54 protein-coding genes and 1 pseudogene (2 of these 55 cut by a window edge) are annotated in these 57,671 nt (G+C 31.9%); 31 read left to right on the forward strand and 24 right to left on the reverse strand.

The genetic code is table 11. The annotated features are described in order from the left end of the window. The 13 genes and pseudogenes from AMD28_RS16235 to AMD28_RS16295 form a co-directional block, all read right to left on the reverse strand. On the reverse strand, positions 1-910 hold the 5' portion of the coding sequence (locus AMD28_RS16235) for a hypothetical protein (protein ID WP_055445197.1). Its footprint begins 1,235 nt before the window's first position; the window shows 910 of its 2,145 coding nt (coding positions 1-910); it begins with the start codon at positions 908-910; its stop codon lies beyond the left edge, outside the window. 351 nt (positions 911-1,261) lie between these two features. After that, on the reverse strand, positions 1,262-1,687 hold the full coding sequence (locus AMD28_RS16240; RefSeq protein WP_055445198.1) for a hypothetical protein: 426 nt from the start codon (positions 1,685-1,687) through the stop codon (positions 1,262-1,264). Positions 1,688-2,104: 417 nt separating this feature from the next. Continuing rightward, positions 2,105-2,614, reverse strand: coding sequence for a hypothetical protein (locus tag AMD28_RS16245; RefSeq protein ID WP_055445199.1), 510 nt, complete (start codon positions 2,612-2,614; stop codon positions 2,105-2,107). 147 nt (positions 2,615-2,761) lie between these two features. Beyond that, positions 2,762-3,529 (reverse strand): M15 family metallopeptidase, encoded by a 768-nt coding sequence (locus AMD28_RS16250; protein WP_055445200.1) that lies wholly within the window; start codon positions 3,527-3,529, stop codon positions 2,762-2,764. Between the two features lie 6 nt (positions 3,530-3,535). Then, complete coding sequence (locus tag AMD28_RS16255; protein ID WP_055445201.1) at positions 3,536-4,486, reverse strand: SH3 domain-containing protein; 951 nt, start codon at positions 4,484-4,486, stop codon at positions 3,536-3,538. Between the two features lie 426 nt (positions 4,487-4,912). Beyond that, positions 4,913-5,212 (reverse strand): TM2 domain-containing protein, encoded by a 300-nt coding sequence (locus AMD28_RS16260; protein ID WP_055445202.1) that lies wholly within the window; start codon positions 5,210-5,212, stop codon positions 4,913-4,915. A gap of 450 nt (positions 5,213-5,662) precedes the next feature. Further along, the gene (locus tag AMD28_RS16265) at positions 5,663-6,757 is read right to left on the reverse strand and encodes a hypothetical protein (protein WP_055445203.1); all 1,095 of its coding nucleotides are present in this window, start codon (positions 6,755-6,757) and stop codon (positions 5,663-5,665) included. A 291-nt stretch (positions 6,758-7,048) separates the two neighbouring features. Continuing rightward, entirely contained in the window at positions 7,049-7,402 is a 354-nt protein-coding gene (locus AMD28_RS16270; RefSeq protein WP_055445204.1) for a DUF6567 family protein, read from the reverse strand. Positions 7,403-7,675: 273 nt separating this feature from the next. After that, the gene (locus AMD28_RS16275) at positions 7,676-8,521 is read right to left on the reverse strand and encodes a T9SS type A sorting domain-containing protein (protein ID WP_055445205.1); all 846 of its coding nucleotides are present in this window, start codon (positions 8,519-8,521) and stop codon (positions 7,676-7,678) included. A 129-nt stretch (positions 8,522-8,650) separates the two neighbouring features. After that, positions 8,651-9,628: an endonuclease/exonuclease/phosphatase family protein gene (locus tag AMD28_RS16280; RefSeq protein ID WP_055445206.1), complete on the reverse strand. Its 978-nt coding sequence runs from the start codon at positions 9,626-9,628 to the stop codon at positions 8,651-8,653. A 121-nt stretch (positions 9,629-9,749) separates the two neighbouring features. Next, on the reverse strand, positions 9,750-11,993 hold the full coding sequence (locus AMD28_RS16285; RefSeq protein WP_055445207.1) for an ATP-binding response regulator: 2,244 nt from the start codon (positions 11,991-11,993) through the stop codon (positions 9,750-9,752). Positions 11,994-12,181: 188 nt separating this feature from the next. Then, positions 12,182-15,632: pseudogene (locus AMD28_RS16290) on the reverse strand (pyruvate carboxylase). Between the two features lie 29 nt (positions 15,633-15,661). Next, a complete protein-coding gene (locus AMD28_RS16295) occupies positions 15,662-16,717 on the reverse strand; it encodes a hypothetical protein (protein ID WP_055445208.1) in 1,056 nt (351 codons plus the stop codon). A 565-nt stretch (positions 16,718-17,282) separates the two neighbouring features. Between AMD28_RS16295 and AMD28_RS16300 the strand changes: the two genes are divergently transcribed. After that, entirely contained in the window at positions 17,283-18,140 is an 858-nt protein-coding gene (locus AMD28_RS16300) for a YitT family protein (RefSeq protein ID WP_055445209.1), read from the forward strand. Between the two features lie 76 nt (positions 18,141-18,216). Here AMD28_RS16300 and AMD28_RS16305 read toward each other — a convergent pair whose 3' ends face one another. Further along, the gene (locus tag AMD28_RS16305) at positions 18,217-19,164 is read right to left on the reverse strand and encodes a tRNA dihydrouridine synthase (protein ID WP_055445210.1); all 948 of its coding nucleotides are present in this window, start codon (positions 19,162-19,164) and stop codon (positions 18,217-18,219) included. Between the two features lie 360 nt (positions 19,165-19,524). Here AMD28_RS16305 and AMD28_RS16310 point away from each other — a divergent pair, with 360 nt between their 5' ends. The 5 genes from AMD28_RS16310 (at position 19,525) to AMD28_RS18775 (ending at position 21,796) form a co-directional block, all read left to right on the forward strand. Next, positions 19,525-20,001, forward strand: coding sequence for an Hsp20/alpha crystallin family protein (locus AMD28_RS16310; RefSeq protein ID WP_083478371.1), 477 nt, complete (start codon positions 19,525-19,527; stop codon positions 19,999-20,001). A gap of 100 nt (positions 20,002-20,101) precedes the next feature. After that, positions 20,102-20,362 carry a YodC family protein gene (locus tag AMD28_RS16315; protein WP_055445382.1) on the forward strand — a complete coding sequence of 87 codons (261 nt, stop codon included), beginning with the start codon at positions 20,102-20,104 and terminating at the stop codon, positions 20,360-20,362. 11 nt (positions 20,363-20,373) lie between these two features. Further along, a complete protein-coding gene (locus AMD28_RS16320) occupies positions 20,374-20,847 on the forward strand; it encodes a hypothetical protein (RefSeq protein ID WP_055445211.1) in 474 nt (157 codons plus the stop codon). Positions 20,848-21,056: 209 nt separating this feature from the next. Then, positions 21,057-21,434 (forward strand): hypothetical protein, encoded by a 378-nt coding sequence (locus AMD28_RS16325; RefSeq protein WP_055445212.1) that lies wholly within the window; start codon positions 21,057-21,059, stop codon positions 21,432-21,434. Between the two features lie 215 nt (positions 21,435-21,649). After that, positions 21,650-21,796 (forward strand): hypothetical protein, encoded by a 147-nt coding sequence (locus AMD28_RS18775; RefSeq protein WP_193787288.1) that lies wholly within the window; start codon positions 21,650-21,652, stop codon positions 21,794-21,796. 236 nt (positions 21,797-22,032) lie between these two features. Here the strand turns inward: AMD28_RS18775 and AMD28_RS16330 are convergent, their stop codons facing one another. The 3 genes from AMD28_RS16330 to htpG form a co-directional block, all read right to left on the reverse strand. Beyond that, complete coding sequence (locus AMD28_RS16330) at positions 22,033-22,188, reverse strand: hypothetical protein (protein WP_338035248.1); 156 nt, start codon at positions 22,186-22,188, stop codon at positions 22,033-22,035. Between the two features lie 90 nt (positions 22,189-22,278). Continuing rightward, positions 22,279-22,650, reverse strand: a complete 372-nt coding sequence (locus tag AMD28_RS16335; RefSeq protein ID WP_055445214.1) for a hypothetical protein — start codon at positions 22,648-22,650, stop codon at positions 22,279-22,281. Between the two features lie 132 nt (positions 22,651-22,782). Then, positions 22,783-24,696 carry a molecular chaperone HtpG gene (gene htpG, locus AMD28_RS16340; RefSeq protein WP_055445215.1) on the reverse strand — a complete coding sequence of 638 codons (1,914 nt, stop codon included), beginning with the start codon at positions 24,694-24,696 and terminating at the stop codon, positions 22,783-22,785. A gap of 216 nt (positions 24,697-24,912) precedes the next feature. On the opposite strand from htpG, the gene AMD28_RS16345 reads away from it, so the two are divergent. From AMD28_RS16345 to AMD28_RS16355, 3 genes are all read left to right on the forward strand, one after another. Further along, entirely contained in the window at positions 24,913-26,478 is a 1,566-nt protein-coding gene (locus AMD28_RS16345; RefSeq protein ID WP_055445216.1) for a GMC oxidoreductase, read from the forward strand. 203 nt (positions 26,479-26,681) lie between these two features. Then, positions 26,682-27,692, forward strand: coding sequence for a 3-oxoacyl-ACP synthase III family protein (locus AMD28_RS16350; RefSeq protein ID WP_055445217.1), 1,011 nt, complete (start codon positions 26,682-26,684; stop codon positions 27,690-27,692). Positions 27,693-28,210: 518 nt separating this feature from the next. After that, complete coding sequence (locus tag AMD28_RS16355; protein ID WP_055445218.1) at positions 28,211-28,573, forward strand: CoA-binding protein; 363 nt, start codon at positions 28,211-28,213, stop codon at positions 28,571-28,573. 7 nt (positions 28,574-28,580) lie between these two features. On the opposite strand, the gene AMD28_RS16360 is transcribed toward AMD28_RS16355, so the two are convergent. Next, positions 28,581-30,017 (reverse strand): sodium:solute symporter, encoded by a 1,437-nt coding sequence (locus tag AMD28_RS16360; RefSeq protein WP_055445219.1) that lies wholly within the window; start codon positions 30,015-30,017, stop codon positions 28,581-28,583. Between the two features lie 82 nt (positions 30,018-30,099). Here AMD28_RS16360 and recR point away from each other — a divergent pair, with 82 nt between their 5' ends. From recR to AMD28_RS16375, 3 genes are all read left to right on the forward strand, one after another. Continuing rightward, the gene (gene recR, locus AMD28_RS16365) at positions 30,100-30,717 is read left to right on the forward strand and encodes a recombination mediator RecR (protein WP_055445220.1); all 618 of its coding nucleotides are present in this window, start codon (positions 30,100-30,102) and stop codon (positions 30,715-30,717) included. A 10-nt stretch (positions 30,718-30,727) separates the two neighbouring features. Next, positions 30,728-31,825 carry a glycosyltransferase family 2 protein gene (locus AMD28_RS16370; protein ID WP_055445221.1) on the forward strand — a complete coding sequence of 366 codons (1,098 nt, stop codon included), beginning with the start codon at positions 30,728-30,730 and terminating at the stop codon, positions 31,823-31,825. A 102-nt stretch (positions 31,826-31,927) separates the two neighbouring features. After that, a complete protein-coding gene (locus tag AMD28_RS16375) occupies positions 31,928-33,259 on the forward strand; it encodes a dihydrolipoamide acetyltransferase family protein (RefSeq protein ID WP_055445222.1) in 1,332 nt (443 codons plus the stop codon). A gap of 106 nt (positions 33,260-33,365) precedes the next feature. On the opposite strand, the gene AMD28_RS16380 is transcribed toward AMD28_RS16375, so the two are convergent. Further along, entirely contained in the window at positions 33,366-34,001 is a 636-nt protein-coding gene (locus tag AMD28_RS16380; RefSeq protein ID WP_055445223.1) for a glutaredoxin domain-containing protein, read from the reverse strand. Next, complete coding sequence (locus tag AMD28_RS16385; protein ID WP_055445224.1) at positions 34,001-34,624, reverse strand: glutaredoxin family protein; 624 nt, start codon at positions 34,622-34,624, stop codon at positions 34,001-34,003. The genes AMD28_RS16380 and AMD28_RS16385 overlap by 1 nt, the downstream gene beginning before the upstream one ends. A gap of 69 nt (positions 34,625-34,693) precedes the next feature. On the opposite strand from AMD28_RS16385, the gene AMD28_RS16390 reads away from it, so the two are divergent. The 8 genes from AMD28_RS16390 to ftsY all read left to right on the forward strand — a co-directional run bounded on the left by AMD28_RS16390 (position 34,694) and on the right by ftsY (position 39,778). Next, on the forward strand, positions 34,694-35,470 hold the full coding sequence (locus tag AMD28_RS16390; RefSeq protein WP_055445225.1) for a 3'-5' exonuclease: 777 nt from the start codon (positions 34,694-34,696) through the stop codon (positions 35,468-35,470). Between the two features lie 137 nt (positions 35,471-35,607). After that, positions 35,608-36,219 carry a fumarylacetoacetate hydrolase family protein gene (locus tag AMD28_RS16395; RefSeq protein ID WP_055445226.1) on the forward strand — a complete coding sequence of 204 codons (612 nt, stop codon included), beginning with the start codon at positions 35,608-35,610 and terminating at the stop codon, positions 36,217-36,219. Beyond that, positions 36,220-36,561, forward strand: coding sequence for a hypothetical protein (locus AMD28_RS16400; protein WP_055445227.1), 342 nt, complete (start codon positions 36,220-36,222; stop codon positions 36,559-36,561). It begins immediately after the preceding gene. Further along, a complete protein-coding gene (locus AMD28_RS16405; RefSeq protein ID WP_055445228.1) occupies positions 36,561-37,814 on the forward strand; it encodes a competence/damage-inducible protein A in 1,254 nt (417 codons plus the stop codon). Before AMD28_RS16400 ends, AMD28_RS16405 begins: the two co-directional genes overlap by 1 nt. Before the next feature lie 75 nt (positions 37,815-37,889). Then, positions 37,890-38,126, forward strand: a complete 237-nt coding sequence (gene rpmB / locus AMD28_RS16410) for a 50S ribosomal protein L28 (protein WP_055445229.1) — start codon at positions 37,890-37,892, stop codon at positions 38,124-38,126. A gap of 25 nt (positions 38,127-38,151) precedes the next feature. Beyond that, on the forward strand, positions 38,152-38,334 hold the full coding sequence (gene rpmG / locus AMD28_RS16415; protein ID WP_055445230.1) for a 50S ribosomal protein L33: 183 nt from the start codon (positions 38,152-38,154) through the stop codon (positions 38,332-38,334). A 32-nt stretch (positions 38,335-38,366) separates the two neighbouring features. Continuing rightward, the gene (locus AMD28_RS18435) at positions 38,367-38,519 is read left to right on the forward strand and encodes a DUF4295 domain-containing protein (RefSeq protein ID WP_083478355.1); all 153 of its coding nucleotides are present in this window, start codon (positions 38,367-38,369) and stop codon (positions 38,517-38,519) included. 284 nt (positions 38,520-38,803) lie between these two features. Further along, complete coding sequence (gene ftsY / locus AMD28_RS16420) at positions 38,804-39,778, forward strand: signal recognition particle-docking protein FtsY (RefSeq protein WP_055445231.1); 975 nt, start codon at positions 38,804-38,806, stop codon at positions 39,776-39,778. 69 nt (positions 39,779-39,847) lie between these two features. On the opposite strand, the gene AMD28_RS16425 is transcribed toward ftsY, so the two are convergent. Both AMD28_RS16425 and AMD28_RS16430 read right to left on the reverse strand, forming a co-directional pair. Next, positions 39,848-40,813, reverse strand: coding sequence for a fibronectin type III domain-containing protein (locus AMD28_RS16425; protein WP_055445232.1), 966 nt, complete (start codon positions 40,811-40,813; stop codon positions 39,848-39,850). 75 nt (positions 40,814-40,888) lie between these two features. Beyond that, entirely contained in the window at positions 40,889-41,965 is a 1,077-nt protein-coding gene (locus tag AMD28_RS16430; protein ID WP_055445233.1) for a serine hydrolase domain-containing protein, read from the reverse strand. Between the two features lie 121 nt (positions 41,966-42,086). On the opposite strand from AMD28_RS16430, the gene rimO reads away from it, so the two are divergent. Then, positions 42,087-43,388 (forward strand): 30S ribosomal protein S12 methylthiotransferase RimO, encoded by a 1,302-nt coding sequence (gene rimO, locus AMD28_RS16435; protein ID WP_055445234.1) that lies wholly within the window; start codon positions 42,087-42,089, stop codon positions 43,386-43,388. A 172-nt stretch (positions 43,389-43,560) separates the two neighbouring features. Here rimO and AMD28_RS16440 read toward each other — a convergent pair whose 3' ends face one another. Continuing rightward, complete coding sequence (locus AMD28_RS16440; protein WP_055445235.1) at positions 43,561-44,316, reverse strand: SGNH/GDSL hydrolase family protein; 756 nt, start codon at positions 44,314-44,316, stop codon at positions 43,561-43,563. A 150-nt stretch (positions 44,317-44,466) separates the two neighbouring features. Between AMD28_RS16440 and bshC the strand changes: the two genes are divergently transcribed. From bshC to AMD28_RS16465, 6 genes are all read left to right on the forward strand, one after another. Next, positions 44,467-46,068 (forward strand): bacillithiol biosynthesis cysteine-adding enzyme BshC, encoded by a 1,602-nt coding sequence (gene bshC / locus AMD28_RS16445; protein WP_055445236.1) that lies wholly within the window; start codon positions 44,467-44,469, stop codon positions 46,066-46,068. A gap of 219 nt (positions 46,069-46,287) precedes the next feature. Next, the gene (gene guaA / locus AMD28_RS16450; RefSeq protein ID WP_055445237.1) at positions 46,288-47,823 is read left to right on the forward strand and encodes a glutamine-hydrolyzing GMP synthase; all 1,536 of its coding nucleotides are present in this window, start codon (positions 46,288-46,290) and stop codon (positions 47,821-47,823) included. A gap of 616 nt (positions 47,824-48,439) precedes the next feature. Further along, entirely contained in the window at positions 48,440-49,108 is a 669-nt protein-coding gene (locus AMD28_RS18960) for a muramidase family protein (RefSeq protein ID WP_241492535.1), read from the forward strand. After that, positions 49,081-50,370: a type 1 periplasmic-binding domain-containing protein gene (locus tag AMD28_RS16455; RefSeq protein ID WP_241492536.1), complete on the forward strand. Its 1,290-nt coding sequence runs from the start codon at positions 49,081-49,083 to the stop codon at positions 50,368-50,370. Before AMD28_RS18960 ends, AMD28_RS16455 begins: the two co-directional genes overlap by 28 nt. A 1-nt stretch (position 50,371) precedes the next feature. Then, positions 50,372-50,917 carry a DUF922 domain-containing protein gene (locus tag AMD28_RS16460; RefSeq protein WP_055445238.1) on the forward strand — a complete coding sequence of 182 codons (546 nt, stop codon included), beginning with the start codon at positions 50,372-50,374 and terminating at the stop codon, positions 50,915-50,917. 2 nt (positions 50,918-50,919) lie between these two features. Beyond that, positions 50,920-51,156, forward strand: a complete 237-nt coding sequence (locus AMD28_RS16465; protein ID WP_055445239.1) for a DUF3820 family protein — start codon at positions 50,920-50,922, stop codon at positions 51,154-51,156. Between the two features lie 59 nt (positions 51,157-51,215). On the opposite strand, the gene AMD28_RS16470 is transcribed toward AMD28_RS16465, so the two are convergent. After that, positions 51,216-52,064, reverse strand: coding sequence for a hypothetical protein (locus tag AMD28_RS16470; RefSeq protein ID WP_055445240.1), 849 nt, complete (start codon positions 52,062-52,064; stop codon positions 51,216-51,218). Between the two features lie 218 nt (positions 52,065-52,282). Between AMD28_RS16470 and AMD28_RS16475 the strand changes: the two genes are divergently transcribed. From AMD28_RS16475 to mnmA, 4 genes are all read left to right on the forward strand, one after another. Continuing rightward, complete coding sequence (locus AMD28_RS16475; RefSeq protein ID WP_055445241.1) at positions 52,283-53,899, forward strand: CTP synthase; 1,617 nt, start codon at positions 52,283-52,285, stop codon at positions 53,897-53,899. Positions 53,900-53,999: 100 nt separating this feature from the next. Beyond that, positions 54,000-55,895, forward strand: a complete 1,896-nt coding sequence (gene yidC / locus AMD28_RS16480) for a membrane protein insertase YidC (protein ID WP_055445242.1) — start codon at positions 54,000-54,002, stop codon at positions 55,893-55,895. 128 nt (positions 55,896-56,023) lie between these two features. After that, entirely contained in the window at positions 56,024-56,722 is a 699-nt protein-coding gene (locus tag AMD28_RS16485) for a toxin-antitoxin system YwqK family antitoxin (protein WP_055445243.1), read from the forward strand. Positions 56,723-57,074: 352 nt separating this feature from the next. Continuing rightward, positions 57,075-57,671, forward strand: partial view of a tRNA 2-thiouridine(34) synthase MnmA gene (gene mnmA, locus AMD28_RS16490; RefSeq protein WP_055445244.1) — the 5' portion only. The gene runs 591 nt beyond the window's last position; the window shows 597 of its 1,188 coding nt (coding positions 1-597); its start codon is at positions 57,075-57,077; the stop codon falls past the right edge of the window.

The raw sequence follows: 57,671 nt of genomic DNA on the forward strand, positions 1-57,671 counted from the left end.
TGAATGAATTGCCTTTAATATCAAATACAGAGTTTAAATGATTATCATTTGATTTATAAACAGAAGTTTTATGTCCTTTGCTGTTGTAATGTTTAGAAAGAGACTCTAGTATGTCTGTTTTACCCGTTCCTTTACTTCCAAAAAGAATGTTGATATCAGAGTAGATATCTAAAATTATTTTCTCAAATGGGTCGCTATTAAAAGGAAATAGTTCAATACTTTCCTTAGATTTTTTATCTAAAATAGTACTTATTGTTGCTTCATCTTTTTCAAGTAAAAGACAGAATTGTTCGAAACTCTCAACGGGAAGTCTAAGCTCAGGTAAATTTTGTGATTGTTCTATATAATTATCCCAGTCTTGTACATCTGAGCCATAAATAGAATTATGTCCGTGACTTATGTATATTCCAGCCGATATTGAGTTAGTTGCTTCTTTTAAAATACGTTTGGGATTTGATACTAGATCAATTAGAATTTCTATTTCCTTATCTCCTAAATTTGGTTTTTTTACGAAGTAGTGTGCAATGTAAATACAATCTAATACGTCAAATTTTTCTACGGTTTCTTTTAATGAAATTGTAAAAATATCTGGATTTTTTTTATCTAATATTTCACTTACGGCATTATCAAAAGCTTGGTGGTTTTTCGGATTACATATAACTATTAGATGAGATCTTTTTCCATTTTCAAAAACATCAAGTTCAATTCCTGGCCATATTTGACAAAGACTTTCAACTCCATCTCTAAACTCTTCATATTGTTTAGCATCAAAATGGTTATGGTTGGTAATTGCTAAAATATTAACTTCAGTATCGCTCAGTATTTTGACAAACTTTTCTTTTTCTATGTTTCTTGTCGGTGCATCACCAGACTTTACTTTTCTTGTATGTACGTGAATGTCAATTTTCATTTCAAGGTTTTTCTGATATTGGACACAACGTGTTATATGCCTACTTTTATTATTATCCCCATAATAAATCAGGTTATACTAAGTTTCGGCTTACACGTCTAACAAACCTACCATTTTTCCTACGTATATGAAATACGTAGTTCTACGTATATTTGTTTTATAAATCTAAGTTACATCCCTCTGTTTTTTTAACCTTACGGTTTCCCGTAACGGTATATAAAAGGCATAAAAAAACCACCAAAAGAGATGGTTTTTATTTTTATTCAAGGGTTTTCTTATGTAGGCTAGAACTAAGCAATAAATTATATACAGTGTTGTGCGTTCGGCTTTTTTATATTTAATTAATCCGATTTACTCAATACGCCTTATAAATCTCTTATCTCGTTCGTTATTCCATTGTACTTTCCAAGTCGTTCCGTCTATTTGGTCAAGTAATATGAAATTGTACATATTTGGTGTAGGATAAAGTGCAAATCTGCCGTTTATTTCTTTATCTGGCAATACAAGTGAATATGGATTTAGGGATAATTCGCCCTCAAAGCCATTGGATATAGAAAAATGTACTTGCCATATTTTTCCATTTCGGGTGTTCAATTTAAGTAAAGCCCAAGTATTTTCAGTTGGAATTATTTTATAAATCGGAACTTCTAATTGTTGAACTTTAGTCGTTTTTTCGACTTTTTGTATCGTACTTATACTGTCTTGTTCTGTTTGTCCGTATGAATAAATAACAGTTAAAGTCAGAAAAGAAATTAGTATAAAATTCTTAATATTCATCTACGTAATTTTGTGTTATTTAAATTTAATATTTTTTACTTAAAATTCTAAAAAAAATCTCCGAATTAAATTCCGTTTTTTCCATATGTTTTGAGTTTCTGCTTTTTATTCAGAAATTTCCGATGCGAAAAACTGATTTTCGTTAAGCCTAAAATCCAGCTTAATTTTCCGAAAGAGTAAAAAAATCCAGCGTTATGATTTTACCATTCCGATTAAAATTCCACTTTGTTTTTTTGTTCGTAAATATCTAAAAGATTGAATTTTAGTTCAATTTTTATTGGTCTGTCAGCTGACGCACAACGGTACATAAAAGGCCTAAAAAAACCACCAAAAGAGGTGGTTTTTATTTTTATTCAAGGGTTTTCTTAAGTAGGCTAGAATCTGGTAATTAATTATATGCGGAGTTGTAACACGTATTTAAACTTTTAGATTTTCAATGAATTTAGCAACTTGCCTTTCAGAGTAATGCCCATTATACTGAATATAATCCCCTTGTTCGTTCAGAACCAATACTCCAAAACAGGATTTTTTTCTACTAAAAAAATTATTTAAAAGAAAATCGTTCTTATCATCAAAGTATTTGATGTTATCTAATTTTCTTTTCACTAGCTCTCCATTGGAAAGAACTTTAATATTTAAACAATCCTCAGTATTTATTTTGGAATAAAAATCTCTCCACCATTTTTTGCTATCAGATGTAATTTTGTTATTATCAAAATGACAACTAGAAATAGGTTGACTATAATTTATTATTAATAATTTTTCATTATTCCAGTTATAGTTTTTTTTGATAAAGTTCAGTTGTTCAGTGTTGATTTTATCCGCAAAGTCATAAAGAATAGGCTTTTCTTCTTGAGCCATACCTTTAATGCTATAAAAAGAGAAGACAATTAAAGTAATCAAAATTGGAAGTGAAGTTTTTTTCATATGTGTTACAACGGTTTTTTATAAAAATAGTTGCGGGTTTGTATGCGAGGATTTTCCGCAGGAAAATCAGAAGCTAGCAAACAAAGCAACTCACATAGGTTAAGCACAAAATAGCAATTTTTTATATACAATGTTAGCAAATGTTATTTATTCAAAGGCCTTTGATTTCAATGAAATTCCATTAACATATTCCGTTATCATTTTCGCTTTTTCAGCTAATTCAGAGCCTTTAAAATCACTTATATCTGAATAAGTAATATTTTCATTGTAGTAATTTAAATATCTACTTGCTAAAGGTAAGTATGACCAATGCCATTTTTCTAAATTATAACCAGTTCGTCCATTTTCTTTATTTGTATATACTTGATAAAAACCAAAATCATTTGCGTATTTTAATAGCCATTCATATTCCTCTTTTCCTTTTCCTTTTTCAAAATATGAATTATTTAAATTAATTAAATCCATATCAGTTCCCCAATGATGTCTGGATGTTGTTGGCATAGAACTATATTCTAAAATCTTTCTAGCTCTTTCTAAATGTTCTAAGTTTTTATATTTATCCCATTTTCTTTCCCAAATAGATTTTTGTTCATAAAAATTTCTTGTACCTGAAACTATCATTAGATTAATTCCATTTTTTTTTGCTGAAGTATACATTTCTTTAAAAGCTGTGTAGACTTCTTTATTTAGATAAATCCCTTTGGATGAATGATTAGAGTTTATTTTAACGAAAGTGCTATCACTTTTATAATCGAACTTGCCTAAAACAAAATCTTTTGTATAATTATAAACTGGTTTAACTATTATTTCATTTTGAGTTATAGCTTCTTTTGGTTTTGATATTTCTTTAGAAATTTCTTTTTTACAAGAAACAAAAAAAACTAATAATGAAAACGATATTATTATCTTATACATCTTAAATTATTTATCAAAACAACAACCGTGAATCCATCCAATTTTTCCACTTGGTGTTTTTACTTTATACCAATATTCTGTAATTTCATTATTCTTAATTGTTACAGTTGTTTGGTTATTTGATTTTTCAAGAAACTCAACTTCACTTCCGATAGCTAAATTTTCTATTTTTTCACTGTCTAATTCAGGACTTGTTCTAACTCTTAAATTATCAACTGAGATTGTAAAAAAAATTTGTTTTTTATCCTTTTTAGGTTTTTCAACAAATTCAACTTCTTTTTCGTTTTCTTTATTCTCGGTTGTTTTGTTCTTTACTTCTTTTTTTTCTTTAGTTGAACCAAAATTAAGGTTTCTTTTTTTTCCTTGCAGTTCTTTGATCTCTGCATCTTTAGATGTTATTACATATGACATATTCCAACCCATTTGCACACCTAACATTTCAATTCTTTCCAAATCATATTGATGTAAAAAGTCTTGCTTTACATATTGTGATATTTTTCTTGAGTCATCCCATTCAGAAATGTTGTAGTTAAGCATAGCATCTCGAACCCAGTTTTTTCTTTGTTCAAGCATTGCGTCAAAAAGGGTGCCTGCAACACTTGTTGATCCCATAAAACTATCTCCACTATTAAATTCAATTTTTTCAATAATAGAATTTGAAACAAAAAGTTTTATATTTCCTTCAAGTTTATTTATTGTAGTTTTTTCTTTATTAACATAAATATCGAAAAAGTTGTCTTGGTCTTTAGAAAGCAAGAAGTTATTATGTTCTCCTATATTATCGCCTATTTGTATAGAGTTTAGAGTAATAAATTCTTTGTCGATAGAAGGTGTTTTTAGCGTTTCTTGTTCTAATGTTTCTTTTTCTACTGTTTTTTTATCTCCATTTTTTGAATTACAGCTAATTAATAAAATTGAGCTTATTGTTAGAGTTGTAAGTAATTTTAATATTTTCATAGTTTGTTGGTTTTTTTTATAGATAATTCTGAATGTTTTTTGATTTTGTAGGATTGACAATAATAATCTGATTTTTTCTATTTTTATTACGGTTTTCCGTATCGCTGTTTTTAATATTTGCTAACGTATTTTATAGTAACTTTTATTACTCATAGCCCGAAAATATATCTGGTTATAATACGTTTTCTATTACTTATGCATTGTAAAGTCATGTTTAGCAAACCTATAATTTTTCTTACGCAAATAAAATACGTAGTTCTAAGTATATTTGTTTAGTAAAAGCAAGTTACAACAGTATATGTATTAAATATTACGGTTTTCCATAATGGCGCATATTAGGCATAAAAAAACCACCTGGAAAGCGGTGGTTTTTTAAATTAGGCTCGAACTAGCCATTAATTATATGTGGTGTTAGGTATCGTATTTTTATTCAGCTGTTTTTTTTTCCGCTTGAACAGGAGCAGGTGTTGGCTGCGCTGGAGCAGTAACATTTACGACAACATTTTGATTTACATTTCCTCTGTTTGGCCCAATAAATCCGTTCATTAAATTGTATTTATCAACCATTCCTCCAAGAATAAAAAGGTCAATTATCCATCCGATTCCGAATAATTGTCCTGTTAATAAATACAGAATTCCACTTCCAACTTTTCCAAGGTAAAATCTATGGGCAGAAAATATCCCAAGAAAAAACCATAATAAGTAAGCTACTCCTTTTGATTTCATAAAATTAATTTTTTGCTTATAAGATATAAATTCAGCGTTAGTTAATTGATTAGAGTTTGTAAATCTTTATCAGAGTTTAGTCCAATTACAAACTTTTCACTTATTTTTTTTATTTTTTACTTTTCATATTTACCTCGATTTTTGTCAATATGGTAGGTGACGTGTTATATCGTAACTTTAATTTCTTATAGCCCGTAAATGTATCAGGTTATAATAAGTTTACTAATAATCATATATTGTAAGGTCACGTTAAGCAAACCTGCAATTTTCCCTACGCAAATAAAATACGTAGTTCTACGTATATTTGTTTTATAAAACCAAGTTACAACCCTCTGTTTATTAAACCTTACGGTTTTCCGTAACGGTATATAATTGGCATAAAAAAACCACCAAAAGAGGTGGTTTTTTTATGTTGAGAAGGTTCTCGCTATCGATAAATTTTATACACCGTTATTTTAGTTCTACAAATTCCATAGTATCTTCATTATACGTATATATTATAGTTGTTTCTTCCTTTACAAATTTGTTCTTTTTCTCATCAAATTTTCCGTAAATATAATCTGCAATACAAAGAAGTTTTTCATTTTGTGTAGTAAATTTAATCATAACATTAGAAGCCCACCACGATTTCGAAAATTCATAGTCAGCTTCATTATTCCTTTCTTTTATAAATTTATCTACGTCCGTACCATCTATAGCTTGATTAGCATCAGAATATATACCTAAAGATTCTTGAAAATTTATAATATTAAGAAGTCTTGTTGATTTTTGTTGAAATCCTGCCGCTTCATGTGTACTATTAAGCTCCAAAAAGGTGAAATTTCCAATTTGTTTAATTTTGGGTAAGTGATCAAGTAGAGTTACTCCTCCTTCGAATTTTTTAAAAATATTTACAAAAACCCAATTATTACCTTCTTTTACAAATTTTATGATACTAAATGCAGAGTCTCCTATTGTTGCTGTGGTCATTCCTCTGTCAAAATCACCTTCACCGAAATAATTATATAATGGGTAATTACCAAATATGGCTAAAGAATATTGTTTACCTTCTAAAGTATAGTTTTCAAATTTGTGGAATTCAATTTCATATGCATCATCCTTCGTGATATAAGTTGCAATACTATCTGTTTTATATTCTTTTGCTTCAAAATATGTTCTTAACAGCTCTTTACTTTTTAATTCAAAAACTCCTAATTCTTTGTTTTTACTAAAATGAAAAGGAATTTGTTTTTCCCCATTTACACCACTCCATTTCCCATGGTATTCATCATTTTTATAGTTTCCATTAAAAAAACCTGTTATTTCGTTTTTATCATTAAATTCAGATAATCTTAATTCATTACTTTCTATTTGTCCTTGTAGATTAATCTGTTTTTTATTTATCGTTACATACCTGAATACACCTTTAAAAAAATCGCCTTCTTTTTTTAAAGATATTTCGGCATCAAATCCCCCTATTTTTCCTGTTAATATAATGTCAGTGTTTTGAGAATTACTATTACAACTGGTAAGAATAAGTATTAATAATAATATAGCTATTTTCATGTTTTTGATTTGGTTTTTTTATTGTGTCTAACGTGTTTTACAGCAACTTTTATGACATATAATCCGAAAATATATCAACTTTTGGTGAAATTTATATTTCTCATAAATTGTAAGATTATGTTTAAAAAACATATAACGTTTCCTACGTGTAAAACATACGTAGTGCGTATGTTTCATTAAGAAAACGAAGTTGCAACAGGCCTATTTATTCTGTTTTACGATTTTCCATAATGGTAATAAAAAGTATATAAAACCACCAAAAGGTGGGTTTTTCTTTAGGAAAATTATATGTTATTTAAACTCTATGATTTCGGCAGACATGGTTGCATTGATTCTTTTTTTAGTTTCAATGATATCAATAGTTACATTAACTAAAGTTCTGCTTCCTGTTAATTCTACACCTGCAGCTTTTGCATTTTCTAATAATTTTGCTTTGGCTTGCGCGATAATACCTTCTTTGTTAGTAATATTACCTGTTTTTATTTTTGTGGTAGCGGTTCCTGTAAAACTACCTAGTACATTAAAGTTAGAACTGGATAATACCGTTTGTGTTTGGTTTAATTGGTTGTAGCCACCAACATGTAGACTTGTTCTACAAGATGCAAATAATGTGATAATAGCAAAGGATAAAATAATTTTTTTCATTAAAAATAGATTTGGGTTATGCCTAATATTAGGTCTTTTTTGTATTGATAAGTTAATTGTAGGCAGTAATCATTCTTTTTATCAATAGGTAACAAACCTACAACTTTTCCTACAAAGAAAACATACGTAGTACTACGTATGTTTTCTTAACGCAAGCAAGGTACAATAGTCTGTTTATTAAATCTTACGGTTTCCCATAATGCCAAATATAAGGCATAAAAAAAGCCCCTTAAAAGGAGCTTTTTATAGTAAATGAACCGAATGCCTTACTGCTTATTTTTTTATGAATTTTTTGATAATGCCATTTTCAAAATGAAGAAAGTATAATCCGTTAGCAAAGTTTTGAATATCAATCGCTGTATTTTTAGTTGCGCTTCCTTGTGTTATTTTATTTCCAAGAATGTTATAAATAGAATAGGTCGTCTCGGTATTTAAGTCCGAGATTTTTATAAATTTTGAAGATGGGTTTGGGTACACTTGAATTTGCGATGCCAATAAGCTGTTGTCTACAGATAGTGTGTTTTCTGGAGCCCATGAAAATGCATCTAATGCCATATAATCTAGATTACCAGTACTTGTAATCACCAATTGATCTATTCTTTTTTGAGTGTTATTAACACCACCTTCTATCGCTAAATCGATAAAAGTAAATCCGTTAAAAGGAGTTAAAGTTGCAACATTTGAAAAACCAGAATTTTTTGTAAAGGTATATTGCATAACTCCGGCTTTGTAACCTGAAACAGTTAAAGTTCCAGAATGTGCACCAAGACTATTTGTAGCACAATATAAGTAAAAAGAAGTTACTCCAATTTCAACGCTTCCTGTAGAAATAGTAAAACCACTACCGTTGTTATTTCCATTATTGCTGACGCCATCTGAGTTGTCTAGAAATTTGGCATCTGGTGCAGAACCATTCCATCCACAACCAGGACAATCATAGATGTCATAGTTTTCTCCAGTTGTTGGACTGGATACTGTAAATGTTTGTCCGTTATCTGTAAAAGAAGAGGAGTTAAAAGATTCATCTTCAAAAGTCTCTACAGATTGTGCAAAAACAGAAGCTCCGCTTAGTAATAATAGACTTAGGGATAATAAATTTAAAATGTAATTTTTTTTCATAGTAGTAAATTGTTTAATGATAAATAATGAGGTTAAGGTTTGTTTATAGGTTAATTGGGTGTGATTGTTTTTTTGCGGTATAAATAAATCGTTTTTTATTAATATAGATGCAGGTGTTTTTACGTGTTTTTATTTTAATTTAAATTGCATTTCTACAGGTAAGTGATCCGATGCTTGTTCAAACTGGTTAAGTACTTTTCCATCTACATAATGGATGGTGTTTTTGGTGTAAAAAATATAGTCGATACGCACGTCTGGGGTTTCGGAGTTAAAAGTAAACGCGTAATTATTATTTGTAAATGATGCATTCCCAATACTGTTATTTTGTAATACTTTTTGAATCACTGCATTTTCGTCATTGGCATCACTATTAAAATCGCCTAATAGAATAGTAGGATTTGTAGCTGCGTAGGTATTAAATAAATCCATAACTGCATGAAACTGGTTTTTCCGTGTTTGTTTATCAAAAGCTTCTAAATGCACATTGATAAGAACCACTTCTTTGTTTTCTATTTGCACTTTTACTACTTGGGCTAAACGATCTATGTAAAAGGCATCGCGGTAAAACGGACTCGTTTTTACACGTTCTAAAACCATTCTCTCTTGGCTATTTATTTGGTATTTACTTAGTATAGATTGTCCAGAAATTACTTTGCCAAAGTGCATAGTAGGTGGCCAATACGGAAAAGGAACATAGGTTTCGTCCCAGTTTACAGCTTCGGCTTCATAGGTATACCCTAAGCTTGCTATTTCGTTATGCTGATTAATGTGATACGATCTGGATGCATCATAATCAATTTCTTGAAAAGCAATAATATCTGGATTTACTATTTTAAATTCTTGTAATACCTTTTTTAAATTAGCATCAAATAATGATTTGGGTTTCTCCACCGCAAGATTATTGGTCATACCACTTAAATAACCAATGTTATAGGTAACTATGCTATAAATAGAATCGGTATCCGTAATAGAACTAAAATCGTTGACTTCTAGTTTTTGGTATTGGCTTTCTGGTAATGTGGCTGCAGAAGCCCAAAAGAAAAAAATCCCAGAGCATATTAGTAATATTCCTATAGATACAAGTACGGTTTTTAGTCCCTTTTTCATGTTTTCTTTCCGTGAAAACGGTGATATTTTAATTTGTAAATCTTTTATTTTATGTAAAGATAGGTGTTTTAGGCGGTAGTAGACTGCTGGTTAGTTGGTTATGACTTTTGGTGATTAAAGATTAGGCAGAGTCTAGACATTTGTTAACTGGATTATTTGATTTTGTTTCTTGAGCCAAAGCAGCGTAGAGCTTATCAATATTTAGAGGTTTCCACAATACTTTATTAAATAATTGATAGGTCTCATTATTTTCACTAGTCATCACATCGGCAGTTATTGCAAAAACAGGTGTCTTTATGTTTAAATTTCCTGGTACTCTAATTTTTCTAGTAGCATCAATACCATTTAGTTCTGGCATGTGTAAATCCATTAAAATGAAATCGTACTTTTTCTTTTCTGCAAGAGAAACCGCTTCTATGCCATTAGCAGCATGTTCTGTAGTAACTCCCCATTTAGAAAGAATTTTTTTAATTAAAACAGCATTCATTAAAGTGTCTTCTGCTAAAAGAACCGTTTTGTTTTTTAACTGCGGATAAATAGGCTTTTCTATAATTAATGCCTTAGAAGACTTTTCTAGTTTAAGTGTAAAATAAAAGTCGGAACCTTCTTGAATTTTACTTTTTACTTCTATGTTACTATCATGAAGTTCTACTAGTTTTTTAACAATAGCTAATCCTAAACCCGTTCCGCCTTGTTCCCTTGTCATTACTGGTTTTATTTGCGAAAAACTTAAAAATATTTTTGAAATATCTTGTTTAGAAATTCCTTCTCCCGAATCTTTTATACTCACTTGTATGGTATCAAATTTCGGATCTTCTTCTATTAGTTTTAAATTAAACGATACTTGACCTTTTTCGGTGAATTTTATAGCATTTCCTATAAGATTACTAAGAATTTGAGACAATTTGGTTTGATCTAAAAGGTAATTCCTGTCTTTGGGAACGGTATTATTTAAAACTAAACCTAAGCCTTTCGTTTTTGCGACGTTAAGGTGTAATTCTAGAATTTTATTAGATAGTTCATCGAGATTGGTACGATCTATTTCTAAAGTTGTTTTTTTAGAATCTAACTTTGTGAAATCTAGTACGTTATTAACGATATTGATGAGGTTGTCGGATGCGAATTGCAAACTTTTAATAAGCGATTTGTTTTCATCTCGTACTTGGTCATCTAGAATAGATATTATAGTGGTTATAGCATTTAAAGGTGTTCTAATCTCATGGCTCATTACCGATAAAAAATCTTGTTTTAATTTTACAGCTTCTAGTTCGTCTTGACTCTTTTTTTCAATAACTCTTTGACGTTCTTTTTGGAGTAAAGCTTCACTTTCTAACACATTCATTTTATTGATTAAGTTATAGTTATCCATAACTTGTTGTGTTTGTGTGTTCATTATAGCCTCTTTTTCTTTGAGGTATAATTCTAAGTATTTAAAAGATTTAGTGATGTTATTTTCATGTTTGAAAACACGATATAACAAATGATAACCTTTAATTCTGGCCATTAAAATGTTGTAAGCTTCAGATAATTGAAGTCCTTTTTTTACTGCTTTTTTTGCTTTTTTTAATTGATTACATTTATAATATAATTTGCCTAATTTATTGTAAGCCATGCAGGCTCCCATAATTTCAGCGACTTTATTATGATAGTCTATAGCGTTTGAAAAATCTATTTCTGCATTTTTGAAATCCCCTAGTTTAAGGTGTATTTTACCACGGCCATAAACAGCAAAGGCAAGTCCTCTGGTGTCTCCTGTTTGCTTTTTTAATACAATAGAATGCTCTATCATTTTCATAGCAACACTCGGTTTCTGTCTTTTTAGTAATAATCCAGAGAGGTTGTTAAATACATTGGATTCTAAATTTAGATTTCCAATTTTTCGGGCATTTCTTACTGCACATTTGTACGCAGAAAAAGCATTTACAGGATCCCCAATATACTCATAAACCGTTCCTATAGCTTTTTCTACTTTAGATTGGCTTTCAAAATCATCAAATTTCTTATAGATACGAAGGGCTTCTTTTAAATAGATTAAGCCTTCGTGATAGTTGTCTGTTTTGTAATTAACACTCCCTATATTGTATTTAGCGTCTGCGATACCACGTTCGTCTTGTAAAGCTTCAAAACAAATAATGGCTTCTTCAGAATATTGATTAGACTTTTTGTAGTCACAAGTAATCATATAATAGAGAGAGAGCTGATTTAAACTTTTTCCTATTAAGGTTTCATTATCTATTTTTTTACTAAGATAAAGAGCCTTTTTTGCTAAGACAATACTTTCGGGTAGGTTGGAGGTACGCCCAGAATAGGCGTTATTTAGAAGTGTATTAACTTCTGTGATTTGTTGTAGGTTGTTGATAGTCATTGGGTAACTAGCGTTCAGTTTGCAAATCTAGTGAAAAAAAAATAAGTTGTGGTGTTTTGGTTCTTAAAGTTTTTTAAGTGTATTGTTAATTATTTGAAAGCGTTTTAGGGCTGTTTTGTTATGTTTTAGTGCAGGTTAATAAAATAAAAAACCACCTCTTTGCAGAAGTGGTTTTTAATAGAAAGTATTTACTCTATGGTTATCACTAAATCATCTTGTTTTACCATACTTCCTTCTTTTAAAGAAATAGATTTAATTTTTCCAGCCTTAAAAGCATTTACTGTTGTTTCCATTTTCATGGCTTCAATAACAAAAAGCGCATCGTTTTCTTTTACTTCTTGTCCTTTCTTAACCAGTATTTTATATAACGATCCTTGTAAAGGAGCACCAATTTGATTGGTGTTTGCAGGATCTATTTTTGCATTTTGTTCCACTTTAATATTCAAGGACGTGTCTAAAACATCCACAAATCTGTTCTCTCCATTTACTTTAAAGAAAACCGTTCGCATACCTTCTTTGTTAGGAATACTTATAGAAAGTAGTTTGATGATTACGGTTTTTCCTGGCTCTAATTCGATTAATATTTCTTCACCAAGCTGCATACCATAAAAGAAATTCTTTGTAGGTACCAACGCGATGTTTCCGTAGGTTTTATAGTTTTCATGCGCTTGTTCAAATACTTTAGGATACAAGGTGTAGGATAAGAAATCTTCTTCTTCTATTGCTCTTGTAAATCCTTTTTGAAACTTCTTTTTAAAGGCTGCATATTCTACCGTAAAATCTATTGGTTTTAAATGCGCATTTGGCCTATCGGTATAGGGTGTTTTATTTTTAAGTATAATTTTTTGAAGCTTTTTAGGAAAGCCTCCAACCGGCTGACCAAGATCTCCTTTAAAGAAATTAATTACCGATTCTGGAAAAGAAATTTCTTCACCTCGCGTCATGATGTCTTCCGGAGTAAAATTATTGGTTACCATAAAAATAGCCATATCACCAACTACTTTAGAACTTGGTGTTACTTTTATTAAATTACCAAACATGGCATTTACTTCGCCATACATTTTTTTTACTTCATCAAAACGATCGCCTAAACCTAAAGCGGTTGCTTGCGGACGTAAATTAGAGTATTGCCCTCCAGGGATTTCATGTTTAAATACTTCTGCAGTTCCAGCTTTTAATCCAGATTCAAAAGGGTGTACATTTCGCGAGTGTCTTCCCAGAAATTAGAAAACTGATTCAATGTCGACATATCAAAATCATGTGCACGATCTTGGAATTTCATCATTTCTACAACCGCATTAAAATTAGGTTGTGAGGTTAAACCAGACAAACCACCAAGTGCTACATCTACAACATCTACTCCTGCTTCAATAGCTTTTAAATAGGTTGCTGTTTGTAAAGAAGAAGTATCATGCGTATGTAAATGAATAGGAATGTTTACCGTATCTTTTAAAGCACCAACCAACTCGGTTGCTGCATAGGGTTTTAATAAACCTGCCATATCTTTAATCGCAATCATATGCGCACCAGCATTTTCTAAATCTTTTGCTAATTGTGTATAATATTTAAGATTGTATTTGGTTTGATTAGGATCTAAAATATCACCTGTATAACTAATTGCTGCTTCTGCAATTCCGCCCGTTTTATTACGCACATAGTTAATACTAGGTTCCATGGCTTTTACCCAGTTTAGGGAATCGAAAATTCTAAAAATATCGACCCCATTTTCCCAAGATTTCTCGACAAACTTCTCGATTAGGTTATCCGGATACGCTTTGTAGCCAACCGCATTAGAACCGCGCAATAGCATTTGGAATAATATATTTGGAACCGCTTTCGTAATTCGCGTAAGCGTGTCCACGGACTTTCATGTAAAAAGCGCAGGCAAACGTCAAAAGTTGCGCCTCCCCAAACTTCCATACTAAAGGTGTTCGGATGGTTTTTTGCAAAACTTTCGGCAACTTTAAGCATGTCAAAACTTCGCATTCTGGTTGCTAGTAGCGATTGATGCGCATCTCGCATCGTGGTATCTGTATAATGTATTTTCTTATCTTCTTTTAACCATTGGCAAAAGGCTTCGGGACCAAGTTCGGTTAGTAAATCTTTCGTTCCTTTAGGAAAAGGAGCAGAGGTACTAAATTTTGGTGCTTTTGCATTTCGGAATATTTTACTGTCGTCTTTGAATTTTACATCCGAGTTTCCGTTGACGCTAACTTCGGCTAAAAATTTCACCACTTTAGAGGTTCTGTCTTGTGGTAGTTTTATTTTAAATAAACTCGGCGTATTTTGAATAAAGTTTACGGTGACTTTTCCGTTTAAAAAATCTTCATGCTGAATCACATTTTGTAAAAAATGAATATTAGTTTTCACACCACGAATTCTAAACTCTTTTAACGCACGTACCATTTTACGGGTTGCGCCATCTAAACTTCTACCATGTGCAGAAACTTTTACAAGCATGGAATCGAAAAACGGACTTACCTGATAGCCTTGGTAAATACTACCAGCATCTAAACGAATTCCCATTCCGGATGCACTTCTATACGTCGTTACATTACCGTAATCTGGCGTAAAATTGTTTTCAGGATCTTCTGTAGTTAATCTACATTGTAGCGCAAAACCATAGGTAGCAATGCTATCTTGATCGTACATTTTTATTTGCTCGTCCGATAATTTATAACCACCAGCAATAAATATTTGTGTTTTAACAAGGTCAAAACCAGTCACCATTTCGGTTACGGTATGTTCCACTTGAATTCTTGGATTTACTTCAATAAAGAAAATGTTATCTTCTTGATCTACCAAAAATTCTACCGTACCAATATTGTTATAGTTTACTTCGGAAGTAATAGCAATGGCATATTTGTATAAATCTTGTTTTACCTTCTCGGAAACATTAAAAGAAGGTGCAATTTCTACTACCTTTTGATGACGTCTTTGAACCGAGCAATCTCTTTCATATAGATGACGAATATTACCATGTCTATCTGCTACAATTTGTACTTCTATATGCTTCGGGTTTTCTACATATTTTTCTAAAAACATAGTACCATCACCAAAGGCATTTAATGCTTCGTTACTTGCAGATACAAAATGAAGTTCTAAATCTTCGGTAGTTCTAATAATTCGCATACCACGACCTCCACCACCAGAAGCAGCTTTTAGCATTAAAGGATAACCAATAGTCTTGGCTTCGGAAATTGCAATTTTTAGCGAGCTTAGTTTTTTAGTATTACTTTCAATAATAGGAACGTTACATTTTACGGCTATTTTTTTTGCTGTAATTTTATCCCCTAAAGCATCCATAACTTCTGGATCTGGACCAATAAAAATAATACCGTTTTCGGCACACCTTCTTGCAAATTCGGAGTTTTCAGATAAAAAACCATAACCAGGATGAATAGCGTCTACATGCTTCGCTTTTGCTAAATCTATAATCGCTTCAATATCTAAATATGGTTTTAAAGGCTGATTGTCTTCGCCTATTTGATACGATTCATCGGCTTTATTTCTATGTTGCGAGTATCTATCTTCATAGGTGTAAACAGCAACTGTAGCAATATTTAACTCGGTACAAGCACGAAGTACTCGAATCGCAATTTCGCCTCTATTGGCAACAAGAACTTTTTTAATTTTCATTATATCGTGGTAATTATAGTTGTGTTATTTTAAAATATACGGGTTTCCTGTTGGTAATTTCTAATCACAAAATCTAAAGCTGCTTTTAGTAATTCTCCCATGTTTTTTGCGCGTTTAAATCGCACATCTCCTGTTAAAGTAAATAATCCTGTTTTTAATTCCTGAACTTTTTCAGGATTAGAAATATTGTCTTTTTTCATGCATTGTATTAAAAGCTTTAAACGTTTTTGTTCGCTCTTTGCACGTTTTGCTAAAAGAGAACGCTCTTCGTTTTTATATTGCTCTATCGACTCTTTCGCTAAAAGCTCTAAACTCATTTTTACAAACGGATTGTTTTCTTTTAAAAACTGCGGTTTATACACTTTAACATTACCTTCATAACTCTGTTGGTCAAAATCGACAGCACGAATACGGTATTGTTTTCTATCAAAATCATAACTAATTACAATAACATAGTTGTACGAACGCATATCGCCTAATAGCCTAACAAAACAACGTTCGTTAAACTTAACAAACTCTTTTGCTAACTCTCTTTTATCCTGTTCTGAAATGGTATCTAAATGCTCTTTTATATAGATGTCGCCAGGAATTCCAGAAATATGCTCTTCTATTAAAGTGTCTTTATGGACTAAAAAATTGATATGATTTGGCGATAAGATATCTTCCAATTCTAATCCGTAAATACGCGATGCATCAGCCTTTTTGATATAAAGAAAAAGATAGTTATCGTTTAATATGTTTCTAACTTTTATACGAAAAGGCTTACTGTTTCCAAAGGTGCAAAAATCGATACTATCAATATTTAAATACGGTATAATCGTGTCGCTTCCATCAGAATGTAAGATGGAATACATTTGCTTTAAGCTACGGTGTATTTCTTCCCGTTCATGTTCGGAATAGTAACAGCTAATCCATAAGGTGTCATTTCCTTCCGCATCAAAAACTTCTATAGCACCTTGAAACCTTAATAAATCATCATAATAAATAGGGATTTTTATGTTCCTACCTTGCTTGGTAAGATATTTCGATAACGCTTCTGTTATTGGAAACGCTGGCTTTTTCTTAGAAATTAACTTTTTGTTCATGGTAATTTGGTAAAGGCTATAAGGTAATTGTTAATTCTGAAAAATACAATGCGTGCATAGTATTTTTTTTAAACGAAAAGGTAACTATGTTTAATGGAATTCCATTGCGTGCATAGGATATATTTACGTTGTTTTTGTATGATGTAAAGTACAAAATCTGAAACGTAAAATCCACGATTAGTAATTACATTTTAGCAGAAATTGATTTTAAGTAAAAGAATGGTTTGTATGTTTAAAATAATTTTACCTTTGCATTATAATTATGAAAAACAATAACTTAAATATTATTTGTAAGAAGCACGCGAGGTTTAATCTCGAAGGCTAGAACGTATATATTAATAAATATTTAAAAGCGTTCTATTTTTATAGAACGCTTTTTTTTATACCTATAGTAAAATGAATTTTTTAAAACTGATTTCGATTAATGCCAATAAGAATACACGTATTTATATGTGTAATAAGGTGTTTATTGTCCAATGTCAGAGCTTTTAAAATTAGTTAGAACTTAAATTTTTAATCCCTTTGATTCATTATAAATCAAAGGGATTTTTTTATACCCAGTATTATGAAAAAAAGAATCGCATTATTATTAAAAAACGAGCAACTACTTACCGAACTTAAAAGCTATACACATGTTATGCTTGGTTCTTTTGTAATGTCTGTAGCCTATGTAATATTTATTATACCTCACAATATTGTGCCAGGTGGGATTTTAGGTTTGAGTATTGTTATTAATCAGCTTACAGGAATGTCTATTGGTTTGATAGCTTTACTTATTAATATTCCTTTGTTGCTTTGGGGAACAAAAGTACTTGGAAGAAAAACGGGAATTAAAACTGCTTTTTCGATGGTTTTAGTTTCTTTTTATATTGATGTTTTTTCACAGTTTTCAGCAAATAAAATCTTTGTAGAAGATGTTTTATTGTCTTCTGTATTTGGAGGTGTTATCGTTGGATTCTCTGTTTTTATGGTAATGAAAGCTGGAGCAACAACGGGAGGAAATGATATCTTGGTTAGAATTTTGGCTACCAAAATAAAGCTTCCGTATAGCAAACTTATTTTAATGGTAGATGGTGTTGTTATTTTCTTCGGAATTCTAGTTTTTGAAGATTTTACCATGGCAGCATATAGTATTGCAGCGATTATAGCAATTAGTAAAACGATTGCTTATTATATAAAACAATCTACAACACATATGACGGTTTTTGTGTTTTCAAAAAAGAACTTACGCATTCAGGAAGCTTTTTTAAAACATAAAGATTATACCAAAACCATCTTTAAATTGATTCATCATGACTCTCAAGGAAAACTGATTTTAATTACTAAAAACACCAAACAACTAGAAGCTATTAAAGCGGTGGTTTATAAAGTAGATGCAAAAGCAGATATTAGTGTTTTAGAATCGAATACAGAATCTATTTAGCACAAATAGAGAGGTAAATAGATAAGTAAGTAGGAAAGTAATGTAAAAGTAAAATCACTTTTTAATAGAAGTGGTTTTACTTTTCTTTATTTAAAACCTCTTTTACTGCTTGTCTATATTTTACAGGATTACCAGCTTTTTTAATGGCTTTGTATGTTTTTTGCGGATTGGTAAACGACTGCGAAAAGAATTCCCAAAAACCAAGCATCTTCATTTTTATTGGCGTAGGACCAGAAAGATATTCGTCATATTGTTGGTAAATGGTATCGTGAAATTCGGAAAAAATTTCCCATCTATTTTTAGGGTATTCGGTAGTATTATTTTTAATCATACTTGGTAAAAAAGGATCTGCAATTAAACCACGACCAATCATAAAATGATCAATACTAGGAAAACGAGCTTCCATTTTCTTAAAAGCGTCTACACTAGTGATATCTCCATTATAGTACAATTTGTGTTTGGTACTTGGTATGCAACGTTCAAAAGCATCTAAATCTACAGGGCCTTTATACAACTGCTTGCCAATTCGGGCATGAATGGCAATATTTTTAAGCGGATATTTATCTAAAATAGGGAAGGTGTCTAAAATTTCTTCGGCATGATCATAACCCATTCTCATTTTCATGGAAACGGTAATATCGGTTTCGTTGTGTGCTCTTTTTAAAATCTCATCAATCTTTGTCGGATTGCAAATTAAGCCAGAACCCATTCCCGATTTGGTAACCATTGGGTACGGACAACCCAAATTCCAATTCAGCTCTTTGTAACCTAAACTTTGCACATATTTTACAACAAACAAAAACTCATCGGCATCATTAGTCATGACTTGCGGAATCACCTCTAAAGTGCTATTATTTTCCGGTTGTAAATCTAATTGATACGATTGCTTGATTTTTAACTTGCCGTTTAATCTAATATAAGGCGCGTAAAAAGTATCAATACCTCCAAAATAATGATGAAACGCATTACGAAACCTAAAATCTGTAAAGCCTTGTAATGGCGAAGAAAGTAATGTTGTACTCATAGTTTATGCTTGCCGCAAATATAAGCGAATAGTTTTTGTTTTATAGGTGTGTTTTAAAGTTTCGTTGCATGTGTTTGTAAAAGATTCGTTAGAGGTTTTTTTGTTTTTAACGAAGTGACTTGTAGTTGTTAGTGAGGGATTTAGTGTTACGTTATTACTAACCTTTTCTTGTCAATCTGACATTTATTTAAATGAAAAAATGACAATAATTCTGAAAATTTGACAGAAATACTCCGCATTTCAATACGTTTTTTTGTTTCTAAATACGAAGGATTCATTTTGGTATTTTATTTGTAATTATACTATCGAAATCGTGAGTATTTCAAATTTGAAATAATGTTTAATTTAAATTTTTTAATTATGAGCAATTTAGTTAATGTTCCTAAAAACGGAAGTTTAGCAAACACAAGTTCAAATGCAAACTTCCCAACATTGTCCAATTGGATAGAGGATATCTTTAATAGAGATCTTCCGTCGGTATTTACTTCTAATTTTAATACAGGAATTACTTTACCAAAAGTAAATATCAAAGAAACTGCCGATGCCTTTATGGTAGAAATGGCAGTTCCAGGTCTTAAAAAATCAGATTTCCATCTGGACCTAGACAATCAAGTTTTATCTATTTCTACAGAGACAAAGGATGAAAAAGAGGTGAAAGAAGAAAACTTCACACGAAGAGAGTTTGGCTATTCTTCGTTCAAAAGAACTTTTACGCTTCCCGAAAGTGTAAATGATGAAAAAATTGATGCGAACTATAAAGACGGCATTTTAAGTATTCTTCTTCCAAAAAAAGAAGAGGCAAAACAAAAGCCTGCAAGAAGTATTAAAGTTAGCTAATCTATCCTTCCATTTTAGCGTGCAATGTTAAGAATATGAGGCTGATTTTTCAGCCTCATTCTTATCCGTAAATTTTAATGAATTAAAAAATAATATGGTTATGCCAAGAAAATTTAAACCTGGAGATTGGGTAAAAGTTAAAGGCAAACTTACCGCTCCAAAAATGCAAGTGATCCAGTATGTTCCGAGAAAAGATAGGCTTTTTGGTATGGTTAATACCGATCGTTATTTGGAATGTGTTTGGTATAAAAATGGGGAACGAAAAAGTAAAGTGTATCACCAAAATAAATTGATTAAAGTGATAGAAACTGGTGGTTTATTCCAAACATTTATTCCAACCCCTAAATTAAGTATAACTTAAAATCTAAAGTGATGAAAAAATATGTTTTATTATGTATGGTTGGATTGTTAAGTGTTGGTTGCAGTGGACAACATACAGAAACAAATACAAAGGAAGAGAAGCTGGTAGAACAACCAAAAGGTTCTTGGAAAGTAGATAGAGAGTTTGATGAAAACGGCAATTTAATTAGATATGACAGTATTTATTCTTGGTCTTCTAGTAATACCTACGATAAACTTTCATTGTTAGAACGAGATAGCCTGACGCAATCTTTTAAATCGAAATTTTTCACAGACTTTTCGGAGTTTGAAAATCAAGGGTTTGAAGCTGTTTTTTCTCCAGATTCCCTTTTTAGCAAACGTTTCTTTAATGACGATTTTTTCGAAAGTCCTTTTGGTGCAGACTTTATGGATATCGATAAAATAAGACAGCAAATGACTGCAAGACAGAAGGAATTTTTAGAAAAATACCAATCCAAATTAATCCAGCCTGAAGACGAAAACTAAATAGTTTTCGTCTTTTTTTTTGCATTAGGTTTTGTTTTTTAGAGCTTTATGGTGTGAACGATTGAAGTTATGTTGTTAGTTGTTCTTCATTTATATTATTAGAGAATTAGCCTTTTTTTTTAAATAATTAAACCTTTCCACCTTTTTATAGTCTTTAATACGATACTAAAAATTAAATAAACAACTCTGAAATCTAATATTAACAAAAAATGAAATATTTAATAATCGCACTCTTAACACTTTCAAGTTTTAATTCTTTTGCATCCAATAAAAAAAGTTTTCCAGCAGATACTACGCAAATAAGCAATGAAAACGTTTTGTATAAAGTTTCACAAGACGACAATTATGTGCACCTTAATATAAGTACGACGGATAAAAAGACTGCAATGTCAATAATTAGAAATGGTCTTACCATTTATTATGACATTAAGGGAAAGAAAAAAAAGAATGTCTACGTAAAGTATCCAACTGGTAACGAACCAAAACAATTTGTGCAAGGTTCACGAAATATGGATCCAAATGTTATAGACTTAAATAGTATATTGAAAAATTACCAGCAGAAGCAGCGTATAGTTCTTTTAAGGTAAGTCAAAAGTTTAATAAGGACTTAAATAGTTTAGATATTGCGATTAAAACGAAGTATACAAGTTCGAATCAACTATTTGAATTTTCAGTTAAAATTCCAAAATATAGAATAGCTACACAAGAAAACACTAATTTTTCTAAATTATCCATAGGCGTTGTTACTAATAAAAAAGAAGGATCTATTAGTAAAGACAGAGGTCAAGGTCAAGACCAAGGAATGCGAAGTGGTGGTGGAGGTCGTGGAAATGGCGGTGGCCGTGGCGGAAATGGAGGAGGTCGTGGCGGAATGAGAGGCCAAGATGGACAACGATCAGATGCAGGAACAGAAAAGGTAACTGTGGATTTTTGGTTAGATGCCAATTAAACACACACTCCTTATAAAGGTGTGATTATTTAAACGCTTTTATTTATAATATAGGTGATAAACGAAGTTAGCTTGTTTTTTGATAAAGTCAAGTAATAAAAAAACCACCTCGAAAGGTGGTTTTTTGTTTCCGCGAAAGCGAAGAAATTATAGTTTCCATGTATAAGATTTTCACGTCGTTCTTCCTCGCAATAACAAAGAGATTCCCTTTTTTAAGGGAATTACACTTCGCTTATTTAATCTTTTTTATCTTGTTGTTCTGTTTGAACATGATTATTAGTAACGTTTTTTTCTTCGTTATATATGCCATTAGACATACCAATCATTAGTGCAGCAAGGACTAAAAAAAGTTTTCTTTTTATCCAATACGCACAATGCTTGGATTTCTCCAAGACGGTTTTATTTTTTTGTTTATACATTCTAGTAATGATAAAGGGTTATATTTTTTTTATCACGATACTAGCGTAGACAGTAAAACTGTTCTAGGCTATAATGTATAAACGGGAATAGGTATTGCTAGAATTAGTTCTTTGATGTAAAAAATTACTTTGCGCTATTTTAGAATCTATCTTTTGATAAAGCGCTATGCGTAATTTTAAAAGAATTGAGGTTTGTGTAGAATTCACATCACGTAGCTTGCGAAATGCAATTCGTGCAATAGATGCTTTTTTAGAAAGTGTTTTTCGACCATAAACATAAAGATTTGCATGTTTAAGGCTACTTTCTTTTCTGAAGTTTATAAAGGAAACTTGAAACTGTTTATCTGAATGTATAGAAGCATATAAAGGACCTTCATTAACCGTTAAGCCAAAAATTAGCAAGAAGGAAATAAGATGTTTTAGATGCTTTTTCATTATATATACTGCTTCATTATTTAATGAAAAACCACCTCGAAAGGTGGTTTTTTGTTTATAAAATTATTGAAAGATTCCTGCCTTCTTAGGAATGCCAAAGAGATTCCCTATTTCAAGGGAATAGCACTTTGCTTATTTTAATAATTCGTAACTACGTTTTATAAAATTAGTTAACTCTTCTCCTTTTAATAAACCTTGAGAAAGTCTGGCTAAATCTAAACTTTGCGTAATTAAACGTTCTTGTTTCTTTTTCGTTTTGGTGTTTAAAATTTCATTCACCAAGTCCGAATTTACATTGACAATAAGGTTGTGCATTTCTGGCATACTACCAAACATTTGCATGCCGCCACCACCAGTTTGTTGCATCTCTTTCATTCTACGCATAAATTCTGGTTGTGTAATCATAAATGGTGTAGCATCGCTATCCATCGCTTCTAATTGTACCATGAATTTTTCAGAAGGAATCGTTTCTTTCAACAATTCGTCTAACGTTTTCTTTTCGTCTTCACTTAACTTAGAAATAGTAGTGTCTTCTTTCTTGATTAAATTATCAATATGATCTCCATCTACACGAGCAAAAGAAATGTTTTCTTTAGCGCTTTCTAATTTCTGAATTAAATGCGAAACGATAGGTGAGTCTAGCATTAATACTTCGTAACCTTTCCCTTTTGCAGCTTCAATATAACTGTGTTGTTCGTCTTTGTTAGAAGCATAAAGAAGGATTAATTTACCATCTTTATCGGTTTGGTTTGCTTTTGTTTTGTTGAATAACTCTTCATACGTAAAGAATTTTCCATCTACTGTTGGGTATAATGCAAATGCATCTGCTTTTTCAAAGAATTTATCTTCGGAAAGCATCCCGTATTCAATTACAATTTTAATATCATCCCACTTTGCTTCAAAATCTTCACGGTTGCTGTTAAACAACGATTTTAATTTATCGGCAACTTTTCTAGTAATGTAAGACGAAATCTTTTTTACAGCACCATCTGCTTGTAAGTAAGAACGTGATACGTTTAACGGAATGTCTGGTGAATCAATTACACCACGTAACATGGTTAAAAATTCTGGTACAATACCTTCTACATTATCGGTTACATAAACCTGGTTTTGGTATAGTTGAATTTTATCTTTTTGAACGTTTAAATCGTTCGTCATCTTTGGGAAATATAAGATTCCTGTAAGATTAAAAGGATAGTCTACGTTTAAGTGGATATGGAATAATGGATCTTCAAATTGTGAAGGGTATAATTCGCGATAAAATTCGGTGTATGCTTCATCATCTAAATCTGCTGGTTGTTTTGTCCAAGCTGGATTCGGATTATTGATAATGTTATCTACCGTGATTTTTTTCTGAGGTTCTGTAGTTTCTTTACCTTCCGCATCTTTTGTAGTTGCTGGAGTGTGCTCTGGATCATTAATTTCCTTCGTTCCAAATTTAATTGGAATAGGCATAAACTTGTTATACTTATAAAGTAACGTGCTAATTCTAGCTTCTTCTAAAAACTCTGTAGAGTCTTCTGCAATATGAAGAATAATTTCTGTTCCTCTATCTTGTTTATCCGATTCTGTTAAAGTAAATTCAGGAGAACCATCACAAGTCCAATGTGCAGTAGTGGTTCCTTCTTTATGCGATTTTGTAAGAATTTCTACTTTTTCAGCTACCATAAAGGCAGAGTAAAAACCTAATCCGAAGTGTCCAATAATTCCAGAATCTTTTGCAGCATCTTTATAGTTATCTAAAAATTCTTCAGCACCAGAAAAAGCAATTTGGTTAATGTATTTTTCAACCTCTTCTGCAGTCATTCCTAAACCTTGATCAATAATGTGAAGTTTTTTTCCTTCTTTATCAATTTTTACTTCAATTTTAGGGTTTCCGTATTCCGACTTAGATTCACCAATACTTGTTAAATGCTTCAGTTTTAAAGTGGCATCTGTTCCATTACTGATTAGCTCACGTAAAAATATTTCGTGATCACTGTATAAAAATTTCTTGATTAAAGGGAAGATGTTTTCTACCGAAACATTAATTTTTCCTTTTGACATAGTTTATTATTTTATTTTGTCTATTTGAACGCAATAGAGATGTTTTTTAACCCTCAATGGTGTACATCAGACAGATTTGTTAAATATTTATTCTGAAAAGATAATAGACAACAAAAATGCCAATACTTTAAAAGTGACAAACTGACATCATGAAATAAAACTTTATAACTAGAAATAAGGAATAATAGCTTTAATTTTATAAAAAACGAATCTATAGTGAATTTAGAATACGATTATGTGATTATTGGAAGTGGCTTTGGAGGATCGGTAAGTGCTTTACGACTTTCTGAAAAAGGCTATAAGGTTTTGGTCATTGAAAAAGGAAAATGGTTTGCAGGTAACGACTTCCCGAAAACGAATTGGAATTTAAAAAAATGGCTTTGGGAACCTAAGGCTAGTCTGCACGGTATTTTTAAAATGACCTTTTTAAATCATGTTACTGTGCTTTCTGGTGTTGGTGTTGGCGGTGGATCTTTAGTGTATGCGAATACCTTACCAATTCCTAAAACAGATTTTTTTAATACAGGAAGTTGGGCAAATTTAAAGGATTGGGAAAAAGACTTAAAACCTTTTTATGATACTGCACACAAAATGTTAGGAGCAGCCACCAATCCCAAATTATATGAATCGGATGTATTAATTAAAGACCTTGCCAAAGATATTGGTAAAGAAGCGCATTTTGAAGCTCCAAAAGTTGCCGTATATTTTGGAGAAGCAGGAAAGAAAGTAGCAGATCCTTACTTTAATGGTAAAGGTCCTGATAGAACGGGTTGTGTGTTTTGTGGGGCTTGTATGACCGGTTGTAGATACAATGCTAAAAATACCTTAGATAAAAATTACTTGCATTTAGCACAGCAATTAGGCGCTAAAATTATAGCCGAAAAAGAAGTTTTTAATGTGTCGCCTTTAGGAAACGAGGATGGTTCTGATGGTTATAAAATAGAATATAAATCGAGTATAGGTAAAAAAAGTAAAGCAAGTGTAACCACCAAAGGCGTGATTTTTTCAGGAGGTGTGATGGGGACGGTTCCTTTATTATTAAAACTGAAGGGATCTACATTACCAAATTTATCAGACGCGGTTGGAAAAAATATTAGAACGAATAATGAGTCTTTATTATTAATCACTTCTACAGATAAAAACCCGAAAGACTTTTCCAAAGGAATTGCTATCGGTTCTATTTTACATACCGATGAGAATAGTCATCTAGAACCAGTTCGTTATGGAGAAGGTTCTGGATTTTCAAAAGTATTAACGGTGCCAACCATTCATAATAAGTTTGCGATTTTTCGATTTCTCGGAATTATAGGATTGTTTTTTAAGCAACCGTCTCGACTTTTTAAAACCATCTTTTCTAAAAATTATGCAAAGCGAACTACCATTCTGTTGTTTATGCAAACCTTAGATAGTACACTGCAAATTAAACTAGGAAGGTTTACCAAAATGAAAACCGTTACGGAGTCCGGACCAAAGCCAAGTGCTTTTATTCCGGAAGCGATGGAGATAGGAAAAAAGGTAGCTAAAAAAGTAAACGGAATTCCCTATGCTAATTTTACAGATTCTTTATTAGGAACACCAACAACGGCACATATATTAGGTGGCGCTGTGATGGCCGAAAATGCTTCTAAAGGAGTGATTGATACATATAATAATGTTTTTGGTTATAAAAATATGTTGGTTTGTGATGGCGCTATGATTTCTGCTAATCCCGGCGTAAATCCGTCCTTATCCATTACCGCAATTTCAGAACATGCTATTAGTAAAATAGAAGCTAAAGTTTAAAGAAATACGAATGGTCATTAATAACTTCACGCTGAGCCTATTCTATGACTTATTAAGGGGTTTCTATTTTTAGAATCTGTTTTTGTTAAATTCATATTAAAGATTAATTATTATGAGAATACTACTTTTAATGATTAAATTGCGGGACCTAAAATTGTTATATTAACAATAAAAATGGATTTAGATTTTTAATTAATAGCACTATGTATAATTCTAAAATAATAGGACTTGGTTACTACGTTCCTGATAATATAGTTACAAACGACGATTTGTCTAAAATAATGGACACGGACGATGCTTGGATTCAAGAACGAACAGGAATAAAAGAAAGACGTTGGGTCAAAGATGGTTCTGATGATACTACAGCAACTATGGGAGTGAAAGCTGCTAAGATTGCTATAGAACGCGCAGGAATTGATAAAGACGATATTGACTTTATTGTTTTTGCAACCTTAAGTCCAGATATGTATTTTCCTGGTCCAGGAGTACAAGTACAACATGCTTTAGATATTAAAACGGTTGGTGCATTAGATGTAAGAAACCAATGTTCGGGATTTGTATATGCTATTGCTGTTGCAGATAATTTTATTAAAACAGGAATGTATAAAAATGTTCTTGTAATTGGTAGTGAATTGCATTCTCGTGGTTTAGATAAAACTACAAGAGGAAGAGGCGTTTCGGTGATATTTGGTGATGGAGCAGGAGCAGCAATTTTAACTAGAGAAGAAGATACTACTAAGGGTATATTGTCTACACATTTACATAGTCAAGGAGAACATGCCGAAGAATTGGCACTAGTTGCACCAGGAATGGGAAAACGTTGGGTTACTGATATTTTAGCCGATAATGATCCTAACGATGAAAGTTATTACCCGCACATGAACGGACAATTTGTATTTAAAAATGCAGTGGTTCGTTTTAGCGAAGTGATTATGGAAGGTTTAGAGAAAAACGGATTAGCCAAAGAAGCAATAGATATGTTAATTCCGCATCAAGCGAATTTACGTATTGCACAATTTATTCAGAAGAAATTTAGCTTACGTGACGATCAAGTTTTTAATAATATTCAAAAATACGGAAACACAACAGCTGCATCTATCCCAATAGCTTTAACGGAAGCTTGGGAAGAAGGAAAAATAAAAGAAGGTGATACGGTAGTACTTGCTGCTTTTGGTAGTGGTTTTACTTGGGGAAGTGTAATTATAAAATGGTAAAATCCCTGCAAATACAGGAATCTCATATAGAATCCCAAAAAAAATAATTTAGGTCTTCATTGGAAGCCATAAAAAAAATCCGAAAACTTAGCAATTTCGGATTTTTTCTTATTGTTAATGTATAGATAACAATAACTTCAATTAGTATATTTTATTAAAAGACTAATTCAAACATAATATAATAGTTGGTAGTTGTTTTGGTTAAACGTAGTTTATTTTGTTTTATTGTGTTGATTTTCAATATTTAACGAATTTTAACATAATTAGATATATAATAAATAGCATTCTGTATAAATAATAAAAAACAAAAACCCAAAGCAATGACACTTTGGGTTTTCTTCATTTAATAACCAAACATTAACACTAACCATCAACTATTATGAAGGTTATTAAATTTTGTTTTTATGCTTTATATAGCAATCTTTATGTTCTAATAAAGGTTGTTAGTTTGTATTACTATAGACGACTATTTTTATAACTTGTTACTTTTTAAATAATACTTAACAGCATTTTAACACATGAATAAAAAAACCTTAGTATTTGGCGCTTCTTTAAAACCAATTAGATATTCTAATATGGCTTTACGAAAACTAGTGAACTACAACCATGAAACCGTTGCGTTTGGTATGAAAGCAGGCGAAGAATCTGGAGTGGTTATAGATACTGTTTTAAAGCAATATGAAGGATTAGATACGGTGACTTTATATGTAAATCCAACACGCCAAAAGGCGTATTATAACTATATAATATCTTTAAAACCTAATCGTGTGATTTTTAATCCAGGAACTGAAAATCCTGAGTTTTATGCCGTGTTAAAAGAAAATAATATTGCTTTTGAAGAAGCTTGTACCTTGGTTTTGCTTTCTACGAATCAATATTAATTGGGAGTTATTTTTTCTTAATAAGAAATAATCCTAGAAAGGTTAAGAATCCATTTAAAATTAGAATAAAGAAACCAAATTCAAAGCCAAACCATTTTAAACTATTCACACTTATTATATAAGATAGGATAGGAGAAAGTATGGCAATAATTGGTACCAGTTTATCTTTCACTTGCCATTTGGTAAATAGGCCAAAAGCATACAATCCTAAAAGAGGACCATAGGTGTAACCCGCAAAAACAAAGAGTTTAGCAATAACACTTGCATCTTTAATAATATACTTAAAAGAAACAATTACAAGTATTAAAACCAAAGAGATTAGTATGTGGATGCGCTTTCTTATTTGTACCTGTTTCTCCGGGCTATGTTTCTTTTCAATGTCTAAAATATCAATACTAAAAGAAGTCGTTAAAGAGGTTAAAGCAGAATCTGCACTACTATATGCTGCAGCAATTAATCCTAATAAGAAAAACGCAAAAACACCAATGCCTAAGTGGTTTTTAGCTAATAAAGGAAATAAATCGTCTTTATGTGCATCAATACCATTCTGTTGTGCGTAAACCGTTAATAATAATCCTAAGCTTAAAAAGATAAAGTTTACAACCGTTAAAACAATAGTAAACCAAAACATGTTTTTTTGTGCATCTTTCAGTGTCTTACAAGTTAGGTTTTTTTGCATCATGTCTTGATCTAAGCCAGTCATTACAATGGCTATAAATGCTCCAGAAATAAATTGTTTCCAAAAGTAGTTTCCAGATTTAAAATCGTCAAAAAAGAAAGTTTTACTCAAATCACTATCTAGTACAAAGCTTAGTGCGTTGCTTCCGTTTAAATCTAATGCATCACTAACAAAATAGATAGCAACACCAACAGCAACAAGCATAAATAAGGTTTGTAATGTATCTGTCCAAACAATCGTTTTTATTCCAGATTTAAAGGTGTACAGCCAAATTAGAAGTACCGTAATGGTAACGGTTTGCCAGAATTCTATGCCTAATTCATCAAACAAAATGATTTGTAAAACGTTAGCAACTAGAAATAATCTAAAACTTGCACCAATAACTCTAGAGATTATAAAAAAGGAAGCTCCTGTTTTATACGAATAATTACCAAAGCGTTCCTCTAAATAAGTGTAAATAGAAGTTAGATTCAATTTATAATATAAAGGAAGTAAAACAGTACCAATTACAGCGTAGCCAACAATGTATCCTAAAACGACTTGCATGTAGCTAAATTGTGAAGCTTCAATCCAACCAGGAACCGAAATAAAGGTTACTCCAGAAAGCGAAGCGCCAATCATACCAAAAGCAACTACATACCACGGAGACTGTTTGTTTCCTTTAAAAAAAGCATCGTTTCCAGATTTTTTTCCAGTTAAATATGAGATTAAAATAAGTACGCCAAAATAGGCTGCAATGAGTAAAATAATTTGTGTAGCTGACATGAAATTTATTTAAAGTAGGCAAAATACAAATTACTTTAACAGATACTCAAACAAGTTGATAATAAATATTAAATTCGCAACCATGGAATTTTCTTCAAAATTATTAGAAAGCGCAGTAAACGAAATGTCACAATTACCAGGAATTGGTAAACGTACGGCATTGCGTTTGGTTTTGCATTTGTTAAGACAGCCAGAGGAGCAAACTCTAAAGCTGTCTAACGCATTAGAAAATATGCGTTCTAATATTAAATTTTGTAAATCTTGTAATAATATTAGTGATGTAGATTTGTGCGAAATATGCGCAAATCCGCATAGAAATAAAGAATTAATTTGTGTTGTAGAAGATGTTAAAGACGTTATGGCAATAGAAAACACAAGTTCTTTTAGAGGTTTGTATCATGTGTTAGGTGGAAAAATTTCGCCAATGGATGGTGTTGGCCCTCATGATTTAAACGTGACTTCGTTAGTAGAAAAAGTGAAATTAGGAGAAGTAAAAGAACTTATTTTTGCATTAAGTTCTACAATGGAAGGAGATACCACTAACTTTTATATCTTTAAACAAATTCAAGATTATAATATAGTAACCTCTACCATTGCTCGCGGGATTTCGGTAGGAGATGAACTAGAATATGCAGATGAAATCACACTTGGAAGAAGTATTATTAATAGAATTCCGTTTGAAGCTTCTTTAAAATCTTAACTTTTCGTATTTGAAATTATCTATAATCATATTAAATTATAATGTACGCTATTTTTTAGACCTATGTCTTCAAAGTGTACAAGCGGCTATATCAGATATAGATGCCGAAATCATTGTAGTAGATAATAATTCGCCAGATGATAGTTGTGAAATGGTTAAGCAAAACCATCCACAAGTAAAACTTATAGAGCATAAAACGAACTCCGGTTTTTCTACTGGAAATAATATTGGAGTAGCACAAGCAAAAGGGGAATATATCTGTATATTAAATCCAGATACTGTTGTTGCAGAAGATACTTTTACTAAAATTCTGTGCTTTGCAGAAAAACAAGAAAAGCTTGGTGCAATTGCCTGCCGATTAATAGATGGAAGTGGAAACTTTCTTCCGGAGAGTAAGCGTAATGTTCCTGTGGTGAAAGTTGCTTTTCAAAAAATGATAGGAAATTCAAAAAACTATTACTCTAATCATTTAAAAGAAGACGAAGTAGGTAAAATAGATATTCTTGTTGGTGCATTTATGTTTATGAAACGTAGTGTTTACAACGAGGTAAAAGGTTTTGATCAAGACTATTTTATGTATGGTGAAGATGTAGATTTATCATATAAAATATTAAAAGCAGGATTTCAAAATTATTACTTTGGAGAAACAACTGTTATACATTATAAAGGAGAGAGTACTTTAAAGGATGCAGAATATGCCAAGCGTTTTTATGGCGCTATGCAGATTTTTTACATCAAACATTTTAAAAGTAACTTGTTCTTTGACGCATTAGTATGGTTTGGTATTGAGTTTGCAATTCGATTTAGAAAAGCACCAACTATAGAATCAAAAGTAGTAAATAATTATGCTGTTTTTGCTTGTGATTTAAATCCGAAAATAGCTTCAAAGCTACCATTTAAAGCATATCAAATAAAAGATGTGAAAAAAGTAAAACCAAATGCAGAGGTTATTTTTGATGCAAATACCATTAGTTATAAAGAGATTATTGACCATATTGTTTATTTGCAAAAAAATAACACACATACTTTTAAAATTATTCCAAAAAACTCTAATTTTATCATTGGGAGTAATGACTCGCAAAACCGAGGAGAAATTCTTCATTTTTAATAAAAAGACACTTTGTAAAATTTTAATGAATATTGAAAGAAATCATTCATTTTTTATTAATTTTGCAAAACAAAAATAAAAACTAAGGCTTACATTATAGATATGGCAAGATTTGAACTAAAATTACCTAAAATGGGAGAGAGTGTTGCAGAAGCAACAATTACCTCATGGTTAAAACAAGTTGGTGAAACTATTGAAGAAGATGAAGCGATTTTAGAAATTGCTACAGATAAAGTAGATAGCGAAGTACCAAGTGAAGTAGATGGTGTTTTAGTCGAAATACTATTTAATGTAGATGATGTTGTTCAAGTTGGACAAACTATTGCTATCATAGAAACCGAAGCAAGTGCATCTACAGCTGCTTCTGCACCAAAAGTAGAGGCTGTAAAACAAGAAGCTCCAGTGCAAGCTGCTGCTGAGGTTGCAAAAACGGTTGTTGCAGCACAAGAAACAACAGCTCCAGTAATTTCTAGTGGAGAGCGTTTTTATTCGCCTCTTGTTAAAAATATAGCAAAGAAAGAAGGGATAGCGCAAGCAGAATTAGATACACTTCCGGGTACAGGAAAAGAAGGACGTGTTACTAAAAATGATATTCTAGCATACTTACAAAATAGAGGTGCACAACAAACAAACGCAGCTGCTCCAACACAATCTAATGGTGTTGCTCCAGCGGTTAATAATACAGTAAAACCAAAAGCGCAAGCTGTTCCTGCAATAGTTAGTGGTGAAGATGAGATCATAGAAATGACTAGAATGGGCAAGATAATTGCGCATCATATGGTAGAGTCTGTGCAAAAAAGTGCGCACGTACAAAGTTTTATTGAAGCAGATGTTACTAAAATCTGGAATTGGAGAAAGAAAGTAAAAGCAGATTTCATGAAACGTGAAGGTGAAAATTTAACCTTTACACCAATTTTTATGGAAGCGATTGCAAAAGCACTTCGTGAATTTCCAATGTTAAATATCTCTTTACAAGGGGATACTATTATCAAAAAGAAAAATATTAATCTTGGTATGGCAGCAGCTTTACCAGATGGTAATTTAATAGTGCCTGTAATTAAAAATGCAGATCAGTTGAACCTGGTTGGTATGACAAAACAGGTAAATAGCTTGGCTAAGAAAGCTCGTGAAAACAAGTTGAAACCAGACGATATTCAAGGAGGAACTTACACAGTAACAAATGTTGGTACTTTTGGTAGTATCATGGGAACTCCAATTATTAATCAGCCACAAGTAGGGATTCTTGCTTTAGGAGCAATACGTAAAATGCCAGCAGTTATAGAAACTCCAGAAGGAGATTTTATTGGTATACGTTACAAAATGATTATGTCGCACTCTTATGACCATAGAGTTGTAAATGGTGCACTTGGCGGACAGTTTGTTTTAGCAGTAAAAAATTATCTAGAAGCTTGGGATTCTAATCGCGAGATATAAAAATTCCTGCGAAGGCAGGAATCTCAGGAATAAATATAAATGAGTATATTAAAACAAAAAGCACCATTTTATAATGGTGCTTTTTTTATGATGTAATGAATTTAGATTATTTGTAATGTTCCTGAAGTGTTTTAATTAATTGTTTTTGCGTCTTAATATTGGTGTATAGCGAATCTTCAATTTTTAAAATTGGCGCTTGTATTTTAGATTTTATATTATTCGCTTTAAATTCTTTAAGTAAGCTTACCAAATATGTAGAATCTTGATCTATATTAAATTCTTTGTAGTTTATTTTATTATTTGCTAGAACGTCTTTGGTTTGGTTACATAGTAAGCAATTGTCTTTAGTAAATAAATCCACCGTTTTAGATTTTAAAGATGCATCCATTTTATAATTTATACCTGCATCGTCCTTTTGCATGGCTAAGTCAAAACGAACTTCATTTACAACCAAAGTATATTTGTAGTTCGATTCTGTGTTTGCAAGTTTAACAAGCGTTATCATTCTAACCTTAGAGTTGGCAGGAATATTTTTTATAATAGGTCTTGCGCTGCTTCGTCTGTAGCCAGTAGCATCTACTTTTAAGAAGATGTCATAAGCAATATTGTTGCTGTTCACAGCAAAAAGCTCTACCCGTTTACCAGTAACTTTTTCTTCTATACTAACAAATTCGTGCTTGTTTTGTGCAATTGTACCTAAGGATAAAAGGAGTGTGAAAACACAGAGTAATGTAAATCTCATTAAAAGTGATTTTTTAATGCTTTAATTAATTTGTCTCTGCTTTCTAATCGGTTATAAATAGAATCTTCAATTTCTATTATAGGGACAAGCGACGTTTTATCGTTTTTTCGATTTAAAAGCTCTTGCTGTATTTTTTGATAGTACTCTTTGTCTTCGTCAATATTATATATGGTATGTACAATGTTATTGTCGCTAAAGAGCTTGATGGTATTATCGCATAAATCACAATAATCTTTCACAAAAACAGTAACTGGTTTGTTTTTTTTGTTTTCGTCAAAAGTAAAGGCGATAGGATTTGCTGCTTTCTCTTTATCATGACCAATTTCATTGACTATCATACCAAAAGTAACGTTAGAGTCCTCAGAGATTCTAATTAACGAAGTCATTTTTACTTCCGATTTAGCAGGAACCGTTTTTGTAACCATACTTTCTGCGGATTTTCTAAATCCAACAGCATTAATTTTTATAAAAACCTCATAATCGGTATTGCTTGAGTTAACCGCGTAAACATCTACTTGTTTTCCTTTTTCCTTTTTTTCAATAGAAATATGTGCATGGTTATTTTGAGCAAAACTGAATGCAGACACTAAAAAAAGTAGAAAATAAAATGTGGTTTTTTTCATTATTAGTTATAAATTTAAAAATTAGATAAATATAATAAAAAGTATATTTGCAGAAACCATTCCAAACTAATGAATTTAAATTTAATAAAGCCAATTTGTTTTTTCGACTTAGAAACAACAGGAATTAATATATCAAAAGACCGAATAGTAGAGATTTCTATTTTAAAAGTTTTCCCCAACGGAAAGCAGGAAAGTAACACCTGGAAAGTCAATCCGGAAATGCATATTCCAGAAGAAGTAACCTTAATTCATGGTATTTCAGATGAAGATGTAGCAGATAAACCAACCTTTGCAGAACTAGCAAAAGAGATAAATAATGTTATTAAAGATTCCGATTTAGGAGGATTTAATTCCAACCGTTTTGATATTCCACTTTTAGCAGAAGAAATGCTTCGTGCAGATATCGATTTTGATATGAAAAATAGATCTTCTGTAGATGTACAAACTATTTTTCATAAAATGGAACAACGTACGCTAGTTGCTGCATATAAGTTTTATTGCGATAAAGATTTAACCGATGCGCATAGTGCAGAAGCAGATACCAATGCAACTTTTGAAGTTTTAAAAGCACAAATTGAAAAATACGAAGAACTAGAAAATGACACCAAGTTTCTTGCAGAATTTAGTTCTCGTAAAAAGTTTGCAGATTTTGCCGGATTTATAGCTTTTAATAAAGAAGGTGAAGAATGTTTCTCTTTCGGTAAACATAAAAACAAACGCGTATTAGATGTATTAAATACAGAGCCAGGTTATTTTGGTTGGTTGTTAAATGCAGATTTTCCATTGTACACTAAAAAAGTACTTACTGCAATTAAATTAAGAGCGTTTAATAATAAGTTAGATTAAAACAACCAAGAACCAAAAGTCAAAAAACTAGAATAAAGATGAAATAGTTGTCTTGTCTCTAGAGGTAAAAGGTCTTTGTTCTATAGTTTAAAATAATAAGATTTTCGCTTTCGCGGAAATGAAAATTAAGATTTTCAATGAAAATAATCTGCATAGGAAGAAATTACACAGACCACATTAAAGAACTGGAAAATGAAAAACCAACAGATCCTGTGGTGTTTTTAAAACCAGACACTGCTATTTTGTTAAAAAAGCAACCGTTTTTTATTCCTGATTTTTCAAATGATGTACATTATGAAGTAGAGGTTCTAGTGAAAATCAATAAAGTAGGTAAGCACATTCAAAAAAAATTCGCACATAAATATTACGACCAAATAGGTCTAGGAATAGACTTTACAGCACGTGATTTACAAAGCCAATTAAAAGAAAAAGGCTTGCCTTGGGAGAAAGCAAAATCTTTTGACGGAGCAGCAGTAATAGGAGATTGGTTAGATAAAACACAGTTTCAGGATGTGGATAATTTAAATTTTTCACTTCAAAAAAATGGAAGCTTAGTACAGCAAGGGAATACAAGCCTTATGCTTTGGAAAATTGATGAAATTATAGAATATGTGTCAAAATATTTTACTTTAAAGATTGGAGATATTATATTTACGGGAACTCCAGCCGGAGTTGGCAAGGTAAATGCAAATGATAAACTAGTAGGAAGTATAGAAAACACGCAAATGTTTTCAATAACAGTAAAATAAATGGAACAACATTACAAATTATTTCGAGTTCGCGAATTAGCCGAAGGAGATGAAGAATTTATTAATATACTAGCACAAACTTTTTTAGAAGAAGTTCCTGCAGATGCACAAACTTTAAAAGAGTCTGTAGAAAATAACAATCATCTAGCAACGTATCAAACGGCGCATAAGATGAAACCGACTATAGATATGTTTGAGTTGGGAGTTCTAGAAGACTTAATAGAAGTGCAAGATTGGGGGAAACATGAAAAAGTAGGAGTAGACATACTCCCGAAACTACAAATTGTACTTGCAGCTGTAAAGCAAGCTTCAGACGAGATTCGTTCCGATTTTAATTTATAATGCAAGCAGAAATAATAACCATAGGAGACGAAATTCTTATTGGTCAAATAATAGATTCCAATTCTGCATTTATTGCACAGCAATTAAATAAAATTGGCGTATCTGTTTATCAAATAACTTCCGTTCAAGACGATAAAGAACATATTTTAAAGTCCCTACGCGAAGCAGAAGAAAATGCCGATATCATTATTATTACAGGAGGGCTAGGTCCAACAAAAGATGATATTACTAAAAAAACGATTGCAACGTACTTTCAAGATACGCTGGTACAAGATGCAGCGGTTTTAAAAAACATTGAAACGATTTGGGAAAAATATATAAAACAGCCACTTACCCAAGTTAATATAGATCAAGCATTAGTACCTAGTAAAGCAACCGCTTTAATGAATACCGTTGGTAGTGCACCGGGAATGTGGTTAGAAAAGGGAAATAAAACCTTTGTCTCGCTTCCAGGAGTTCCTTTTGAAATGGAATCATTAATAGATAATGAAGTAATTCCAAGACTTCAAAAAAAATATAAATGCCCATTTATTCTCCACAAAACATTACTGACTTACGGTTTAGGAGAAAGTAGTTTAGCCGAAAGAATTGAAGTTTGGGAAGACAATTTGCCAAAACATATTAAATTAGCATACTTACCTAATTTAGGAAAAGTACGTTTGCGTCTTTCTGCAAAAGGAGATAATAAAGAAGAAATTATACAAGAAGTGGATGAACAAATTCGTTTATTACTTCCGCAAATACAAGAATATTTTACGGGTTTTGAAGACCAAGAAGAAACTTTAGAGGCATTAATTGCGAAAATATTAAGCGAAAATAAAAAAACTTTAGCAACTGCCGAAAGTTGTACCGGAGGAAAAATAGCAGAACGAATAACAGCAATGTCTGGAGCATCAGCTTATTTTAAAGGTAGTGTGGTAAGTTATGCAACAGAAATAAAAATAGAGGTGTTAAAAGTGCCAGAAGCACTTATTGAAAAACATACTGTAGTAAGTGCAGAAGTTGCAGAAGCTATGGCAATGAATGTGTTACAATTATTTAAAACAGATTATGCAATTGCAACAACAGGAAATGCAGGTCCAACAAAATCAGAAAGTGAAGAAGAAATAGGAACCGTTTTTATCGCAATTGCGACAAAAAACACTGTTTATTCTGAAAAATTTAGCTTTGGAAAACCTCGAATTAAGGTAATAAATAAGGCCGTAAATAAGGCTTTTGAAATGCTTCAAAAAGAAATTTTAAAAAATAGATAAAAATAAGATTGGGGAAACGTAAAGAATTTGTATATTTGCACCTCGTTTTGAAATAACAATAATACATTTAGAACAATGTCAAGAGTTTGTGAACTTACAGGAAAGAAGGCAATGGTTGGAAACAACGTGTCTCACGCAATGAATAGAACTAAACGCACATTTGATGCAAATTTAATCAAAAAACGTTTTTTTATTCCAGAGGAAGATAAGTGGATTACATTAAAGATATCTACATCAGCATTAAAAACTATTAATAAAATAGGTATATCTGCTGCATTAAAAGAAGCAAGAACCAAAGGTTTTATAAAATAATAGCCGCATTTAAAAGCTTAAGAAAATGGCAAGAAAAGGTAACAGAGTACAAGTAATATTAGAGTGCACAGAGCACAAAGCAACTGGTTTACCAGGAACTTCTCGTTATATTACGACTAAGAACAAAAAGAACACTCCAGATAGAATGGAAATTAAAAAATTCAATTCTACCTTAAAGAAAATGACTGTTCACAAAGAAATTAAATAATATTCTTTTATAGAATACTAAAACTATACGTCATGGCAAAGAAATCCGTAGCATCATTACAAACAGGATCTAAAAGATTAACAAAAGCAATAAAAATGGTTAAGTCTCCAAAAACAGGAGCTTACATGTTTGTTGAGTCTGTAATGTCACCAGAATTAGTAAGCGACTTTTTAGCAAAAAAATAAGTTTACTTTTAAAAAAGATATTTTAAAGCTGCTTTCTTAAAGAAAGCGGCTTTTGTTTTATATTTACATTTCATATTAATGACAATATTGCAGTAATATAAAAAAGGCTCGACTATTGTTATTACATTTTGGCGTTACCTAAAGGTCAGGCTTTCCGCTATATCTTTTTGCAGAAAAAGCAAAAAGGTTAAGACTATTGAAGAATAGTCGAACGGCTGCAATCCTTAACGCAGAAATACGTGAAGTAACCGCTTCACCACTAAATAACAAACAACTAAAAAAGAATGAGTTTTTTTAAAAAAATATTTTCTTCCGATAAAAAAGAAACACTAGACAAAGGTTTAGAGAAATCTAGTACTAACTTTTTAGGTAAATTAAGTAAAGCTGTAGCAGGAAAATCTAAAGTAGATGACGCTGTTTTAGATAATTTAGAAGAAGTACTTGTATCTAGCGATGTTGGTGTAAATACAACCTTAAAGGTGATTACACGAATAGAAGAACGGGTAGCCAAAGATAAATACTTAGGTACCGACGAGCTTAATAAAATACTACGCGAAGAAATCGCAGCATTATTAAGTGAAACCAATACCGGTGAAGAAACAGAATACACCATTCCGCAATTACCAAAACAAGCAGATGGTAGTAAGACGCCTTACGTACTTATGGTGGTTGGTGTAAATGGAGTGGGAAAAACAACAACTATTGGTAAATTAGCTTATCAATTTAAAAAGCAAGGGCTCAATGTAGTTCTTGGTGCAGCAGATACTTTTAGAGCAGCAGCAATAGATCAATTACAAGTTTGGGCAGATCGTGTTGATGTGCCAATGATACGTCAAGAAATGGGAAGTGATCCAGCTTCTGTGGCTTTTGATGCTTTAGAATCTGGAGTAAAACAAAATGCAGATGTTATTATTATTGATACTGCAGGACGTTTGCACAACAAGATAAACTTAATGAACGAGCTTACTAAAGTAAAACGTGTCATGCAAAAGGTAGTAGGAGATGCGCCACATGATGTGCTTTTAGTTTTAGATGGTTCTACAGGGCAAAATGCTTTTGAGCAAGCAAAACAGTTTACAGCCGCTACAGAGGTGACTAGTTTAGCAGTAACTAAATTAGATGGTACAGCAAAAGGAGGAGTGGTTATAGGTATTAGTGATCAATTTCAAATTCCAGTAAAATATATCGGAGTAGGAGAAGGTATTGAAGATCTTCAAGTGTTTAATAAATTCGAATTTGTAGATTCTTTCTTCAAATAAAAAAAAATACACGCATAAAAAAAGCCTTAAGAAATTTCTTAAGGCTTTTTTTATTCTTATAATATATCATTATGGTCCAGTAACGGTTATTGGTCCAACCCAATCACTAAAACCATCAGGTCCGCAATTAGATCTTAGGTAAAAGTCGTAAACAACACCAATGGATGTATGATTATTTAATTGAACCGGATTGAAACTAATATCTATATTTCCTGCCGAGTCAAAAGAACTACCAGCTTCTACCTTTCGTAGTTGCCATGAAGTTTCGTTGTTTAATGTTTCCCAAGTAAAGACTAAATAGTCGTCATTTCCAACAGTACCTATTTGATTCAGAGAAAAATTAACAGGATCTAAACAGTTTTCATTTAAAGGAGCATCTGCTGTGCTATAGGTAAGCGGACCAGTCCAAGTACTATATCCATTTTGATCACAGCTATTACGTACGTAGAAATCGTATGCAGTCTCTGCATTTAATCCGTCTATTCTTTTGTATTCTGGGTAACTGTCTGTAATCGTTTCTGTAGTACCGTTACCAAAAGTAAACCCTTGCGTTCCATATTGTATTTGTGCTCCACCATATTCGCTATTAGACCAAGTTAAATCAATATACTCATGTGTTACAGAGTCTGGGTATAAGCCTGCCGCTAGATTGGTAGGTGCGTCACAATAAGGGTTGTCCTCTAGAGTTACAAAAGAAAAAGGTCCAGCCCAATTGCTATACCCATTCGTTTCATTACAAAATACTCTTGCATAGAATGCATATTGGGTTTGCGCTTGTAGGTTAGTGATGTCTTTATAGGTTTCAGGAACAGTTAAAGTAGTTCCATTACCAAGGCTAAATCCTAAAACACCATATTGTACTTGGTATAAAGAAGAATTTACATTAGAATTCCAAGAAAGGGATGCTGTTGTGTTTGTTAAATTAGAAACATTCAAGCCTCCTGGTGTTGGACAGCTATTGGAGTCTCCAGAATCATCACTGCCACAACCTAATATAAATAATGAGATTGTAAATAATAAAATAATTTTTTTCATAAAATGGGTATAAGATTTTTCAGACGCTAATATAGAGATTGCATCTAGATAAAAAAAATGGAAGATTTATGTGTGTTAATTCGTTAGTGCATGTATCTTTTCCCAAAGATCATTATCAAAAGTAGAAAGGGCAAAATTAGAATTGTCGGCAGCTTCTCCCATTCTAATAACCACTAGTTTTTTACTTGGTACCACATATATTTTTTGATCATTTTTTCCTAAAGCAGCATACATGTCGTTAGGCGCATTCGGAATTAAAGAACCAGGAAACGTAACTTGCGTTGCAGGTAAATGGTAAGAGGATTTTCCGTTTAGCCACCATAAATATCCGTAAGATTCGTTTATGCTTTGCGAAGTATTTGTAGCTTGGTTAAGATAATCTGCAGATACAATTTGCGTGTTTTCCCATTTTCCGTTAGCCGAAATTAACAAACCAAAACGAGCCATGCTTCTGGTGGTACTCCAATACACACTTAAATCACCTAAAGGAATCCAACTTCCAGACATGCCAATTCTATCTTTTAATTTGGAGTTAAAATAACTAGACCATGTTAGGTTGCTCGCTTGTGCAACTACTTCTTGCATTTTTACATACACATTATGGTACGCCCATCTTTGTCCAGAATCGGCAATATATTGTAGGCTTTCTGGAGCAACATTATCGCCTAAACTATCATCTAAGCCAGAGTTCATAGATAATAGGTTTTTGCAAGTAATTAGATTTTCTTTATCTAAAGGAGCACTTGTCCAGCCAGTTCCTAAATAATTGGATACTTTATCATTTATATTGAGTAATCCTTCGTCTTGAGCAATTCCTGTAAGTGTAGATGTTAGCGTTTTTCCTGCGCTAGCCCAATACCAAGCAGCTGTCGATGTGTGGCTATTCATATACTGTTCTACAACTATTCTTCCGTTGTAAAGCATGATAAAACCTTTGGTGTTTTTTTCTTCTAAAAAATCGAATAGAGGTTGTAAGTGATTTTCATTCCAATCCATTTCAGTAATAGAAATGGTTTCCCAAGTATTGGAAGTAATAGGAGGAAAGTATGTTGCAGTGTTATTATTGCTATTCCCTTCTATCACTTCATCCGAAGTTGCACAACTAAAAAGTATACCTATTGCAAATAATAATACGCATGCATTAGTTTTCATTGTGTTGGTTTTAATTTAAGACTGTTAAATATATAAAAGGTTTAATTAAGGTTGTATCTTTGCAACCTGAAATTTAGAAGAAGTATAATTAACGAAATTCCCTTTTTTTTGGGATAGGTATATGAGAACAAAGACGCTTAAAAAGAATAAAATCAACGTAGTAACTTTAGGATGCAGTAAAAATGTATACGATAGTGAAGTGTTAATGGGACAATTAAAAGCCAACGGAAAAGAGGTTGTTCATGAAGGGGAAGGTAACGTAGTGGTTATTAATACTTGTGGTTTTATTAATAATGCAAAGGAAGAAAGCGTGAATACGATTCTAGATTTTATGCAGAAAAAGGAAGCTGGAGAAGTAGATAAAGTATTTGTCACTGGTTGTCTTAGTGAAAGATATAAGCCTGACTTACAAAAAGAAATTCCTAATGTAGATGAATATTTTGGGACTACAGAATTACCACAATTATTAAAAGCTTTAGGAGCAGATTATAAACACGAGTTAATTGGAGAACGTTTAACGACAACACCAAAAAATTATGCATATTTAAAAATTGCCGAAGGTTGTGATAGACCTTGTAGTTTTTGTGCTATTCCTTTAATGCGTGGAAAACATAGAAGTACACCTATTGAAGAAATTGTTATTGAAGCTGAAAAATTAGCAGCAAAAGGCGTTAAAGAACTTATTCTTATTGCGCAAGATTTAACCTATTATGGTTTAGATTTATACAAGAAAAGAAACTTAGCAGAACTTCTAGAAGCTTTAGTGAAAGTGGATGGCGTAGAGTGGATTCGTCTGCATTATGCATTTCCAACAGGATTTCCATTAGATGTTTTAGATGTTATGAATCGCGAACCTAAAGTTTGTAACTATTTAGATATACCATTACAGCATATTTCAGATAATATTCTTAAAAGCATGCGTCGTGGTACTACCAAAGAAAAAACGACCAAGCTTATTGGGCAATTTCGTGAAGCAGTTCCAAACATGACCATTAGAACAACGCTAATTGTTGGTTATCCAGGAGAGACAGAAGAAAATTTTCAAGAATTAAAACAATGGGTTCAAGACATGCGTTTTGAGCGTTTAGGTTGTTTTACCTATAGTCATGAAGAAAACACACACGCTTTTAATTTAGAAGATGATGTGCCAGAAGAAGTGAAAATCGATAGAGCAAATCAGATTATGGAAATGCAATCGCAAATCTCTTGGGAGTTGAATCAACAAAAAATTGATCAAGTTCTTAAAGTGGTTATCGATAGAAAAGAAGGAAACTATTTTGTGGGTAGAACCGAATTTGATTCTCCAGATGTAGATAATGAAGTGCGTATTGATGCTACTAAAACCTATTTAAAAACAGGAGAATTTGCAACCGTAAAAATTATAGAAGCAGAAGATTTTGATCTTTATGGTGAGGTCATTTAATTAAAAGATATTCTTTAAAAAAGGCAAGCTATTAGCTTGCTTTTTTTTTGCTTTAAACTTTTATAAATTGGTTATATGGGATGCTATGTAAAAAATGGAAAGGATCTGTTTTAATAGGAATCAACAAGGTTGAAACGTTTCTTTTTTATTGCAATATTTGTGTTAGAAATCGTTATTTTTCTAGATTCTCAAGTATAGCTTCAAAGTATCTATCTGCAATTTCTTTTGCTCCTAATTCGTTGTAATGTAAGCTGTCTGCCATATAGGCATCGGTCCAATGGCTAGACATATCTACAAGAATAACTTTAGAAGAATCATTAGTTTGCTCCAAAGCAACTGTGGCAAGATTTTCAATAAAAGAATTATAAACGATTGTGCTTGCTGGTGTCATCACATTAGATTTTCCGGGAGCAATTCGTTCTAAAAATATAGTGATATTCGCATTGCTATTTTGTAAGACATCAATGATTTGGTTAATATTTTCGATTACTTGCTCTACAGGAATCTCTCTAATTAAATCATTTCCTCCAATACCCAACAACACAACATCTGGAGTTCCTAAGGCTTCAATAACATCGGGAATATTTTCTAAAACATCTTTGCTTTCAAACCCGCCAATGCCTTCATGATCTGGATCAAAAGACTTTCCTAATAATAAAGGATACGTAGTATGATCGTTTTGTGTACCTACATAATCAATATTCCATTGGTTAGAAACTAGGTTTTTCCATAAATCATATCGGTAACTTACAGAGTTGCTAGCAACACCTTCTACTCTAGAATCTCCTAATGGCATAATGGTAATGGTGTTAGTATTAACATTATTTTGTATAAAAGTATTAGATTTTTCTTCATTTTTGTGACAGTCTTGAAAAACGAAGAATGTCGCTAAAAGAAGAAACGGGAAAAGAATAACTGTTTTTTTCATTAAAAATATTTTAAGGACTAATAGTTTTAAGAGACTAAAGATAAGTTATTTCCTTTTTATTATGATTTATTAGGTTTAAAAGTGAAAATAAAATATCTAAAAATTAAAGAATAAAACACTGTATCTTTACCTAAAATATTGAATTTTACTATGCCAACAGAATGTATTGCTTTTAAAAAAACCAACTATTTTTCATCTTTAATCTGTGATTATTTAGAGGAAAATAAGGAACTACAACCTTTTTATAATAATTTTCCGAAGCTGGAGAATTTTAAAAAGCAAATAGAAGAGAAAACAGCATTTGTAAAACCGGAGTCTAGAATTATTTTGTCGGAAGCCCTAAAAGCGCAATATCAAAATACTGAAGCTTCGTCATTAACCCTTCAAAATATTGAAGCTTTAAAACTAGAAAATACCTTCACCATTACCACAGGGCATCAATTAAACTTATTTACAGGACCTTTGTATTTCTTGTTTAAAATTGTTTCTGTTATCAACTTAGCGAATCAATTAAAACAAGCATATCCAGAAAGTAATTTTGTGCCAATCTATTGGATGGCAACCGAAGATCACGATTTTGAAGAAATTAATTATTTCAACTTTAAAGGAAAAAAAGTACAGTGGAACAGAAATGCATCAGGAGCCGTTGGAGAACTTTCTACTGAAGGATTAGATAAAGTATTCGACGTTTTTACAAAGGAACTTGGTTCCGGACAAAACGCAGATACATTAAGGAACTTATTTCAATCGGCATATCTAAAACATGATAACCTTGCAGACGCAACACTTTACTTAGCAAATGCTTTATTTGCCGAATACGGTTTGGTAATTGTAGAAGCAAATACTAAAAGTTTGAAAGAATTATTTGTTCCTTATATAGAAGAGGAGCTCTTAAATCAGACTTCTTTTAAAACGGTATCGGAAACCAATAAACGACTAGAAGCATTATCCAGTGTTAGTAAAATTCAGGTAAATCCGAGAGAAATAAATTTATTCTACTTAAACGAAAACCTAAGAGAGCGAATCGTTTTTGAAGACGAAACGTATAAAGTACTTAACACAAATATTACTTGGAGCAAGAGCGAGATATTAAAAGAAGTCTCAGACTTCCCGCAACGCTTTAGTCCGAATGTAATCATGCGACCTTTATACCAAGAAGTAATTCTACCAAACCTTTGCTATACAGGAGGCGGAGGAGAACTTGCATATTGGTTACAGTTAAAAGATTATTTTGAAGCTGTAAAAGTGCCTTTTCCAATGTTATTGCTAAGAAACTCAGCTTTAATAAAAACAGAAAAACAAGCAGATAAATTACGTAGGCTAAACATCTCTAACGAAGATCTCTTTTTAAAGCGAGACGCCTTTATCAATAAAAAAGTAAGACAGATTTCTAATATTGATATTGATTTTTCTGAACAGTTAAAACAACTACAGCAGCAATTTAAAGACTTATACAGCTTAGCTGAACAAACAGATAAATCTTTTATTGGCGCAGTTGCAGCACAAGAAAAAAAGCAAATTAACGGATTGCAACAATTGGAGAAACGTTTGCTTACCGCACAAAAACGCAAACTAAAAGATCAAGTGGAACGTATGACAGAACTTCAAAACGAACTGTTTCCTAATGCTATTTTGCAAGAACGTAATACCAATTTTTCGGAATTGTATTTAGAATTCGGAGAGCAATTAGTTCCAAAATTAATAGCAGAACTAAAACCGTTACAAGGAGATTTTACAATTATAACGCTGTAGTGTTCAGTAGGCAGTCTTCAGTCTTCAGTATTCAGTGTTCTGTCTTCAGTGTTCAGTATGCGGTCTTCAGTCTTCAGTATGCGGTCTTCAGTATTCATGATTCCTGTCTCCATTTTTCAATTGCAGTCCTTCCATTTTCCAAAAACAAAAAAGTTTAAAATTCTCTTAAAAAAGTTTACGTATCGTTCCCGATTAAAAAATCAATTCCTATTTTTGCGCATGCAACACAACAAGGTACTTATATTAGATTTTGGATCGCAATACACACAACTAATTGCGCGTAGAGTTAGAGAGCTTAACATCTTATCCGAAATACATCCATTCAACAAAATTCCGGCAAATATAGAAGATTACAAAGCAGTAATCCTTTCTGGTAGTCCAAACTCGGTACGAGGAGAAGACGTATTACACCCAGATTTATCTAAAATTAGAGGGCACAAACCTTTATTAACCGTTTGTTACGGAGCACAATACTTAGCCCATTTTTCTGGTGGTGAAGTAGCACCTTCTAACACTAGAGAATACGGTAGAGCCAACTTGAGTTTTGTAAAAGAAGACGAAGCCTTTTTTAGCCAAATCTCTAAAGGAAGTCAAGTATGGATGAGTCATAGTGATACCATTAAAACACTACCAACAAATGGTGTGCTTTTAGCAAGTACACATGACGTAGAAAATGCGGCCTACAAAATTGAAGGCGAAAAAACATACGCAATTCAATTCCACCCAGAAGTATATCATTCTACAGACGGAAAACAATTACTAGAAAATTTCTTAGTTCATATTGCAGGTTTAGACCAAGATTGGACACCAGATTCTTTTGTAGAAGAAAGCGTTCAAGCACTAAAAGACAAATTAAAAAACGATAAAGTCGTACTCGGTTTATCCGGAGGCGTAGATTCTTCTGTAGCCGCAATGTTACTACACAAGGCTATTGGTGAAAACCTATATTGCATCTTTGTAAACAATGGTTTACTTCGTAAAAACGAATACGAAAGTGTATTAGAACAATACAGCGGCATGGGCTTAAATGTAAAAGGAGTAGATGCTTCGGCACGCTTTTTGGATGCACTTGCAGGATTGAGCGACCCAGAATTAAAGCGTAAAGCAATTGGTCGTGTGTTCATTGAAGTTTTTGATGACGAAGCACATCAAATAGAAGACGTAAAATGGCTAGCCCAAGGGACCATTTATCCAGATGTTATAGAAAGTGTTTCTGCAACAGGCGGACCAAGTGCAACTATAAAAAGTCATCATAATGTAGGTGGTTTACCAGACTTTATGAAGCTTAAAATTGTAGAGCCTCTTAAAGCATTATTTAAAGACGAAGTGCGTCGCGTTGGTGCATCTATGGATATGGACAAAGCCTTATTAGGTCGTCATCCATTTCCTGGGCCTGGACTTGCAATCCGTATTTTAGGAGATATTACTCCAGAAAAAGTGCGTATTTTACAAGAAGTAGACGCCGTATTTATAGATAATCTAAGAAAATGGAATCTATACGATAGCGTATGGCAAGCAGGAGCAATCCTACTTCCAGTAAATAGCGTTGGTGTTATGGGAGATGAGCGTACATACGAAAAATGTGTGGCATTAAGAGCAGTAGAAAGTACCGATGGTATGACCGCAGATTGGGTAAATCTACCATACGAATTTTTACAAAAAACCTCTAACGAGATAATAAATAAAGTAAAAGGCGTTAATAGAGTAGTGTACGACATTAGCAGCAAGCCGCCAGCAACCATTGAGTGGGAATAACAAATTCCTTTGAAAAAAGGAATCTCAGTATCGAGAGGTAGTTTAGCAAACCAAAGATTTATTCTAGGTTGGGCGTTACTTTTTGCGCATACCTACAAGGTTTTTTAACCTTGCAGGATCACAAAAAGTCAGGCTTTACGTTGCAATCTTTTTTAAGAAAAATAAAAAAGGATTTACACTACAATCCTTAACGCGGGAATACATGAAAGGTAAGTAGTTAGATGTAAAAAAGGGAATGTTAAATAATATAGTAGCTAATCATTTACATTATGGATAATAAAATCAATTTAGTTGGATTTGCAGCAATCATGTTACTATCATTCGGAATTACGTATCTTAATTTGGAGGATCTAAGCTTGGAAGAAAATTACAAAGCGTATATTCAAATAGGTTTAGGGATTATTTTACTCCTAACAATTTATATAAAGAAGAGGAATGCGAGTTAAAGCATATACAATATTATAATTTTTGGTAGCATTACCTGCTTTTTACGCATTTTCATTCGATGTAGGAATGCCCTATAGTCAAAGTCATAAGAAGGAAAAAGAAATAAATAACTTAAGCAAAACGTTATTATAAAGTGCTCTCCAAAGAGAAAAAGAAAACAAATTTTTAAATGAAGAATTTAATATACATATTCAGTTTCGTTTTATTATTCAGTTGTGCAACAACAATACAAGCGCAAAACTATAAAACACATAAAGTAAGATCTGGAGAAACCATTGAAGGCATTGCAAAACAATACCATGTTACTCCGTATGATATATATGCATTAAATCCGGATGCCAAAAAAGAATTAAAGAATAATGCGGTTCTAATTATTCCAAATTCTAAAATAGCAACACCACAAACGACTACTACAACGGTAAAAGAGTTTGTGAACTTTAAAGAGCATAAGGTAAAACGTAAAGAAACCCTTTATAGTTTATCTAAAAAATATAATGTAGCCCAAGACGAAATCAAAAAACACAATCCTTCATTATACTCCGAAAATCTTCGTAAAGGCGACCGAATTAAAATTCCGGTTTACAAAACAAAAACCGTTGTAGAAACCGTAAAAACGACTAAAGATTATACGGTTTTAGCAAAAGAAGGAAAATGGCGAATTGCTTATAAATTCGGAATTACAGTAAATGAGCTAGAGGCTTTAAACCCTAATATGGGAGCGACATTGGATGTTGGACAAGTAATACAAGTGCCAATCCTAGAAACTGCAGAAGTAAAAGAAATTGACGAAAGATATTCGTACTATCTGTATTGCCAAAAGAAGGTTTTTACCGTTTAAAAATTAAATTAGGATTAGAGCAAGAAGAATTAGAAGCTTTAAATCCAGAATTAAAAGAAACAGGTTTGAAGTCAGGAATGGTTTTAAAGATTCCATTCTCAAGTAATGTAACAGGAACAGGAACCATAACTTCAAATGAAGTTACTGCAACGTCCTCTAGTTTAATTGGTCAGATTCGAAACTTCGAAACCAAAAACATTGTTATCATGTTGCCTTTTAAGTTAAACAGAGTAAATGCAGATTCTGTTTATGATGCTAAAAAGAAAATAGAAAATGATAACTTTTTAAGACCATCTTTAGATTTTCATTCTGGAGTTTTAATGGCTGTAGATTCGCTTAAAAAATTAGGAATCTCTTTAAAAGTAGATGTGTACGATACTAAAAACCAATTAAGTGAAGTTTCCCATTTACTAAGTACTACAAACATAGAAAACGCAGATGCCGTTATTGGTCCGTTAATGCCTAATAACTTTGCTCGTGTAGCTTCCGAATTGAAAAAAAATAACGTTCCTGTAATTTCTCCTAATTTAAAGGATTTAAAATCCTCAGAAAATGTATTTCAATCGATGCCTTCTTCGGCTTTATTAAAAACAAAAATGATCGATTTTGTTAAGGCAGATAGTTCTAAAAGTCATGTGATTGTAATTGCAGACGCTAAAAATGTTGCAACAAGTAATGCTATAAAAAGAGAATTTGGATCTGCATCGCAAATACATTCTAGAAAAGATAAAGAAGGAAAAGATTCGTATTATGTTTTAGAAAATGATATTATTTCAAAATTAAAACCAGGAAAAAACGTCATCTTTTTAGAAACCGAAAACTACACCTTTGTATCTAACGTGACCAGTATTTTAAACTCGTTAAATAATGAGGAACACGAAATTGTTTTAGCAACAACAGATATTAATGCTGCTTTTGAGCATGATGAAATTTCAAACTATCATTTATCGAATCTTAGTTTTCATTTTCCAACGGTTTCTAAAACCTATAACGAAGACGATAATAACGGTTTTGCAAAGCAATACAAGAATAAATATGGTGCAACACCAAACAAAACAGCAGTTAGAGGATTCGATTTAATGATGGATGTTGTTTTACGTCTTTCCGCTTCAGATAACATGTATAATTCTGTAAATGAATTTCCGTTAACGGAATACATAGAGAATAAATTCGCATATAACAAACACCTTTTCGGAGGGTATTATAATAATACCATTTACGTGGTTAAGTATGACGATTTAAAAATAGTAGAAGCCAAATAAAATGTTTTTAAGATTCTTGCTTATTAGTTTTTGTATACTTACACTTCATAAAGAAGCGTCTACAATTACTTGGAGTGCATCTAACCAACTTTCTTGGAACGATTTTAAAGGAGCAGTAAAAGTAGATACAGATGCCGTGGCAACAACCGCTTCTGGTATCACCTTTAGTTATTCTATTAAGAGAACGAATAAAAAGGAAGTGGTAGGTTTTAAAACAAAGATATTCGCGCATTTTTACCCGGAGAAATCGTGGTATAAAGCAGAGCAAGCAGACAACCACATATTAGCGCATGAGCAATTTCATTTTAATATTACAGAATTGCATGCTAGAAAATTTAGACAACGTGTAGCACAATTAGAGGCATCTCCTGCTTTAAATAAACAACTAGATAAAATACATCAAGAGATTAATCAAGAACTTTCTAGTCTTCAAAAACTGTATGATGCAGAAACCGATTTTTCTAGAAACTACGAGATGCAATCGCATTGGCAAAATCACATTGAAGTAGAATTAGCCAAATTAGATAACTTTAGCTCTAAACAATAGGTATGCAATTACAACCAGACAGAGAATTTCTTGTGAAACTAGCGCATACCAAAATGCCTTTTGGGAAGTATGAAGGTAGATATTTAATAGATTTACCAGAACATTATGTGGTTTGGTATCATAACAAAGGGTTTCCAAAAGGGAAGCTTGGCGAAATGCTGGAAACGGTGTACACTTTAAAATTAAACGGACTAGAAGGTCTCATTAAAAATATACAAAAGAATTTTTCTAAGCCTTAGGTTTGTTTCAAGTATTTGTGTAAACGAGGACTATGCAGGTTGCCATAAGCCATTTTTTACTATTCATTATAGATGTATTTATAATCGACATTCAATTGATTTTGAATGTAAAGCTTTCTATTTATAGGGTAATTATTATCATCTAATTCCCACTCAATTTCAAGATTAGTCATTTCAGATTGATACCCAGTAGCGAACTTTGGAAGGATAGATGCATCATTATTTACAGCTGCATTTATAGAGTTATTTTGAATTATATAGTTTGTTTTGGAGGATCCAAATATAAAATTTTCGCCAATAGGAAAATTTTCTGGAGGAAGATTGATGTCATCGTAAAAGTAATTAGCGTTTTCAAATCCAGTTTTTGAAATAATATTATAATCCGAATCATATGCAGCCTCTATGATTTCATTGTCATTTACCTCCTTGTATATTAATCCAGAAGAATTCAAGAAAAATGTTTTATTTGAAATAACACCACTAACTTCACTAATACTAGTAATAGTATTATCTGAATTATAAGTAAAATTAGTTATGGTCGTTTGCGTTAATCCAAAACCAGAATCTATGATTTTAGTAATTCGATTCATATCGTCATATGAAATTCTTAACTCATTGGTAAGATTTCCATTTGCGTCATAACCATTTTTAGAAATAAGTATATTATTGCTATAAATCCAATTAAAATAATAAGTTAAGCTACTATTACTGTCATAAAAGGAATCCGTTTTTGGTTTATTATTTTCATAAATCCTAGTTAAGGATCTGTCAATTTCATTTAAATAATAGGTATCTGCCTTAAGCTTAAAAATAGATCTACTGTTTTCTGTATGATCCACATAATCACTAGTGCAGGAATAGCCTATTAATACTATTAATATTCCCAATAATAAATTCAGCGTTTTCATTTTATTTATGTTTGTTTAAAATTGGTTGTAAAGATTAAGGTGATATCCATCCGTTTTATTGAGATAAATCAGAAGTGAAACGAAGTTAGTTTTTTTCTGACAAAATTAAGTCAAAACCTTCTCGAAAATCACTTCCAAATTCCTCTTAAAAATAAAATACCAAACCCGTAAAATTTCAAACTTAAAATTGTAAATTTGCTCGCGTTTAACAGCGCAACATGACAACTACAACAAAATACATATTTGTAACAGGAGGAGTAACATCTTCCCTTGGAAAAGGGATTATTGCTGCCTCTCTAGCAAAGCTACTTCAAGTACAAGGTTACAGAACAACAATCCAGAAATTAGATCCTTATATCAACGTAGATCCAGGAACGTTAAATCCGTATGAGCATGGCGAATGTTATGTTACAGATGATGGCGCAGAAACCGATTTAGATTTAGGGCATTACGAACGTTTTTTAAACGTACCAACTAGTCAAGCAAATAATGTGACTACAGGACGTATTTACCAAAGCGTAATTGAAAAAGAACGTCGTGGTGAGTTTTTAGGAAAAACAGTTCAGGTAATTCCGCATATTACAGACGAGATTAAAAATAGAATCCAAATTCTTGGTAATTCTGGTGATTACGATGTAGTAATTACAGAAATAGGAGGAACGGTTGGTGATATAGAATCACTTCCGTACATAGAAGCTGTGCGCCAACTAAAATGGGATTTAGGAGATAATAATGCTATTGTTATTCATTTAACATTAGTGCCTTATTTATCTGCTGCTGGCGAATTAAAAACCAAACCAACCCAACATAGTGTAAAAACGCTAATGGAAAGTGGTGTTATGGCAGACATTCTAGTTTGCAGAACAGAACACGAACTACCAAATGAGTTACGCAAAAAACTAGCTAAATTTTGTAACGTTAGAGAAGAAGCAGTGATTCAATCTATTGATGCTTCTACTATTTATGATGTACCAAATTTAATGTTAGAGCAAGGATTAGATAAAGTAGTTTTAAAGAAACTAGCTTTAGAAAGTCATACGCCAGACTTAACCCAATGGAATAAATTTTTACAAAGACATAAAAACCCAAAAACCGAAGTAACTATTGGTTTAATTGGTAAGTATGTAGAATTACAAGATTCTTATAAATCTATTTTAGAAGCCTTTATTCATGCGGGAGCAGAAAACGAAGTAAAAGTAAATATTGAGTCTATACATTCAGAGTATTTAAATGCCGATAATATTAAAATGAAACTATCGCATTTAGATGGTGTTTTAGTTGCTCCAGGATTTGGAGAACGTGGTATAGATGGTAAAATTGCAGCTGTAAGATATGTACGTGAAAACAATATTCCGTTCTTCGGAATTTGTTTAGGAATGCAAATGGCAGTGATAGAATTTGCTAGAAATGTATTAAATATAGAAGGTGCAAATTCCTTTGAAATGGATCCAGAAACTAAAAACCCAGTTATTAGTTTGATGGAAGAACAAAAAAACATTACAGATAAAGGAGGAACGATGCGTTTAGGTGCATGGTCTTGTGATCTTAAAAAAGATAGTATAGTAGCAAAAGTATATAAAACCGAAGCTATTAAAGAAAGACATAGACATCGTTATGAGTTTAACAGTGACTATAAAGAACAAATTGAAGCAGCAGGAATGCTAGCAACAGGATTAAACCCAGAAACCGGTTTGGTAGAAATTGTAGAGATACCTAGCCATCCTTGGTTTGTTGGTGTGCAATATCATCCAGAATATAAAAGTACCGTTTCTAATCCGCATCCTTTATTTGTCGCATTTGTAAAAGCGGCATTAAAACACAAGAAAAGTAAGTAAAGTGTCACAATGGCACAAATGTAAGATTGGATTGCTTTTTGAGTAATTCACTTTCTAGGCTAGAAAAGTTTTAAAACATTCTAGTCTTAATTAATATAATATGGAAGAAAAAAAACTAGACCTTAAATCAATAATAGGATTCATCCTAATATTCGGAATTTTAGTGTACATGATGTACATGAACCAACCTACTCCAGAAGAACTTGAAGCGCAAGCAAAACAAGAACAAGTGGAAGCAGAACAAAAAGCAGAAACTCCAGAAGATGTTCTGGTTACTACTGCTAATGATTTTTCTGCAGCAACGGTTACAGACTCTACACAATTAGTAGCACTAAACAATAAATTAGGTGCTTTTGCGTATTCGTCTACTTTGCCTTCTGCTACCAATAAAGAAACATTGGTAGAAAACGGAGTACTTGCTTTAAAGTTTAGCAATAAAGGTGGGTATCTTAGTGAGGTTAAATTAGTTCCTTTTGTAGATTACGATTCTATTCCTATTTATTTAGTAAAAGAAAATAATACAGCTTTTAATATTAGTTTTAATACTTCAGATAATAGAAACTTAAATACACAAGATCTATTTTTTGAACCAACAGTTACTAAAAACGGAGAAAACACAGTAGTTTCTATGAAACTTAAAGTATCTCCAACACAATTTTTAGAATACAGATACGAGCTAATACCTAATGATTATATGGTGAATTTCACTATTAGATCTCAAGGGTTGAGTAGTATTGTAAATGGTACGCAAAAAATAAATTTAGATTGGAAACTTAAAACCTTCCGTCATGATAAAAGTATCTCTTACGAAAACAGATATACGCGTTTAACCTATAAGCACGAAGAAGATAAAATTGACAAGTTAAGCCCTTCTGGTGATGACGAAGAAACTTTAGAAGATGTTAGTTGGTTATCTTACAGACAACACTTTTTTAGTTCGATATTGGTTTCAGATAAACCGTTGAAAAATGTAGAAATAACTTCTAAAAACTTAGTTTTAGATGAAGAAATAGATACCATTTCCACTAAAATATTTACCACTAAAATTCCATTAGAGTTACAAGCAGGAGAGTTTAATCAACCTTTAAAATTCTATTTCGGACCAACAGATAACAATACCCTTAAAAAGTATGATATTGGTTTAGAAGATAGTATTCCTTTTGGTTGGGGACTTTTTGGATGGATTAACCGTTTTCTATTTGTACCATTATTTAGCTTTTTAAGTGGGTTCTTACCTTACGGAATCGCTATTGTTGTAATGACCGTTTTAATTAAATTATTACTTTCATTTGTACAGTACAAACAATTTTTATCGCAAGCAAAGCTTAAAATTATTAAGCCAGAATTAGATGCTATAAAAGAGAAGTACAAGGATAATAAAATGAAAATCCAACAAGAAACGATGGCACTGCAAACCAAAGCAGGAGCGAGTCCGTTAAGTGGATGTTTACCAGCTTTAATACAGCTTCCTGTGTTTTATGCACTGTTTCAGTTTTTTCCTTCTGCGTTCGATTTAAGACAGAAAAGTTTCCTTTGGGCAGACGATTTATCTTCTTATGATGTAGTTGCAGATTTACCTTTTCATATTCCTTTTTATGGAGATCACGTAAGTTTATTTCCAATATTAGCATCCATCGCTATTTTCTTTTATATGAAAATGACAACAGGACAACAAATGGCTTCACAACCTACGCAAGAAGGTATGCCAGACATGCAGAAAATGATGAAGTACATGATTTACTTCTCCCCATTAATGATGTTGTTTTTCTTTAATAACTATGCTTCAGGATTAAGTTTATATTACTTTATCTCTAATGTTATTAGTATTGGTATTATGTTAGTTATCAAGAATTTTATTCTAGATGAAGATAAAATACATGCTAAAATTCAGATAAGTAAAGCGAAGCCTAAAAAGAAGCAAGGTAAGTTTGCTAAGAAGATGGCCGAAATGATGGAAGAAGCAGAAAAACAAAAACAATCAAAAAATAAGAAGTAAGAGAAACTTCTAATAAAATAAAAAAGCTGCTATTTGTTTTTAAAACTTTGGCAGCTTTTTTGCTATAACAGTTTAATGATTAGATTGTTATTTTACAATTTTAGTTACATACTAACGTTATTTTAAATATGAAAAATATACTATTCCTTTTTGTTTTTTTACTTCCAATTTTAGCTGGAGCACAAGATGTCAATCAATTAGATGCTGAAGGTAAAAGGCATGGTGTTTGGACAAAGAATTTTGAAAACACGGATGTTTTACGTTACCAAGGAGAATTTTTTCATGGTAAAGAAATTGGCGTATTTACGTTTTATAAAAATGTAGATGGTAAAGCTGTTTTGGCAGCCAATAAGCAATTTAATAAAGACAATAATATTGCGAAAGTTTCCTTTTACGCTTCTACAGGGAAATTGATTAGCGAAGGCCAAATGAATGGTAAATTATACATTGGTACTTGGACTTACTATCAAAATAAAACAAAAAACATATTAAGTAAAGATACCTATAATGATAAAGGAGAATTACACGGCGAACGTTTTGTGTATTATGACGATGGTGTTTTAGCGCAAACTGAAACCTATGTAAATGGGAAGCTTCATGGTCCTTCTATTTGGTATACCGAAAAAAGTATCGTGGTAAAGGAGTATGTTTATGATTCGGGAGAATTACATGGTCCAGCAACCTTTTATGATAAAGCGGGAATTATGGTTTTACAAGGGCAATACCAAAGAGATAGAAAACATGGTGTCTGGAAATACTACGAAAATGGTAAACTTGTAAAAGAGAAAGACTTTACTAGAAAGAGTAACAATCCGTATAAAAAATAACCACAAAGAAATAATCACAAATAGGTGTAAAATATAAACTCCTTACTTGCGTAAGGAGTTTTTTTTTAGGTAGTCATTTTATTATGAATAAGCTATTAATCAATCTAAATGAAAGTTGTTACCTAAACTATGATGTAAAACTAATATTATTTATAGTTTTTAGTTAGCAATAAGTCGTTTTTTCGACTAACGGCATGATATTTTAACAAAGCATTATAATTTAGGATCATTCAATTTATTTTATTCGTAATTTTGCAAAAGGAAAATAAATCGTTTAAAACCTTGGTTTTTTAAGGGTGTATTTTTTTTGATGAATTACATCTGACCCTAAAATAAAAGATAAAGAAAACAGATGAAAAGAGTAATAGTAGGACTTTCAGGAGGAGTAGATTCAAGCGTTGCTGCTTATTTATTACAAGAGCAAGGTTATGAAGTGATAGGCTTGTTTATGAAAAACTGGCATGATGATACCGTAACTATTTCTAATGAATGTCCTTGGTTAGACGATAGTAATGATGCGATGCTTGTTGCAGATAAATTAGGTATCCCTTTCCAAACCGTAGATTTAAGTGAGCAATACAAAGAACGTATTGTAGACTATATGTTTCATGAATATGAAAAAGGAAGAACGCCAAACCCAGATGTACTTTGTAATAGAGAGATCAAGTTTGATGTGTTTATGAAGATTGCTTTAGAACTTGGTGCAGATTATGTTGCAACAGGACATTATTGCAGAAAAGGTACTATAGTGAATAACGGAAAAGAAACCTATCAATTACTTGCTGGAGCAGATGACAATAAAGATCAATCGTATTTTTTATGTCAGTTGTCTCAAGACCAATTAGCAAAAGCATTATTTCCTATTGGCGAATTAAAAAAACCAGAAGTAAGAGAAATTGCTGCAAAATTAGATTTAATTACTGCAGATAAAAAAGACTCTCAAGGTCTA

Source organism: Lacinutrix himadriensis (assembly GCF_001418105.1).
In the GTDB taxonomy this organism is placed as follows: Bacteria; Bacteroidota; Bacteroidia; order Flavobacteriales; family Flavobacteriaceae; genus Oceanihabitans; species Oceanihabitans himadriense.

Excerpts from the sequence above, each read along its gene's own strand:
- AMD28_RS16240 (WP_055445198.1), bottom strand. The coding sequence starts at position 1,687 with ATGAATATTAAGAATTTTATACTAATTTCTTTTCTGACTTTAACTGTT.
- AMD28_RS16245 (WP_055445199.1), bottom strand. The coding sequence starts at position 2,614 with ATGAAAAAAACTTCACTTCCAATTTTGATTACTTTAATTGTCTTCTCT.
- AMD28_RS16250 (WP_055445200.1), bottom strand. The coding sequence starts at position 3,529 with ATGTATAAGATAATAATATCGTTTTCATTATTAGTTTTTTTTGTTTCT.
- AMD28_RS16255 (WP_055445201.1), bottom strand. The coding sequence starts at position 4,486 with ATGAAAATATTAAAATTACTTACAACTCTAACAATAAGCTCAATTTTA.
- AMD28_RS16260 (WP_055445202.1), bottom strand. The coding sequence starts at position 5,212 with ATGAAATCAAAAGGAGTAGCTTACTTATTATGGTTTTTTCTTGGGATA.
- AMD28_RS16265 (WP_055445203.1), bottom strand. The coding sequence starts at position 6,757 with ATGAAAATAGCTATATTATTATTAATACTTATTCTTACCAGTTGTAAT.
- AMD28_RS16270 (WP_055445204.1), bottom strand. The coding sequence starts at position 7,402 with ATGAAAAAAATTATTTTATCCTTTGCTATTATCACATTATTTGCATCT.
- AMD28_RS16275 (WP_055445205.1), bottom strand. The coding sequence starts at position 8,521 with ATGAAAAAAAATTACATTTTAAATTTATTATCCCTAAGTCTATTATTA.
- AMD28_RS16280 (WP_055445206.1), bottom strand. The coding sequence starts at position 9,628 with ATGAAAAAGGGACTAAAAACCGTACTTGTATCTATAGGAATATTACTA.
- AMD28_RS16285 (WP_055445207.1), bottom strand. The coding sequence starts at position 11,993 with ATGACTATCAACAACCTACAACAAATCACAGAAGTTAATACACTTCTA.
- AMD28_RS16295 (WP_055445208.1), bottom strand. The coding sequence starts at position 16,717 with ATGAACAAAAAGTTAATTTCTAAGAAAAAGCCAGCGTTTCCAATAACA.
- AMD28_RS16300 (WP_055445209.1), top strand. The coding sequence starts at position 17,283 with ATGAAAAAAAGAATCGCATTATTATTAAAAAACGAGCAACTACTTACC.
- AMD28_RS16305 (WP_055445210.1), bottom strand. The coding sequence starts at position 19,164 with ATGAGTACAACATTACTTTCTTCGCCATTACAAGGCTTTACAGATTTT.
- AMD28_RS16310 (WP_083478371.1), top strand. The coding sequence starts at position 19,525 with ATGAGCAATTTAGTTAATGTTCCTAAAAACGGAAGTTTAGCAAACACA.
- AMD28_RS16315 (WP_055445382.1), top strand. The coding sequence starts at position 20,102 with ATGCCAAGAAAATTTAAACCTGGAGATTGGGTAAAAGTTAAAGGCAAA.
- AMD28_RS16320 (WP_055445211.1), top strand. The coding sequence starts at position 20,374 with ATGAAAAAATATGTTTTATTATGTATGGTTGGATTGTTAAGTGTTGGT.
- AMD28_RS16325 (WP_055445212.1), top strand. The coding sequence starts at position 21,057 with ATGAAATATTTAATAATCGCACTCTTAACACTTTCAAGTTTTAATTCT.
- AMD28_RS18775 (WP_193787288.1), top strand. The coding sequence starts at position 21,650 with ATGCGAAGTGGTGGTGGAGGTCGTGGAAATGGCGGTGGCCGTGGCGGA.
- AMD28_RS16335 (WP_055445214.1), bottom strand. The coding sequence starts at position 22,650 with ATGAAAAAGCATCTAAAACATCTTATTTCCTTCTTGCTAATTTTTGGC.
- htpG (WP_055445215.1), bottom strand. The coding sequence starts at position 24,696 with ATGTCAAAAGGAAAAATTAATGTTTCGGTAGAAAACATCTTCCCTTTA.
- AMD28_RS16350 (WP_055445217.1), top strand. The coding sequence starts at position 26,682 with ATGTATAATTCTAAAATAATAGGACTTGGTTACTACGTTCCTGATAAT.
- AMD28_RS16355 (WP_055445218.1), top strand. The coding sequence starts at position 28,211 with ATGAATAAAAAAACCTTAGTATTTGGCGCTTCTTTAAAACCAATTAGA.
- AMD28_RS16360 (WP_055445219.1), bottom strand. The coding sequence starts at position 30,017 with ATGTCAGCTACACAAATTATTTTACTCATTGCAGCCTATTTTGGCGTA.
- recR (WP_055445220.1), top strand. The coding sequence starts at position 30,100 with ATGGAATTTTCTTCAAAATTATTAGAAAGCGCAGTAAACGAAATGTCA.
- AMD28_RS16375 (WP_055445222.1), top strand. The coding sequence starts at position 31,928 with ATGGCAAGATTTGAACTAAAATTACCTAAAATGGGAGAGAGTGTTGCA.
- AMD28_RS16380 (WP_055445223.1), bottom strand. The coding sequence starts at position 34,001 with ATGAGATTTACATTACTCTGTGTTTTCACACTCCTTTTATCCTTAGGT.
- AMD28_RS16385 (WP_055445224.1), bottom strand. The coding sequence starts at position 34,624 with ATGAAAAAAACCACATTTTATTTTCTACTTTTTTTAGTGTCTGCATTC.
- AMD28_RS16390 (WP_055445225.1), top strand. The coding sequence starts at position 34,694 with ATGAATTTAAATTTAATAAAGCCAATTTGTTTTTTCGACTTAGAAACA.
- AMD28_RS16395 (WP_055445226.1), top strand. The coding sequence starts at position 35,608 with ATGAAAATAATCTGCATAGGAAGAAATTACACAGACCACATTAAAGAA.
- AMD28_RS16400 (WP_055445227.1), top strand. The coding sequence starts at position 36,220 with ATGGAACAACATTACAAATTATTTCGAGTTCGCGAATTAGCCGAAGGA.
- AMD28_RS16405 (WP_055445228.1), top strand. The coding sequence starts at position 36,561 with ATGCAAGCAGAAATAATAACCATAGGAGACGAAATTCTTATTGGTCAA.
- rpmB (WP_055445229.1), top strand. The coding sequence starts at position 37,890 with ATGTCAAGAGTTTGTGAACTTACAGGAAAGAAGGCAATGGTTGGAAAC.
- rpmG (WP_055445230.1), top strand. The coding sequence starts at position 38,152 with ATGGCAAGAAAAGGTAACAGAGTACAAGTAATATTAGAGTGCACAGAG.
- AMD28_RS18435 (WP_083478355.1), top strand. The coding sequence starts at position 38,367 with ATGGCAAAGAAATCCGTAGCATCATTACAAACAGGATCTAAAAGATTA.
- ftsY (WP_055445231.1), top strand. The coding sequence starts at position 38,804 with ATGAGTTTTTTTAAAAAAATATTTTCTTCCGATAAAAAAGAAACACTA.
- AMD28_RS16425 (WP_055445232.1), bottom strand. The coding sequence starts at position 40,813 with ATGAAAAAAATTATTTTATTATTTACAATCTCATTATTTATATTAGGT.
- AMD28_RS16430 (WP_055445233.1), bottom strand. The coding sequence starts at position 41,965 with ATGAAAACTAATGCATGCGTATTATTATTTGCAATAGGTATACTTTTT.
- rimO (WP_055445234.1), top strand. The coding sequence starts at position 42,087 with ATGAGAACAAAGACGCTTAAAAAGAATAAAATCAACGTAGTAACTTTA.
- AMD28_RS16440 (WP_055445235.1), bottom strand. The coding sequence starts at position 44,316 with ATGAAAAAAACAGTTATTCTTTTCCCGTTTCTTCTTTTAGCGACATTC.
- bshC (WP_055445236.1), top strand. The coding sequence starts at position 44,467 with ATGCCAACAGAATGTATTGCTTTTAAAAAAACCAACTATTTTTCATCT.
- guaA (WP_055445237.1), top strand. The coding sequence starts at position 46,288 with ATGCAACACAACAAGGTACTTATATTAGATTTTGGATCGCAATACACA.
- AMD28_RS18960 (WP_241492535.1), top strand. The coding sequence starts at position 48,440 with ATGAAGAATTTAATATACATATTCAGTTTCGTTTTATTATTCAGTTGT.
- AMD28_RS16460 (WP_055445238.1), top strand. The coding sequence starts at position 50,372 with ATGTTTTTAAGATTCTTGCTTATTAGTTTTTGTATACTTACACTTCAT.
- AMD28_RS16465 (WP_055445239.1), top strand. The coding sequence starts at position 50,920 with ATGCAATTACAACCAGACAGAGAATTTCTTGTGAAACTAGCGCATACC.
- AMD28_RS16470 (WP_055445240.1), bottom strand. The coding sequence starts at position 52,064 with ATGAAAACGCTGAATTTATTATTGGGAATATTAATAGTATTAATAGGC.
- AMD28_RS16475 (WP_055445241.1), top strand. The coding sequence starts at position 52,283 with ATGACAACTACAACAAAATACATATTTGTAACAGGAGGAGTAACATCT.
- yidC (WP_055445242.1), top strand. The coding sequence starts at position 54,000 with ATGGAAGAAAAAAAACTAGACCTTAAATCAATAATAGGATTCATCCTA.
- AMD28_RS16485 (WP_055445243.1), top strand. The coding sequence starts at position 56,024 with ATGAAAAATATACTATTCCTTTTTGTTTTTTTACTTCCAATTTTAGCT.